The sequence below is a fragment of the Aliiroseovarius sp. D2-2 genome (assembly GCF_055809455.1).
The window spans coordinates 1,199,006-1,254,235 of sequence record NZ_CM147913.1 but is presented as its reverse complement, the minus strand read 5'-3'; the positions used below and the strand labels follow the sequence as shown (position 1 = coordinate 1,254,235).

The following is a 55,230-nucleotide window of genomic DNA, read 5'->3' as shown; positions in this document are numbered from 1 at the left end:
CGACGGGACGGTAGGCTTCGAAAAACTGTGTGGCCTCGGGGGCCATGACACCGTGTTCCACCGGCCGGTCTGCAAGCACGATGATGATCTGATCGGGCAACTCTCCGGGGGCCACAACGATCTGCGGTAATACGTAGTCCTGGCAAATCACCGACATGTCCTCCTCGGCTTGAGTAAATTCGACTGTTTGGTGCGCTCGACCAATGGCTGGTGCCAGAAACCGATATCGGATCGCGGTTCCCACCGCGCTGTCCTCTCCGCGTATAATTTCCAAAAACGTGATGTTTTGGCCGGATGGTACTTCGATTTCAAAATCGGGGTCCCAGCCCTCGTCCTTGGCAAGACCGGTGGTTGGAACAATAGGGATCAGGGTGGCGGCGCTAACCGCCACCCCAATCAGGCCACGAAGGCCCAGATATCCCGCCATGCGACCCATTATCACAGCGGAATATTATCGTGCTTTTTCCAGGGGTTCTGAACTTTCTTACCCCGCAGCGATGCAAAGGCACGGCTGATCCGAAGACGCGACGAACGCGGTTGGATAACTTCGTCAATGAAGCCACGTTCGGCCGCCACAAACGGGTTGGCGAAACGGTCTTCATAGTCCTGCGTGCGCTTGGCAATCTTTTCTGGATCATCCAGCTCTGAGCGATACAGGATCTCGGTTGCACCCTTGGCGCCCATCACGGCGATTTCCGCAGTGGGCCAAGCATAGTTGAAGTCGCCGCGCAGGTGCTTGGACGCCATAACGTCATAGGCACCACCATAGGCTTTGCGTGTGATCAGCGTGACTTTCGGCACAGTGGCTTCACCATAAGCAAACAGAAGCTTCGCACCGTGCTTGATGACGCCGCCATATTCTTGGCTGGTGCCCGGCAGGAAGCCCGGCACGTCGACCAAAGTCAGGATCGGAATTTCGAACGCGTCACAGAAGCGCACAAACCGTGCAGCCTTGCGCGAGCTGTCGATGTCCAAGCAACCTGCCAAAATCATCGGCTGGTTCGCCACCACGCCCACGGTCTGACCTTCAAGACGCACAAAACCGGTGATGATGTTCTTGGCATACTCTTCCTGAATTTCGTAGAAATCGCCTTCATCCGCCAGCTTCGTGATCAGCTCTTTCATATCGTAAGGCGAGTTCGGATTGTCTGGGATCAAAGTATCCAGGCTATCATCCACGCGCGCCGGATCATCAAAGAACGGACGCACCGGAGCCTTGTCGCGATTGTTCAACGGAAGGAAGTCGACCAAACGGCGCACTTCGCTAAGCGCTTCGACGTCGTTTTCAAACGCCCCATCGGCAACCGAAGACTTCTTACAGTGTGTCGAGGCGCCGCCAAGCTCCTCGGCTGTGACCACTTCGTTGGTCACTGTTTTCACAACATCCGGACCAGTCACGAACATGTATGAGCTGTCTTTCACCATAAAGATGAAGTCCGTCATCGCGGGCGAATAGACTGCACCACCAGCACACGGCCCCATGATCACACTGATCTGAGGAACCACGCCGGAGGCCATAATGTTGCGCTGGAAGACCTCGGCGTAGCCGGCAAGCGATGCGACACCTTCCTGAATACGTGCGCCACCTGAATCGTTGATGCCGATAACGGGCGCGCCGTTTTGCATCGCCATATCCATGATCTTGCAGATCTTTTCGGCATGCGTTTCGGAAAGAGATCCACCAAATACGGTGAAATCCTGACTGAACACATAGACCAGACGGCCATTGATTGTGCCCCAACCGGTGATGACACCGTCGCCAGCTGGCTTGTCGGCTTCCATGCCGAACTCGGTACAACGATGGGCTTTGAACATGTCGAACTCTTCAAACGAGTCCTCATCGAGCAGAAGCTCAACGCGCTCACGCGCTGTTAGCTTGCCCTTTTTATGCTGACTGTCGATCCGACGCTGACCGCCCCCAAGGCGGGCTTTTTCGCGACGGCTTTCAAGTTCGTGGAGAATATCTTTCATTTGGCGGCACTCCTTGATTTCGCTGCAAACTAGCCGGACTGGACGGCGGCGGGAAGTAAAAAGGGGCGAATTTGCAAATTAAATGCAAGTATGCTAATGCAAATTGCAAATATGCGAACTCAGGAAACTGCTATGGCCACCCAGAAACTCTATGCGGGTGTGAAACTTCGGGAAATCCGCACACGCCTAAATCTGACCCAGAAAGCCTTTGCTGAAAAGCTGGGCGTCAGTCTTCCCTACCTGAACCAAATGGAAAACAACAACCGACCGGTATCTACGGGTGTGGTGTTGGCCTTGGCGCAGGAATTTGGCTTTGACGTGGCTGAACTGTCCACAGGGGACGCCGAACGGTTGGTGACAGACATGCGTGAAGCATTTGCGGACCCAGTTTTTTCCGACATTCCACCTTTGGCCGATCTACGGCTTGCAGCGTCAAATGCACCAGCGCTGGCTCATGCATTGCTAGAGCTGCATCGCGCTTACAGACTTGGCCACGAGCGGCTTGCTTCGATGGATCAAAACATCGGGAATGATGACAATCCCAGCCAAGCCAGCCCGTGGGAAGAAGTTCGTGATTTCTTTCACTATTGCGACAATTACATCGATGCGATGGATCGTGCCGCAGAACACTTTGCGCAAACGGGAAAATCGCGCGGTCTAGGGCAGGCAGCGATGGCTGAATCCGTGCTGAATGACCGGGGCATCACTCTTATACGTGCAGATGCCGAGAAAGTACGCAGTTACGATGTCGAAACGCGCGAACTGACACTCTCTACGCGCCCTCCGCGTGCCACACAGGAGTTCCAACTTTTGATGCAAGTGGCCCTGCTGACGCAGGACGCCTTGTTGGAGGCCACGTTGGATTTTGCACGGTTCCAAACAGAAGAGGCCAGATCGATTGCGAAACTGGGCCTTGCGAACTATTTCGCAGGCGCTGCCATTTTACCTTATGAGCAGTTTCTTGCCGCCGCGCACGAGACACGTCACGACCTTGAACGACTGGCTGATCGTTTCGGTGCATCGATCGAACAGATTGCCCACAGGCTGTCCACCCTTCAACGCCCCGGAGCAAAGGGCATCCCCTTCTTTTTCGTCCGTGTGGATCAGGCGGGAACCATTACCAAACGACACTCTGCAACCCGTCTGCAGTTTGCCAGATTTGGCGGCGCTTGCCCGCTCTGGAATGTCCACCAAGCCTTTGAAACCCCTGGGCGTTTCTTGCGTCAACTGGCGCAAACACCCGACGGGGTTCGGTATTTCTGTCTGGCGCGAAATGTAACCAAATCAGGTGGTAGCTTCGATGCCCCGGTCCGGCGCTACGCGATCGGGTTGGGCTGCGAGGTCAAACATGCCGGAGAGCTGGTCTACGCAGACGATTTTGACGTGTCCAATGATGCTGCATTCGAGCCTATCGGGATCTCGTGCAGAATCTGTGAACGCCAGCTGTGTCATCAACGGTCGGTTCCACCCCTTGAACGTAAGCTGAAAGTAGACCCATATTCGCGCGGAACACTTCCTTACGAGATTTCAAGATGAACAAGTTTTTCCTACCCATCCTGCTTGCACTGGCTTTCGTAGTTGCTTCGGGCCCCAAACCCGTGCGCGCCGAGAGCTTTGCAACCCAAATGGAACGACGCACTTTTTACCAGTTCAGCCAAAAGCGCCGCAATCCACACAAGTCTGACGAACGCCTTCAAGAGGTAAGATACAAAGGCCTTATCCTTTGGGTAGGCAAGCCAAAGAAAGGCAAGCCGACCGTGATGTATTTACCCGGCTCTGGCGGCAACCTTTACACAAGGGGACACAAATTTCGTTGGTTCCTCAACAGAGGATACGGTGTGGTCGCCATGGCATATCCCGGCATGGCGGGAAGCAAAGGCCAACCAAGTCGCAAGTTGATCCAAAAGCTGGCTAATCAGCTTTACAAGGACATCCCTAAGATGACGGGAAGCAAGCAGATTATTCTGATGGGGGAAAGCCTTGGCACAGGGGTTGCGCTTGAGGTTGCTGCAAGCAAAGCGGGTCGAGCACGTCCCCCTTCTGCAATCATTTTACAAGCACCGTATACGTCTTTGTTGGACCTGACAGCCGCGAAGAATCCCGTTTTGGTACCGTTCTTTGCTGGCCGCACTGATTTGTGGCCATCAAAACGCGTAATCCGAAAAGTGAAATCTCCGCTGTTCATCATGCATGGCAAAAAGGACAAAGTGGTTCCCTTTCGTATGGGAAAAAAGCTTTTTCAGCTTTCCCCCAGCAAGAATAAAGTCTTCGCCGCCCGGCCGCACGCTGGGCACACTTCGATCTGGCGCAAGAATGTTCGCAAACCCTTGCGGCTTTGGTTGCAAGAAATTCACGGAAAATAAAAAAGGCCGGGTCAACACCCGGCCTTTTTACTTATGATGAATTGCGATCACGCTGCGGACAAAAGCCGGTAAATCTCGTCCTTCAACGCTGCGCGTTTTTTGCGCATTTCTTCTTCGTTGAACTGATCCGTTGGTTCTACATTGGTTTCAGCCCGGTGAATCGCACGGTTCAGGTCGTGATACTCATCTGAAAGCTTGGAAAAATGGGCATCTGATTGCTTCAGATCGCTCATTTTCTCAGCGAATTCAGGAAATTCCTCGTGCAGCTCATGCGGGGTGTGTGACATTCGCGTGTTCTCCTCTGTCAAAAGTCATTTGAAGTTTGCGCATGGCAGGCCCACCCCGCTTTGACAGGGATCAAAAACCACCCTCAGCGTTGCGAATTTTGCCAGTTTGGATGAATCCATGGCGCGTCATTCGCCGCAGGCAAGCGACGCCCCAAAATATGATCGGATGCCTTTTCACCAACCATGATTGAGGGCCCATTGAGATTGCCATTGGTGATCCGTGGGAACACAGAGCTATCGGCCAATCGCAGCCCTTCCACGCCGATCACACGAAGGTCGGGATCAACCACCGCCATCGGATCATCAGCGCGGCCCATCCGGCACGTTCCACAGGGGTGATAGGCGCTTTCAGCATGTTCACGGATGAAGCTGTCGATCTCGTCATCGGTCTGCAACGCGTTACCTGGTTGAATTTCGTGTTTCACGAAAGGCTCAAACGCGGGCTGCGAGAATATCTCGCGGGTCAGGCGGATACAGTTACGGAAATCCTCCCAATCCTGATCGGTCGACATGTAGTTAAAGAAAATCCGCGGGGCTTCGTTTGGATTCCGCAGATTTCAAGGTGATCTCACCACGAGAGGGCGACCGCATTGGGCCGGTGTGGGCTTGGAACCCGTGGCCCTCGGCCGCTGCTTGCCCGTCATAGCGCACGGCAATTGGTAGGAAGTGATACTGGATGTCCGGGTATTCAACGCCCGCTTTCGAACGGATGAACGCCGCGCTTTCAAATTGGTTGGACGCGCCCAGACCTGTCTTAGTAAACAACCATTGCGCACCCAGAATGCCCTTCCAGATTAGATTCCAGTAACGATACAGCGTGATCGGCTGTTTCGAGGCATATTGCGCATAAACCTCAAGGTGATCCTGAAGGTTCTGCCCAACACCCGCACGATCCGCCACGACCTCGATCCCATGCTCCGCCAGATGCGCGGCCGGACCAATGCCGGACAGCATCAAAAGCTTCGGTGAGTTGATCGAGCTTGCTGCGATGATCACCTCGGCCTCAGCCCGGATCACTTCGATTTTCCCGCCGCGTTCAACTTCGACGCCTACAGCACGACCGTCCTCGATCACGACTTTCCGTGCGAAGGCCCGGATCAGCTCGCAGTTCTCGCGTTCCAGCGCGGGGCGCAGATAGGCATTTGCCGCTGACCAGCGCCGCCCTTGCCATACGGTCTGCTCCATCGGGCCGAAACCTTCCTGCTTTTGACCGTTATAGTCATCAGTCACCTGATACCCAGCCTGTTTCCCGGCCTCGACAAAGGCGTGGAACAGCGGGTTTTTACGCGGTCCTCGGGTCACGTGCAGCGGGCCATCGCTGCCGCGCCAATCCGCCTCTCCTCCATGGCCGCTGTCGTGCCAGTTTTCCTGCCGTTTAAAATACGGAAGCACATCCGCATAGGACCAACCGTCTGCGCCTTGTTCAGCCCAATAGTCAAAGTCCTTTGCGTGACCGCGAACGTAAACCATCCCGTTGATCGAGCTTGACCCACCGACCACTTTGCCACGCGGTGTAACCAACGTCCGCCCGCCCAAATGCGGTTCAGGTTCTGTCTGAAAACCCCAATCATACATCCCCATATTCATGGGGTAACTAAGTGCTGCTGGCATCTGGATGAACGGCCCAGCATCGGTGCCGCCATGTTCGATCACCAAAACGCGTTTGCCAGCCTCGGCCAGCCGATAGGCCATTGCGCAACCTGCGCTGCCAGCGCCAACGATGATGTATTCTGCTTGCATTGTCTTTCCGTCAGTTCTGGGGTTACTCGCCGCGGGGAAAGCGGGCATTCTCTTCAACATTGTCGAGGTTCATGTGGTTGCGCATGTAGCGCTCAGAGGCCTTGCGGAGCGGCTGATAGTCCCACGGGAAATAGGCCCCGTTGCGCAGCGCTTCGTAGACGACCCAGCGGCGGGCCTGACTTTCGCGCACCTCGTTGTCATAAGCATCTAGATCCCATCGGGCTTCCGACTTCGCGCGCAAAGAGTTTAACGTGCCCTGATGTTCAGGATCCTTCGCATGGTTCACCAACTCGTGTGGGTCCGCATCAAGATCGAACAACTGATCAGGATCTAGCGCACAGCGATTGTATTTCCACTTGCCGTACCGCAGCGACACCAGCGGCGCATACGACGCCTCGGCCGCATATTCTATCGTCACAGGACTGGTGCGTTCTTCACCTTTCGCCAAAGGCACAAGGCTTTCGCCATCAACCCACGGCTTCACTTCGTCCAGCGAGACCCCCGCCAGATCGGCCAGAGTGGGTGTCACGTCGAGCGTTGAAACCGGCGTCTCAACCAACCCCGGCTTAAGTCCGGGCGCGGACACCATCAAAGGCACGCGTGCAGAGCCCTCATAGAAGTTCATCTTGAACCACAACCCACGTTCGCCCAGCATGTCGCCGTGGTCGGATACGAACATGATGATCGCTTCCTGGCGGGTGTTTTCAAGGATATCCAGCATCTCGCCGACCTTGTCATCAAGATAGGAAATGTTGGCGAAATAGGCGCGGCGGGATTTGCGGATGTCGTCTTCGGTGATGTCGAAGTTGCGCCAATCATTGGCGTCAAATATCCGTTGGGCGTGCGGGTCGTGATCGTCGTAGTCCATTGCCGGCACTTCAGGCAGCAGGTGCTCGCAATCCTCATAGAGGTCCCAGTATTTACGGCGTGCCACGTATGGATCATGCGGATGCGTGAAGCTGACGGTCAGGCACCAAGGGCGTTCATCATGGCCGCGCGCCAGATCGTAAAGCTTGGCGCAGGCGTTATATGCCACCTCGTCATCATACTCCATCTGGTTCGAAATCTCGGCGACCCCTGCCCCCGTCACGGACCCCATGTTGTGATACCACCATTCGATCCGTTCACCGGGTTTGCGATAATCCGGCGTCCAGCCAAAATCGGCGGGATAGATGTCGGTGGTCAGACGTTCCTCGAACCCGTGCATTTGGTCGGGACCAACGAAATGCATCTTGCCCGAAAGAGCCGTTTGGTAACCCGCGCGTCGTAGGTGATGCGCATACGTCGGAATGTCCGAGGCAAACTCGGCCGCGTTGTCGTAGACCTTGGTGCGGCGTGGCAAAAGCCCAGACATGAAGCTGGCCCGTCCGGGCGCGCACAATGGGCTGGCCGTATAGGCGTTCTGGAACCGCACCGACTGCGCGGCCAGTTTCTTCAGATTTGGCGCATGCAACCAATCTGCTGGACCGTCGGGGAACAAGGTGCCGTTCAGCTGGTCCACCATGATGATCAGGATATTTGGGTTCGTCATGCATGTTTCTCCAAAATGACATCAAGGCAGTTCAAAACGCGTTCGCAAGCGCGCGTGCCGCTGGGGGTTTCCTCGCGCAGCGCGTGACGGATATAGAGCCCGTCGATCATAGAAGCGATCGTATCCGCGACTTCATGCGCGGCCTCTCCGACAAGGGGACGCAGCCCGTAGACAAGGTTGGAATGCAGTCGGTGCTGATAGACACGCAACAAGCGGCGTGCCCCATCATTGCTTTGAGATAGGACGTAAAAATTTAGCCATGCGCTGATGACTTCAGGACGAAAATTGCCAGCCTCAAAGTTTGCGCGAATGATCGCTTCCACACGGTCACGCGGGTTCTTGGCCCCCATAACAGCTGCGCGCACCTGCGCCCCATAGACCGACAGGATATGACGCATCGCCGCCAGAAAGATCTGATCTTTGCCGCCAAAATAGTGATGCGCCAGCGCACTGGAAACCCCAGCACGCTTGGCGATTTGTGTGACTGTCACATCCAGACTGCCCGCGCGCCCGATCTCGTGAATCGTGGCCTGCACAAGCGCACCCTTACGAATGGGTTCCATTCCAACTTTGGGCATTTCATCCCCTTGCCATCATTAGATTTGCACAGCGTTGCGTTTTTTTAATTGACTCGTCAATCAATAAAAAGCACCGTCCGATCCCAATGAATGCCGGTTTCCCCTCCTCGCAGGCTGCGTTAGGGTTGAACAGATTGGTCCGTTCAATGCGGATCACCAGATTTTGGAACCGCACCAAATAACAGGGAGCTACGATATGAACCTCAAATCCACTCTGTCCGCACTGGCCCTTTCGGCCGTTGCGTCGACCGCATTCGCTGACGGTCATTGCCACGAAGTCACCTTCTCGGATGTAGGCTGGACCGACATTACCGCAACCACCGCTGCAACCTCGGTTGTTCTCGAGGCTTTGGGCTATGAGACCGACATCAAAGTGCTGTCCGTGCCTGTGACCTACACGTCGCTAGCAGAAGGCGACGTTGATATTTTCCTGGGCAACTGGATGCCCACCATGGAAGCTGACATTGCCCCCTATCGCGAGGCTGGCACCGTCGACACCGTGCGCACCAACCTTGAAGGCGCAAAGTATACGCTGGCCGTGAACAAGGCCGCTGCTGATCTGGGCATCAAGGATTTCGCTGACATCGCCGCCCATGCGGATGCTCTGGAAGGCAAAATCTATGGCATCGAGCCGGGCAATGACGGCAACCGTTTGATCCAGTCAATGATCGACGGCAACTCGTTTGGCCTTGAGGGCTTTGAAGTGGCCGAAAGTTCGGAACAAGGCATGCTGGCGCAGGTCGCCCGTGCTGACAAAAAAGACGAGCCGATCGTCTTCCTTGGCTGGGAACCCCACCCGATGAACGCCAACTTCGAGATGTCCTACCTAACCGGCGGTGACGATTTCTTCGGGCCGAACTTGGGCGGCGCTGTTGTCGATACCAACACCCGCGCGGGCTATGTCGCTGACTGTGCCAACACTGGTAAACTGCTGCAAAACCTGACCTTCTCGCTTGCTATGGAAAACGAGATCATGGGCGCAATCCTGAACGACGGTGAAGATGCCGAAGATGCCGCAAAGGCTTGGCTGAAAGCCAATCCCGACGCGTTCATGGCTTGGCTTGATGGCGTGACCACCATGGATGGTGGCGATGCTGTTGCCGCCGTGAAAGGCGCGCTGGGTCTTTGATCCCACAATCCTAAGAAACGCGCCGGGCAATCCCCGGCGCGTTTTTCTTGATCCCCCTCCCAGTGGAAAGGGCGCAGCATGGAATGGCTGACAGAAACGAAGATCCCGGTCGGCAAGACTGCTAAGAAGCTTTTCGATTGGCTTCAGGAAACCGGAGAGCCGTTCTTTGACTGGCTTGCCTGGCTGATGGAGGGGTTGATCGACGCGATCCTTTGGGTGCTTCAGACACCGCACCCGCTGTTCACAACCGCTGTTTTCGTCGGCATCACTTGGCTTATTCAACGCAATTGGAAAACCTGCCTTCTGGTGGCCTTGGGCTTTCTGTTCATTCTCAACCAAGATTACTGGGAAGAAACCACCGAAAGCCTGACGCTTGTCCTGTCGGCTTGCGTGGTTTGTATGCTTGTGGGCACGCCCATTGGTATCGCGGCGGCCCACCGGCCCCGTCTGTTTAAGGCGATGCGCCCAATCCTTGATCTGATGCAGACCCTTCCCACGTTCGTCTATCTGATCCCCGCAATTGTCTTCTTTGGCATCGGTATGGTGCCCGGCCTGATCGCAACCGTGATCTTTGTACTGCCTGCCCCAATCCGCCTGACCCATTTGGGCGTCAGCTCAACCCCGCCGGCCCTTTTGGAAGCGGCACAAGCCTTTGGCGCCACGCCACGCCAAACCCTTTGGAAGGTCGAACTTCCCTACGCGTTGCCGCAAATCATGGCAGGTCTGAACCAAACCATCATGCTATCACTGTCGATGGTCGTTATTGCCGCCCTTGTCGGTGCGGACGGTCTGGGTGTGCCGGTTGTGCGCGCCCTGAACCAAGTGAACACGGCGCTTGGCTTTGAAAGCGGATTCATCATCGTGGTCGTCGCCATCATGCTCGACCGTATTCTTCGCGTGGAGCGCTGATATGACAATCACAACCAACCCCGCCGAGACCGCAGGCGTTGCGGTCAAATTCGACAACGTGTCCATTGTATTTGGCGAACACCCTCAGAAAGCCTTACCGCTGATGGACGCAGGACAAACCCGCGCGGAAGTGCAAGAGGCCACCGGCCAGATACTGGGCGTGCACGATTGCTCTCTGACCGTTCAAGAGGGTGAGATCACTTGTGCTTATGGGTTTGTCAGGCTCCGGCAAATCGACGCTTCTGCGAGCAGTTAATGGGCTAAACCCGGTCGTCCGCGGCGCCGCGCATGTCTGCGACGGGAATGTTCTTGTTGATGTAACAAATGCCGACAAAGCCACCCTGCGCCGCATTCGTGCCCACCGTGTGGCAATGGTGTTCCAACAGTTCGGCTTGCTGCCTTGGCGCACAGTGCGTCAGAACGTCGGGCTTGGGCTTGAACTCGATGGCATCTCGACCATCGACCGAAAGGCGCGCGTCGATGCGCAGCTTGAACTGGTCGGACTAGCGGACTGGGCTGATCGCAAAGTGGGCGAGTTGTCAGGCGGCATGCAGCAACGTGTGGGCCTTGCCCGTGCCTTCGTGACCGAAGCCCCAATCCTTTTGATGGACGAGCCTTTCTCGGCCCTCGACCCGCTTATTCGTGCCCGCCTTCAGGACGAGCTGCTTGAGCTGCAAACCGCGCTGAAACGCACCATCATCTTCGTGAGTCACGATCTGGACGAAGCGTTCAAATTGGGCGATCGCATCGCGATCATGGAGGGCGGACGCATCGTTCAATGCGGCACGCCGCGCGATATCTTCACCAACCCGGTAAACGAATACGTTGCCGATTTTGTTGCGCATATGAACCCGCTTGGCGTTCTGACTGCGCGTGACGTCATGTCGACTGAAAGCTCAACGGCAACAACAACCGTTGATGTTGCAGACCATGTTGATGTGGTCATGAGGGCATTGGCTGGTCAGGGCGAAATCAACGTCATGCAGGCAGGTCAGTCAGTCGGACGCATTACGGCTGATGATGTGATGGCGCGATTGCTGGACCCTCGTAGCGGAAACTAAAGCGCTCAAAGTCGTTCCCATCAATTGGTCAGGCAATACTGCTTACCACCAGATGCCCCTTTCAACCCAACTGCCTTTCGCGGGCAGTCATTTTGGGCAAGGGCGGGCTGAAGGCGTGCCCCTTCATTACGCACCAAGAAGAACTCATGCGCATAGCTGAACCGGCGTACCTGAAGATCCCAGCCACTTAGGGCACCGTCCTGCAGATGCGGATCATTGGGCGGAACAAGCAGCCAATACTCGCGCCCACGCAGGCTTGAATGAACCTGCTTAGATTTGAACCAAATGGCACCTGGATTGCTAAGGGCACACATCTCGGGCCGGGTGACTGCGCGTTTGGTATCCTCATCGCCCTCGACAGCTTGCCAACCGATCAGACGATCACAGAAACTGGCTCCACCTCGCGCGCTGCCTTTATCCTGACCGGATTGGCAGGCCGTAAGGGCAACAATGGCAATGCATGTTGTAAGGGCCGTAAACAAACGCATGAAAAACCTCGTTCAAAATCACTTGAAGCCTACAGCACCTTCGCCTAGCGTCAAGCGCCGCCACCGTCGCACCGAATGATGTGGGGCCGCGAAAACCGAAAGCGATCGAATGCCCAGATTTGCAGCTAACCTAACCCTTCTGTTTGCGGAACTGCCCTTTCTGGATCGGTTCGAGGCGGCTGCCGAGGCTGGTTTTTCCGCGGTCGAGGTCCTTTTTCCTTACGACGATGCCGCGCGCGAAGTTCAGAGGCGGCTAACCGCCAACGGATTGGAAATGGTCCTGATCAATTGCCCGCCTCCCAATTGGGCGGGCGGGGATCGCGGGTTCGCCGCCATCCCAGGTGGGCAGTCCCGGTTTCAACATGACTTCAAGCGCACATTACGGTTTGCTCAGGCCTTCCGCGCAAAGCACATCCACATAATGTCGGGTGTCGCCGACGGCCCGGATGCCCGCGCAACTTTTGTCAAGAACTTGAATTGGGCCGCATCGCACGCGCCGTCACAAAGCCTGACAATCGAGCCGATCAACAGGGATGACATGCCGGGCTATTTCCTGTCCGATTATGATCTTGCTTTGGATATCATCGCGCAGGTGGACGCCCCTAATCTAGGACTGCAATTCGACGCTTATCATGCCCATAAGATCACCGGGGACATGCCTGGCACTTGGGATCGGGTCAAACACCTGACACGCCACATACAGGTGGGCGGCCTGCCCGACCGACACGAACCCATCGCCGGCGTCGTTGACTACCCCACTTGGTTTCGACAGCTGGACCATGAGGGATATACCGGTTGGGTCAGTGGGGAGTACCATCCAGCGGGTCGCACCGAAGATGGCTTGGAATGGATAAAGGGGTTCGACTGACAGGCTCCTGACACTATGCTGTCAGGAGGGGTGTGTCAGTTAGGGGTCATCAACATTGATGAAGGAGAATCAACATGACGACCCAACCCAAAGTTTGCTGGACCGAAATCGCCGTAGGTGACATGGACAAAGCCATCGCGTTTTACAACGAAGTGTTCCAGTGGGACATGAAAGTCGACAATACTGGCCCCAACCCAATGGCATGGCTGGGTGGTGACATGGACACCGCTGGTGGGCACATCTATCCCGGGAAGCCAGGCGCAAATGGCGGCGGCTCTACCATTCACATCACAGTGCCCGACAATCTGGAAAGCACTGTAGAACGTTGCAAGTCCGCAGGCGGCACTATTCTGGGGGACCCAATTGAAATCCCGCCGGGCCGTTTCTCCTATGCAATTGACCCAGACGGCAATTCGCTGGGCCTTTTTGAGCCGAAAGCCTGATCCATGCGCCGTGCTGACCGCCTTTTCCAGATCGTTCAACACCTTCGGGGTGGGCGGTTGGTCACGGCACGCAGTCTTGCCGAAACACTCGAGGTCAGCGAGCGCACGATTTATCGTGATGTCGCTGACCTTATCGGATCGGGCGTGCCGATCGAGGGCGAAGCCGGCGTGGGATATGTCATGCGCGCGGGCTATGACATGCCGCCCCTTATGTTCACCCGCGAGGAAATCATGGCGGTGATCGCTGGCACACATCTGCTTGAGCGTATGGGCGGTGTGTCCATGGCGGCAGCCGCGCGCGAAGCTCTAGTGAAGATACGCGCGGTCCTGCCCGAAGCGCTTCAAGCCCAAGCCGAGCGGGTCGAAATTCACGCAGGCCCCACCTTGATGCCATCAGAACGTGACCGACATTTCATCGACCAGATTGAAGAAGCGATAGATGCGCGTGTCCGATTGGCGTTGACCTATGCGGATGAAAATGGCGCCAAATCAACGCGCACTATCCGCCCACTGGCGCTTTGGCTATGGCGCAATGGCTGGTGCGTGGTGTCGTGGTGTGAACTGCGCGAAGATTTCCGAATGTTCCGTGTTGACCGGATCGAAGGCTTCACCACAGGCGATCGCTTTCGCGAAGAGCGTGATAAAGCCCTTCCCGCGCTTTATGCCCAATTGGCTGAACGCGGCATAGATCCCCGTCAAAACTGCCAAACCGAACCGGGACAAGACTGAAGACCAGTTACGAACCAGCGGATCAGTGCGCTTCGGCCCAGTTCAGTCCAATCCCCGCATCGACGACCAAGGGCACATCCAGCTTAATCGCAGGCTCGGCAGCGCCTTCCATCACGTCGCGAACAACCCCGATCACGTCATCAACCGCATTGTCCTCGACCTCGAAGATCAGTTCATCGTGCACCTGCAAGAGCATCTTGGCTGGCAGTTTGGCGATTGCATCCGGCATGCGGATCATCGCGCGGCGGATGATATCGGCGGCGGTGCCTTGAATAGGCGCGTTGATCGCTGCGCGTTTGGCAAATCCGGCTTGCGGACCTTTCGCACCGATTTCAGGCGTGTGGATACGGCGCCCGAATAAAGTCTCGACCCGTTTGTGTTCTTTGGCGAAGGCCACCGTGTCATCCATATACTGACGGATACCCGGAAAGCGTTCGAAGTATCGGTCAATGAAGCCCTGCGCTTCGGATCGTGGGATGCGCAAGTTGCGCGCCAGCCCAAAGCCAGAGATGCCATAGATTACGCCAAAGTTGATCGCTTTGGCCTGTCGGCGGATGTCTGGTGTCATTTCGTCTATCGGCACATCGAACATTTCCGACGCCGTCATGGCGTGGATATCATGACCATCGCGAAACGCCTGTTTCAGCGCATCGATCTCCGCCACATGGGCCAGAATACGCAGTTCGATCTGGCTGTAATCAAGGCTGATTAACTTGGTGCCTTCAGGGGCAACAAAGGCTTCGCGAATGCGGCGGCCTTCTTCGGATCTTACTGGGATGTTTTGCAGGTTGGGATCTTTCGACGCCATGCGCCCGGTGTTCGCACCAGACTGAAGATACGACGTATGCACCCGACCCGTTTCTGGATGAATGTGATCCTGCAGCGCGTCCGTGTAAGTCGATTTCAGTTTTTGCAGCTGACGATAATCCAGAACGCGGGCGGCAAAAGGGTGCTCCGCCGCGAGGTCTTCCAGCACGTCTGCAGGTGTCGACCATTGTCCGGATTTGGTTTTTTTACCGCCATCCAACTCCATCTCTCCGAACAGAATTTCACCCACTTGCGCAGGCGATTGCACGTTGAAATCGCGACCTGCGATCTCGTGCAGCTCGGCCTCGAACCCGGCCATTTTCTGCGCAAAGGCATTGGACATACGCGAAAGGACTTCGCGGTCCACCTTGATGCCCGTCATCTCCATCTCGGCCAGCACAGGAACCAAGGGCCGTTCAAGTTTCTCATAGACCCGCGTGACCTGGTTTTGATGCAAGCGAGGTTTCAGGATCTGCCACAAACGCAGGGTGATGTCCGCATCTTCAGCGGCATATTTCACCGCATCTTCAATCGGAACGCGATCAAAAGTAATGGCGGATTTCCCGGTGCCCAGCAGCGTTTTGATCGAGATCGGGCTGTGGCCCAGATATACCTCGGACAGCTTATCCATACCGTGATTATGCAGCCCTGCGGCTTGCGCATAGGACATCAGCATCGTGTCGTCGATTGGTGCGATCGCCACACCATAGCGTGCAAGGATTTTGGCGTCGTATTTCATGTTCTGGCCGATTTTAAGGATCGACGGATCCTCGAGCATCGGTTTCAAAGCGGCAATCACTTGATCCAGTGGCAACTGCCCGTCGGCAAGATCAGACCCACCAAAAAGGTCGTCGGCGGCACTGCTTTTGTGGATAAGCGGGATATAGCAGGCCTCGCCCGGCTCTACAGAAAGCGAAATGCCGACTAGGTCGACCAGCATTTCATCAAGCCCAGTGGTTTCCGTGTCAAAGGCAACATAACCACGCGCATAGATGCGATTGATCCAAGCGGTCAGAGCATCGGCATCTTTCACCCACTCGTATTTCTCGGGATCGATGGCTGGCATCTCGGGCGCATCTGCTGCGCCGGCGGCTTCTGGTTGCGCGATTTCGGGCGCGTCCATACCCAGCTTGCCCGCAACCCGGTTGGTCAGGGTGCGGAATTCCATCGCAGCCAAGAAGTCCAGCAGGACCTCCGGTTCAGGGTCGCGCAGCTCCATTCCTTCAAACGGCTCATCCAGATCCATCTGGTCGTCCAGCTTCACCAATTCACGGCTGGTGCGGATTTGGTCTACGTTATCAATCAAGGTCTGACGACGCTTGGGTTGCTTGATCTCGCCCGCACGCTCCAACAGCGTATCAAGATCGCCAAACTCGTTGATCAAAAGCGCGGCGGTTTTGATACCAATGCCGGGTGCGCCGGGCACGTTATCAACGCTATCGCCAGCCAACGCCTGCACATCCACGACACGATCAGGGCCCACACCGAATTTTTCTTCGACGCCTTCAACGCCAATGCGCTTGTTCTTCATCGGGTCGAGCATCTCGACACCGCCCCCCACAAGCTGCATCAAGTCCTTGTCAGATGATAGGATCGTGACCCGCCCCCCGGCTTCATTCGCCTGTCGGGCAAGGGTTGCGATGATGTCATCAGCCTCGAACCCTTCCTTTTCGATGCAGGCAATATTGAAAGCGCGGGTCGCGTCGCGGGTCAGGGGAAATTGCGGCTTCAGATCTTCGGGCGCAGGCGGACGGTTTGCCTTGTATTCCGGGTAAATCTCGTTGCGGAAGGTTTTGCCGGAATGGTCGAAAATCACCGCCACATGGGTGGGCGCATCAGGGCCAACATTGTCTTCCACGAACTTGAAAAGCATATTGCAAAACCCGGCCACGGCCCCAATGGGCAACCCGTCGGATTTGCGCGTCAATGGCGGCAGCGCGTGATAAGCGCGAAAGATGAATGCCGACCCATCGACCAGATGCAGATGACAACCCTTACCAAAGCTCATTGGAACTCTCCCTGACGCGCATGAAACCAGTTAAGACTCAAAAGGCCGCGAGGCACCAGCCCGCGGCCCGAATTTGCTGATGATCAAACAGCCTTTAAGCTGCTTTATCACCATCGGCATGATCCTTGTGAATGAACTTGCAGTCGCAATAGGGGCATTCAACCCAGCCATGTTCATTTGGGATTTGAAGGTAAACACGCGGATGCCCTAATGCGCCTTCGCCGCCATCACAGGCGACCTTGTAGCTATCAACAATCTTGGTTTCAGGCGCGGTCTGGGTCATTTGGGACACCTCTGTCTAATTTGTCGCTTCATTTTAGGTCTCGCAGGGCATCCCCTGCAAGAGCGAAACATCATCCTTTGCGGGCAACCATGCGCCCGATAGGGCGACCGGCCAGAATATGAACGTGTAGATGGGGCACCTCTTGCACGCCATGCTCACCTGCGTTCGAGATCATCCGGTACCCTGCCCCTTCACTGCCTGGATTACTGCACCCAGCATCGCCGAGACTTTCCCGATCGCGCGCGTAAACCCAACGATTTCATCGTCCGAGCCTTCGGTCGCCAAATGATCAAAGGTCACATAAGGCCCTTTGGGAATGACAAGGACATGATCAGGCGCTTGGGGCTGAATATCGCGAAACGCCAATGCATGATCATCCTCATAGACTGTGTCATTCGGAATTTCGCCACGCAGGATTTTGGCAAATATGTTTTGGTCGTCATAGCTGTAGGGCATGGTTGCCTCCCTTCGGCGTCAATCATCAAACAGGTGGTTGGTCTCGGCAATCTCTTGCGCTTGTTCATGCGAAATCGACAGAAATTGCGAAAGTGCGCTTGCGTTTTCCTGTGGCTCACGTCCTTCGCTGATGTGATAGCAATGCTCGAACCCAGCATCCCGTATCTTGTCGCTTTCATGCATAACATCCGCACGGATGGTGGGCAAAAGTCGTTCCATCGACTGCTGTGGCGTGTTCTCACCCGCAAGCCCTACCCGCATGGCATGGCCGGTAAGATATTCATCTGTGAAGATGCTCTCGATCTCCAGCAAACGCGTTGTCGATCGATCCGCGAAGAAATCCTGAAACATTTCCATGTTCTTGGGGTCCATGCAGATCACCATGCGATCTGTGTCGTAATACTCAAAGAGCATCCGCATCAACGCGCGCCGATGTCGGGCACGTTTGCCCATTTGGGTCTGAATGCCACCCAGATCAGGCATGGGGCAGCTGGCCTCGTCAAACAGGTACTCGATGGTCTCGATCCCGGTGACCTCTTTGATTTTGCGAATCAATCTCTTTGCCACATGCCACTTTTTGGCCACGACAATCAGCAGTTCACGTTCACGACCAAGACTTGATTCCGCCTCCCAAAACCGCGGAGCAAACCGCAAGCCGTTGCGCCCACGGCTGGTCAGAAAGCGAAACAGGCTGCGCCCCTCGTTCGAGATCTGAAACTCGATCCCTTCAGCAGTATAAAGGTCGCCCAGACGGCGCTTCAGCTCCGTCGCCTCGGGGCTAATCTTGCGGGCAAATAGGAAATCCTGACTCAACAACAGGTCGTAGTGGTCGTTGTAGAAGGTCACCGGCATCCCATAATCGGTGAACATCAAAAACGTCAGGGTACTTGTCTTGATTTCATTGTCCGGAACCAAGTGACGTACAATGGTCTGGAAAAAGGTTTCGTCAGGGATCCAAGTGGTGCGAAAGAACCGCATGACGTCCTTACGTTTACGGCAAAGGTCGACAACCGATTCAACGGTTCGACGACGCAGGCACCACCATTGGCTACCGATCATCACCTGAATATCGCTGGGCACCTCACGCTTTAAACCAAGGTATTTTTGCAGGTTAAACAACGCATAAAACAGCTTTTTGTGCTTACGCTCGTTTACATAGTGGCGATATACCAGACGTTCTTCTTTGAACCCGGTCTTGATCCAGTCGCTGTCGAAGAAATCAAAGCTTTCGATATAATCCACGTCCTCACGGTCAAGCAGCTCGTGGGCATATTCGGCGGATTTGATCGCCATGCAATCGCCTGACAGCATGTAGAAATGCGTGGCACGCGGAAATGCCTCAAGTGCTGCCTCAACGGCATTCAACGATGCTTGCACCAGTGACCACTCGCCCCAACCGCACTTGATGCGACGTTTAGCAAAGGTAACGTTCGGGTTGTCCTTCAGGGCATCTTGAATACTCTGAAAATCTTCGGGATTGGCACGGGCATCGAAGTGGATCGACATATAGTCGCCAGCAGCGGTCAGCTGCCTTGCTTGCGAAATAATCGCCTCGGGATCTTTGTGGCATAACAGAATGAAGGCGATTTTTGCCATGTGACGCTATGAGACCTTTGGTGCTGACGAATTCCTGCCATAAATAGCTTGAACTTGTGTTCAATAAACAGAGATTCTTTACTTTTTTCATCAATCTGTACACAAACGGGACCAACGGCCCTGACGTAGTGATTAGAAGACGAGGTATTTTATGGGGTTTCCCGGCACCTGGATGACTGAAAGCGAAAGCGTTGTTTATCGCGTCGTACCGAAATGTGCGTGTTCGACCATTGGTCAGATCATGTTCTATTCGGATCACGGCGAGTTCTTTGATGGCGATATTCACGACAGCAAAGATCGCATGCACAAATGGTCTCAGGACCAATCGCAGGCCAAGATCGAACAGAATGTGCGTAGTCACAAAAGCTATGCTTTTACATGCGTGCGCAATCCCTACACCCGAATCCTGTCCAGCTTTTTTGACAAGATCTGCGGCATCCAACGCAATGGTCGTCGCTATCGCGGCAATTTGGTACCTCTGCTCATACAGAAGTATGGGATTGAGGTTGGCGACCCTGAGAACGGGTTCGAGTTCGATCAGATTGAAAGCTTCCGCCGCTTTCTTTTGTTTGCACGTGATACCATCCGTTGGCGCAAACCAATGGATCCAGACATTCACTGGTCGGCCATTTCAGGCCACGTTTCGACCTTCATCGTGAATGGCGGGCGCTACGACAACATCTTCTGGACCGAGAAGTTCAACGACGGAATGCAGTCGGTTCTCGATGCGATCGAAACCCCGCAGAAGGTCATTCTGGACGATATTCCACGCTTTAATGAAAGCGAAGGCCACGGTCCAAAACGCGCGCATCCTGTCGAAGACTACTTTGATGATCTTTCGATGCACCTAGTGTATGAGATCTTCAAGAACGATTTTGAACTGTTCAAGTACGACTTCGAAAATCCAGGGAACAAGATGCCCATCGGCGAGATTGATCTGGATGAGATCCACGCCAAGCTGGGCGACTAACCCAACTTCACTGTAAAGGGACTGCTATGAAAGCGCGCGTCAAATGGGCGGAAGCCCGTAGTTTTGTTGGCACCTCGGGGACCGGGCACAGCATTGTGCTGGGTACGGGGCATGATGGCGGGGGCACACCGGGCCCAAGCCCGATGGAGCTTTTGTTGATTGGGACCGCCGGCTGCTCGGCCTATGACGTTGTGTCGATCCTTGAAAAGGGGCGTCAACGGATTGATGATGTCGAGGTCGAAGTGGACGCAGAACGCGCAGAGACAGACCCAAAAGTGTTCACAAAAATCCACCTGCACTTCATTGTGAAAGGACGCGGAATTAGCGAAGCCAAAGTTGAACGCGCGATTTCGTTGTCGGTGGACAAATACTGTTCCGCCTCGGCGATGATGGCGGCGTCTGCCGCTGTTACGCATGATTTTGAAACAATCGATACTGAATAAAAGAAAGCCCGGCGCAACGCACCGGGCCTTTAAATGTCGTATAGCGAAATGGGCTTAGATCAGCCCGGTTTCGCGAAACAACGCGGGCAAATTGCGATCAGCGCGTGGGCCCATGTGGCGGATGACTTCCCCGGCCACGGTGCAGCCCATTTCGCCGCAAAGCCGCAGATCAGCCCCTGTGGCCAACCCGTAAAGAAAACCTGCGGCAAAGCCATCGCCTGCCCCCGTCGCGTCCACAGGTGTGATCCGTTCCACCGGCACATCAATGCGGTCGCCGCCCGACAATATCGAAACGCCGTCGCCTGAGCGGGTGCAAGCCACCAACGGGCAAATCGCGGCGGTTTTCGCCATAGCCTCTTCCAGATCATCCGTTTGGAATAGGGCTTTCAGCTCTTCTTCATTTCCGATCACATAGTCCAGCTCGTGCTCGATCAACATCAGGAAGTCGGTCCGGTGACGTTCAACGCAGAAGGGATCAGAAATGGCGATCCCTGCCTTGCCACCCGCTGCGCGACAGGCGCGGGCCATGGCGATGAAGGCCTCTTTTCCTTTGTCCTTGTCGAACAGGTAGCCCTCAAGGAATACAATCTCGGCATCTGCGGCGACATCCCCGTCTACATCTTCGGGGCCCAGCTCTGCCGAGATCCCCAAATAAGTGTTCATCGAGCGCTCACCGTCAGGCGATACAAAAATCATCGAGCGTGAAGTCGGCAGCTCTCCACCCGGCACGGGCGGGTTCACGAAACGGGTGCCGTCCATTTCCATAGCATCTGCATAGAAATGCCCCAGCGCATCATCATGAACACGACCAACAAATCCTGTTGTCAGACCCAGATTGCCGATCCCTGCCAGCGTATTGGCGACAGAGCCACCCGCAGCTTGCTTGCGATCTTGCATCGCGGCGTACAGCACCTCGGCCCTGTCCTTTTCGACCAGCTGCATGATGCCTTTTTCGATGCCCATCAGCTCTAGAAAGCTATCATCCGCCGTGGTGATGACATCCACAACCGCGTTGCCAATGCCGACAACCTTGTACTTTTTCGTCATATGTTCTTTTCCTCATAGGGACATATATTCCGAATGATGCAATTTCCGCACATTGGTTTGCGCGCTTTGCAGGTGTAACGCCCATGCAAGATCAGCCAGTGGTGGGCATGTTGTTGAAAATCTGCGGGGATGTTGTCTTCGATGGCTCGTTCCACGGCATCAACATTTTTTCCCACAGCAAGACCGGTGCGATTGCCGACGCGATAGATGTGGGTATCGACCGCCTGTGCAGGCACGCCCCACCACATATTCAAAACCACATTCGCCGTCTTTCGGCCGACACCCGGCAGAGATTGCAGGGCTGCGCGAGAATTCGGAACTTCGCCTCCGTACTCATCCACAAGTATCTGGCTTAGTTTCATCACGTTTTTCGCCTTTTGGCGAAACAACCCGATGGTCTTGATGTGATCGGTTAAGCCTTCAAGACCAAGATCCAGCATCTTCTGCGGCGTGTCTGCCACTTTGAACAGCGCCCGTGTCGCCTTGTTCACGCCGACATCTGTTGCCTGCGCCGACAGGGCCACAGCCACAACCAGCGTGTAGACATTCACATGTTCCAGCTCGCCTTTAGGTTCGGCTTCCTGCTCTTTAAAGCGCTCAAAAATCTCGCGGATTTCGTGATATCCGAGTTGTTTTGCCATCGTATCCATCCGTTTGTGCAGATCGTCATACGCGAGCCGCGCTCAATGCGCAATTTCCGGGTCGCATAGAATGGAAAATCGCGGCACTCTGATCAAGCAACAAACGAGGCCACCATGACCCGCTCTGAAGACAGCTACCATTACAACGTGATCCGCCGCGCGATTGATGAAATTGATGCGGTCGGGGGAGAGCCTTTGGCCCTGGACGCTTTGGCCACGAAAATGGATATGTCGCCTGCACATTTCCAGCGGGTCTTTTCGCGATGGGTGGGGGTTTCACCGAAGCGCTATCAACAATTCCTGACATTGGGTCATGCAAAAGTGCTGTTGGCAGAGCGGTTTTCAACACTGGAAACCGCGCAGTCCGTGGGATTGTCAGGCCAAGGGCGCCTGCATGATTTGTTCCTACGGTGGGAAGCGATGAGCCCCGGTGATTACGCCAAGAAAGGTGAAGGGCTTACGATCTATTGGGGCTGGTTTGACAGCCCGTTTGGAAAATCTCTGGTCATGGGTACTGACCGGGGTATGTGCGGCATTGGGTTTGCAGAAGAAACCGGACCAGACGTTGCGTATCAGGACCTAATTTCGCGCTGGCCCAATGCCACGTTTATCGAAAACCCAGACAGGCTTCGCGACTGGGTTCTTGCGGCCTATGATCCGAAGTCCACGCAGGCCGACAAAACGCCTCTCCACCTGATTGGGTCGCCCTTGCAGATCAAGGTTTGGGAAGCACTTTTGACGATCCCTTCGGGCCACGTAACGACTTACTCGCAGATTGCCGAGAAGATTGGTCAGCCTCGTGCTGTACGCGCCGTAGGCACGGCTGTCGGGCGCAACCCTGTCAGCTGGCTAATCCCATGTCACCGCGCCCTTCGAAAATCCGGTGCCCTTGGTGGATATCACTGGGGCTTGCCAGTAAAACGCGCTCTTTTGGCGTGGGAAAGCGCTGAACTGGAACAAGCGGAAATCAGCTAAGCGTCAGTTTTCACGAATGTTTCCCCATAGCAGGGCCTTGTTATTCGATAACAGGGCCCTTTTGTGTATGGAAAGCAAGAAACTAAATTGAGGACAGCAAAATGCACCCAAGACATGTGATTCTCTCGTTCGGCCTGATTGCCGGACTCGCCACCAGCGCCTGCACATCACCAACCCAGGCGAACATGGGACCGCGCACTCAGAACGGCGCTGCAATCGGAGCGATTGCTGGTGGCCTGTTGGGCGCAACGCGCAAGGGCGACGGTAAGCTCGGAAAAGCAGCAGTTGGCGCTGTTATTGGCGGCGTGCTTGGCGGCGCAATTGGGCAGCAATTGGACAAACAGGCGGGCGACCTTAGGCAAGCGATCGACAATGACGATGTGAAGATCGTCAACACCGGCAGTGAGCTGATCGTCACAATGCCGCAAGACATTCTGTTTGCAACCGACAGCAGCCAGATCAGCTCTGCCCTACACAGCGATCTTGCAGCGCTGGCACGCAATCTGATGCAATACCCGAATTCAGTCGTCGAAGTGCAAGGGCATACGGATAATACTGGCAGCGCGGATTACAACCTATCTCTGTCGCGCAATCGTGCGGCGTCAGTTGCGTCTGTTTTGTTCGCCAACGGAGTTTCCAGCTCGCGTGTTGTAACGGTTGGGCATGGGGAACACCGCCCTGTGGCGTCAAATCTGAATGCAGCAGGCCGGCAACAAAACCGAAGGGTCGAAATCATTATTCGACCAACAGCCGCATAAATATATTTGCGCGTTTTACATCGGATCACACCAGAAGCCGGGCACATCGCCTGGCTTCTTTTTTGTTTGAGGGTCACGCCCGGATGTGGTCATGTAATCTGACCAATTCAACGAGTCTCTCATGCCCTTCCAAAAAATCACCGCAAACAAGCTTTCAAAATCAGTTGTCGAACAGATCGAACTTCTGATCCTGCGTGGAGTTCTACGCCCCGGAGAACGCCTGCCTGCAGAACGCGATCTTGCAGACCGGCTGGGCGTATCGCGCCCTTCCCTGAGGGACGCACTGGCAGAGCTGGAAGAGGCCAAGCTTTTGTCGCGCCGGGCTGGTGCTGGCATCTTCATCTCGGAAGATTTGGACAGCTCCTTTTCACCTGCTCTGATCAACCTCATCGGTCGCCATGATGAAGCAGTCTTTGACTACATCACCTTCAGACGCGATATGGAGGGACTGGCCGCAGAACGCGCTGCACAGTTTGGATCAGACACGGATCTTGAGGTCATAAACGAGATCTTCCTGAAGATGGAACAGGCCCCCGCAGGTCAAGGCGCAGATCTGGACAGCGATTTTCACATGGCAATCATCGAAGCCAGCCATAATGTCCTGATGGTCCATATGATGCGCGCCATGTATGACCTGCTGAAACAGGGCATCCTGTATAGTCGGCAGGTGGTGGTCCAGATCACCAACACCCGAATGGATTTGTTGGAACAACATCGCGCCATCAACGACGCCCTACAAGCGCGTGATCCTCAGGCAGCACGGGCAGCGATCGAAATACATATGGATCATGTCGTGCAGGCCTATTCTGATCTACGTCGCACTGAACGCAATGAAGAGGTCGCGCGCCAAAGGCTGGATTACGAGAAACGCCGTTAACACGATCCACCTCAAAGCAGCTCAGCATTCAGAAACAAAAAAACCCGGCCAATGAGCCGGGTTTCTTAATGTCTTTAGATGAAGGCCAGCTTAGTGCAGCTTGGCTTCCACGTCCTTGATGGCTTCGTCGATCAGCTTGTTGCCGTCGGTTGCAGTCATCTGCTTGGCGATCATGTCGCGGGCTGCGCCCACTGCGACTTGAACCGCGCTGTCGCGAACCTCTTTCACAGCGGCAGCTTCAGCCGATGCGATCTGGTCCGTTGCGGCAGCCAAACGACGTGCGATCGAAGCTTTCAGATCTTCTTTCGCCTGTGCAGCAGCGTTGGCGGCTTCTTCCTTGGCATGCGCAACGATGCGCTCTGCCTGATCAGCCACTTCTTTCTGCTTACGCTCATAAGACGCCAGAATGGTCTGGGCCTCTTCACGCAGGGCACGGGCTTCGTCGAGTTCCGACTTGATGCCATCGGCGCGTTTGTCGAGCTGACCGCCCAACAATTTGTGCACGCCCATGTAACCCAAGAAGGTCACGAACAGCAGGAACGCCAGCGTGACAACCATATTGGTGTTCGACAGATCCGTCCAACCCGCATCACCAGCAGCAAATGCCGGTGTGGCAGCCAGAACTACGGGGAGAAGTGCAATTTTCTTCATCGTCTTCACCCTTTCATCCGCGAGGTTACTGCAGCCGTCACCGATTTGGCGTCAGCTTTGTAGCCCATTGAGCCCAGGATCTCTTTCGCGACATCCTTGGACACTGCCTTAACACTGTCGACAGCGCCGGCGCGAATCTCAGAGATCGCGACTTCGCTTTCGGCAGCCTTTGCGGCAATCTCGGCATCTGCTTTAGCAGCAGCTGCATCAAGATCGGCCTGAATGTCCGCACGTGCTTCAGCGACAATTTTGTTCGCTTCAACTCGGGCGTCCGCCAGGGCCTTGTTATAAGCTTCTTCAGCCTCGACGGCCTTCTGCTTCAGCTCTTCGGCAGCAGCCAGATCGTTGGTGATCGTGCCCTGACGTTCAGACAGCACAGCCTCGATACGAGGCAGAGCGATCTTTGTCAGAACAAAGTAGATCACGACCAGCGTCACCACGAGCCAGAAGATCTGGTTCCCGAAGGTCGAGAAATCCAGCTGCGGCATGCCAGCGGCTTCTGCGCCACCGTGTGCTGCTTCTGTGCTTTGTGTGTTACTTGCCATGTCTTAAGTCCTCTGGAACCGGATTAGATAGGGCGGATCACGGGTGATCCACCCCGTCGTAAGGATGGTTCAGGTCTTAGACAGCAAACATCAGCAGCAGAGCGACCAGGAACGAGAAGATGCCCAGAGCTTCTGCAAATGCGATACCGATGAACAGGGTCGCTGTTTGTGCGGCAGCTGCCGACGGGTTGCGCAGAGCACCAGCCAGGAAGTTACCAGCAACGTGGCCAACACCGATAGCGGCGGCACCCGAACCGATAGCTGCCAGACCTGCACCGATGAATTGACCCATTTGAGCGATATTGCCTTCCATTGTGATTTCTCCTTACGTTGGAATGCTTGAATTAGGATTAGTTAGCGGGCTGCACCCGAAGATATTGTCGTCTTAGTGCGACGGATGCAGAGCGTCTTTCAGATATACGCAGGTCAGGATGGTGAACACGTAGGCCTGGATAAAGGCGACGAGCACTTCCAGTGCGTAGACGGCCGAGATGGCCAGGATTGGCAGGAAGCTGAACATGCCCAAGGCAGCAGCAAAGCCGGCGAATACTTTGATAACCGCGTGGCCAGCCATCACGTTACCAGCCAAACGAATAGAGTGGCTGACGGGGCGCACGAAGTACGAGATCAGTTCGATCAAAGCCAGGATCGGACGCAGCGCCAATGGTGCGGACGAAACCCAGAAGAGACCAAGGAAACCAACGCCGTTCTTCACAAAGCCCAGCACGGTTACGAAAACAAATACGATCATCGCCAGCACGGCAGTCACAGCGATGTGGCTGGTGGCGGTGAAGGATGTTGGGATCAGGCCCAAGAAGTTGGCGAAAAGGATGAACATGAACAGGGTCATGATGCCGGGGAAGTATTTCACGGCGTCTTTACCGGCGACATCCTCGACCATCTTATAGACAAAGCCGTAAGCCATTTCGGCAACCGACTGGCTGCGCGTCGGTACGATTGCACGGCCACGCGACCCAACAACCAGCATCAAAATGATACCGATGATGGCCAGAACCATCCAAAGCGTTTGGTTGGTCGGGGTGAAGGTGCCCAGGTGATCAGCGCCGAAAAGCGGCTTGATCTCGAACTGGTCCATCGGGTGGATGGCCAGACCGGGATGCGCCGGGGCAAACAACACACCAGACAGCAGGACAACTGCCAACACGGCAAAGAATGCAATCTTGATGATCGGGCCTGCGCCCTGTTTTGCGTTCTGTTCAGCCACGTGTCTCTTCCTCTTCTTCCGCGACGGGCTGCGCGTCTTGCGCTTCTGTCGCTCTCTTCTGCATCTGGGCGGCGGTTCCAAGCATGACTTTCATACCGGCCGCGAAACCCAACAATATAAACAGCACCATAAAGATCGGCTTGGTCCCAAAGAGACTGTCCAGCCCGTATCCGATGCCGAAGCCGATGATTAAACCGACTGTAAGCTCTATGACCATCTGCCAAGCAAAGGATGCCTGGTTGTAGGCCTCGTCCCCAGTTTTCGACGCTTCCTCTTCCCCTTTTGCCGCTTTGATGCGGCTATCGAGCTTTTCTAGACGCTCGGGATCAGGGGTGTTGGACACGCAAAATCCTCCAGTGACGGTTAACGCAGTTGCTAAGGGGTGACGCGCCGTGAGTCAACGCAGTTTAGCGCCAACATTGAGACGCGTAAGTTATTGTAAATGCTCCACTTTCAAGATGATGTAGAATCCACAACTGCCGATGAGGGGTCTCCAACTGCGTTTTCCTTGGTATTTGCGTTATTCAACCGATTGGTTGACGATTGGTCGCGGCCCGCCTAGGCCCTTGAACATGGAAAACCGTCTTGATCTTGTATTTGCCGCTCTATCCGATCCAACGCGGCGCGCCATTCTTACCATGCTTCTGGAAGATGATATGGCGGTCACTGATGTAGCTGAGCCGTTCGAGATGTCGCTGGCCGCAGTTTCCAAACACCTAACCATCCTGACGCGTGCCGGGCTGATCACGCAGGAAAAGCGTGGGCGGGTGAAATGGTGCAAACTTGATCCGAGCGCTTTGCGGGAAGCCTCGGTCTGGATGCAGGGATTTGGGCAGTTCGAACCCGTGAATTTGGACGCGTTCGAGCGGTTCTTGGAAGAAGAACTGCGCGACTAAGCAAATCAGCCGGGCAATGTGATCGCCGATTCATTGGCAGCCCATTCTTTTGCAGCGCCTTTCAAACTGTCCAAAATGGCTTGCACTTTGACTGTTCGATGCAGGTCTACATGGGTAACCAGCCAAAACTGTGATCGCCAGTCGTCTTGTGGTGGCATGATTTCTATCAGCTCTGGATATTCTCCCTTCAAGGCGAAGCCAATTCCAGCACCAGCCAAAAGCGCTTGCCTTAGGGACACATCATCGGAAACTCGGAATGTGACATTCTGATCCGGGATATTTTCTGCCATCCATCGCGCAAATGGCGCGCGCGCGGCTGATCCATCCCCTCCAATAAACCGGTGTTCGTGAAGTGTTTGCACTGTTGGCAGCCCGAACTTTGAGACATAGGAAGGCGCCGCATAAAGAGCCACATCCATTTTCATAAATGGCTGAGCTACGTTGTCTGGTTCTTCCGGTGCGCTGCCCGCTCGAATAGCGACATGCGCTTCGCCGTATTCCAACTTGAACAACCGCGCCCCTGTCAAAAGCCGGATATTTGCCTGCGGATGCTGACACTGAAATGCAGTTAAGACCGGAGCTAGCCGGGGTGCGAAAGACGCCAATGCGGTCACGACCACGTCTCCTGTGACTTCCTCACCCTGCCCTTTCAGCCTAGCGACAAGCTGCGTAAATTGTTCCTCTGTGGTGCCCGCGATCCGGGCCAAGTCTGCACCAGCTTCAGTTGGGGTGTATCCGCGGGCATGGCGTTGGAACAGTTTCACGCCCATGCGGGTCTCTAGAGCATCCACATGCCGGATCACGGTTGCATGGTGAATTCCCAAACTGTCCGCCGCGCCACTGACTGTTCCTGCGCGCGCGACATGAAATGCGGTCCGAATTTCATCCCAATGATCCATCGTAAAACCCTCGTCGGTTTTCTGTGCAATTTTCAACACCACCTGTTGATTAACCCAGATTGCGTTTGGAAATGCAAGATAGCACATTCCGCTCAACATCAAACGATCCGCAAATAGGAGATCACATCATGCATATCCTTCGCATTGACAGCTCAACCCGCAAAGAAGACTCACTATCGCGCAAACTGGCCGACGATGTCCTGGCCCAACACCCCGACGCCACCATCACTACCCGTGACCTTGGTGACGGCATTCCACATATCGATGCGGGTTTCACCCGCGCCACCTTCACCCCACCCGAAGCCCGTAGTGACGCCGACAAAGCTGCACTGGCCTTGTCGGACACGATTGTCGCCGAGGTTCAAGCCGCTGATTTGATTGTCATTTCAATGCCTGTCTATAACTTCTCGGCCCCCTCCACTTTGAAAGCGTGGATTGATCAGCTTGTACGGGTTGGCGTGACCTTCCACTACACCGAAACGGGGCCAGTGGGCATGATCGAAGGCAAGCGCGTGATTGTCGTCAGCGCCTCTGGCGGTACACCGGTTGGTGCGGCATACGAATTCGCATCACCGTTTCTGACCCATGTACTTGGCTTCATGGGCCTGACCGATGTGACCTTTATCGGGGCTGCCGGTGAAGATGGATTGGTCGATGCTGAACGCTCGATCCAAGCGTTGGCTGCCTAAGCAATTGATCGGGGGCCTATCCGGCCCCCGACGCCACATCAGATCAGGCAGCATAGACAGCCTTACGGTTTGAAGGCAATGTTGCCCGATGTGTGGAAGATTAATCGCAGGCGACATGACACAGGCCCAGATGGCGGCCATTATCGAGGGGTTTATCTATCCATCCCGTTCGGTGGTGATTGCAAGCGATGCACCGCCGGCGGCGACGGGTTACAATGTCAAACCTACGCAACAGGTGAATATCCTTTTTCCGCAGGGCGAAAACCTTGTGGCCTCGACCGCACGTTGGTGGCTTGTGCCCCACTGGTTCAAAGGTCCGCCTGAAGACTGGAAGGCCACCACGTTCAACGCCAAGATCGAAACCGCCCACGAAAAACCCACCTTCCGCGAAGCTTGGCGCCATACTCGCTGTTTGGTCCCGGCAATGGGGTATTACGAATGGAGCGGCCCCAAGTCAGATCGGCAACCGAACTATGTTCACCTGAAACAGAACCATCCTGTGATGTTGTTTGCAGGACTGCGAAGCGAGCTTTCGGGTGGGCAACAGACCTGCACAATCCTGACCCGCCCTGCGCTACCAGAAATCCACGACCTTCATCCGCGCATGCCAGTCCTTCTATCGGCAGAAGAAGCCGGGCTGTGGCTTGATCATGGCGCGCCTGACGACGAGATACGCGCACAGTTTGGCACGCACTGGACTGGACGCTTCCAAACCCAGCATGTTGCAAAGTTTGGTATGAAGGACGACGGCCCCGAACTGATCGAGCCGGTTGGCGCTGGCAGTTTCGACTTCGGGGACTAATCCGCCAGCAAAACAAAAAACGCCGCGCAGATTCTCTGCACGGCGTATTCATATTGGTTTGATCGTAAGATCACATGCCCAAGGCACCTTTGATCTGATCCAGAGCAGCCTGAAGGATCGCCGGGTTGTTGGCGGCTGCATCAGCAGCAGTTTTCAGTGCCATTTTGGTTGCGTCATCCAGGTTCGAGCCGTCGATCATCTCGCCAACTTTCGCTGCATCAAAACCTTCTGGGGTCAGCAGGTCTTTGTTCATGTCCATCGCACCAGCTTCTTCGGTAGCGGCTTCGGTTGCTTCTTCAGTAGCAGCTGCGGCTTCTTCAGCGGCAGGCTCAGCGGCTGCGCCGGTTACAGCTTCGGTGGCCGAAGTAGCAGCGCCTTCAACAGCGCCGGTTACGGCTTCGGTCGCAGCTTGCGTTGCAGCACCCAGAGCTTCAGTGACAGCTTCGCTTTCACCTACAACACCAGTCACGGCGTCACCAACAGCTTCCATCGCGCCTTCTACAGCAGTGCTTGCAGCTTCTGTTGCAGCGGCAGCAGCAGCTTCGGCGGCTGCGGTTGCTTCGGCAGCAGCAGCCTCAGCGGCAGCAACCGCTGCTTCTTCAGCAGCAGCGGCTTCAGCGGCGGCGGCCTCTTCGGCAGCTTTTGCTTCTGCTTCTGCGGTTGCGGCGGCCTCAGCGGCGGCGGCTTCAGCGGCTTCGACCTCGGCAGCGGCGGTGGCAGCCGCTTCTTCAGCGACCATTTTGGCTTGATTGCCTTCATACCACTTGTACCCACCGAAAGCAGCGGCAGCTACAACCAGAATCGCGATAATGGATTTGTTCATGTCGACATCCTCAACTTGTCATTTGCACAAGATCACTGAATCGACCTTGCGATATAACCGGGATGTGCGGTCTCAGCCCTGTAGGTGCAAGGGGAGTTTCGTTGTTTCGGCATCAAAACGCTTAGAAACCCCAAACTATCGGCTTGAAACAGGGGCAGCGCACCTTTACGTTTCGCATCCAGAACTTAGCGAAACCACAGAAGGAATGGCACCATAGCCCGCAGACCTCATAACGCGCCCCCGACGCGCGACACCGGCCCACGCATCAATGATCGTATCCGGAATCCAGAAATCCGCCTGATTGGCGCTGAAGGCGAAAACGTTGGGGTTGTAACACCCGAGCGTGCGCTAGTTATGGCACAAGAAGCAGGTTTGGATCTGGTCGAGATCTCGCCCAATGCCAATCCGCCCGTCTGTAAGATCATGGATTTCGGCAAGTTCAAATATGAACAGCAAAAGCGCGAATCCGAAGCTCGCAAAAAGCAAAAGACGATCGAGGTCAAAGAGGTCAAGTTCCGTCCGAACACTGATACCCACGACTACGACGTTAAAATGCGCAACGTGTTTAAGTTTCTTGAGAACGGCGACAAGGTCAAAGTGACCCTGCGTTTCCGTGGCCGTGAAATGGCCCACCAGAACCTTGGACGCGAGCTTTTGCACCGCGTAGCCGACGACATCAAGGAAATGGGCAAAGTGGAAAACATGCCCAAGATGGAAGGTCGCCAGATGGTTATGATGATCGGGCCTCTGCCCAAGTAACCTTCTCACCTATCAAGAATTCAAAACGCCCTGCACCTGCGGGGCGTTTTTTGTTTGGGCTAAGCATTCGGTGGCTTCCCCATCTTCCGCAGCTTGGGTAAGTTGGCCGTATGGAAGATCTGTCGTTCATCATTTTGCCACTCACCTTGCTTGCGACCGCTGTCATGGCGGCGTCAGCGTCGATTCAGGCGCACCGCGCTGAAATGGATGCGTTCGGAGCAACCGTTCTGGCGATTGCGACCGGCATGGGCGGCGGGACGTTGCGCGACCTATTTCTTGGCATCACCCCCGTCTTCTGGATCAACGATTTGCGTTATATGATGGCTGCGATCCCGGTGGCTCTTCTGGGTTTCTTGCTGGCCAGTCGAATGCCTTCGGGCAATGGGCAACGCCTGAACATGCTATTGCATCTGGATGCAATCGGATTAGCACTGTTTACCCTGACCGGCCTTCAGGTCGCATTATCCGCAGATGTGCATCCCCTGATGGCCATCGTTCTGGGCTGCATTACCGGCACAGCAGGCGGAATGATCCGCGATCTGTTGTGCAACATGACCCCCAGCCTGTTGAAAGAGGATCTTTACGCCACGATCTCGTTGGTTGGTGGCGGCTTGTTCATCTTGTTGCTGCCGACAATGGGGGAAACTCCCGCCCTGGCAGTGAGTTTTATCAGCATGCTTTTGGCGCGCGTTATCATACTCGCGCGTGCAAGCTCGCAAAGAGCGTCGGACGCGCCTTAATCGGGGGGCTGCTTCGCCACACGTGGGCGCTTCATCAATTCCAAGTAAAGGAAAGGGCCGCGCTTGGCGGCCCCTTTGTTTGGTCTATTTGAACAACCAATTACTCTGCAGGGGTTGGGATCGCATCCCCGCGCGGGGCATCAGGTACCGCAAATGCCACGGCGATAAAGATCAACCCCAGAACGATGCCCAGCACGTCACCGGGCAAAGCCATGAGTCCCTCATATTTCGCTCCCGGCACTGCTCCCAGCGTCACTTTGCCGCCAGCGATAGCGTCAAGCATGCCAGTGGCTTTCACAGCAGGATAGGTAACCATATAGGCAGCAGCGCCCAGCAAACCGCCCAGTATGAAGAACAGTGCGTCTTTGCGGCCAGTTGCGGCGGCAGCGACCCCTGTACCGGGGCAGAAACCCGAAAGCGCCCAGCCAGCGCCAAGCAACAGTCCACCCACAAAGACACCAGCATAGGCGGCTTTAACCGACATATGGCCTACGTCGACAAGGCCCGTAATTTGGCCGCCAAACATCAGGACTGATCCGACACCGATGGCCAGCAAGATGGCTTTCATCAGGCCCAACGAGCGCAGGCTCAGCATGCGGATCAGGACTGTAGGGTTGGTAGCGCCGATGCGATCAAGGACAAAGCCGAACGCCGCACCAATTATAAGAGCAAGAACAATCTGCATGGTTTATCCTTTCTTGTAGGTCATCATGGCGACAGGCACGGCCGCGGCAAAGGCGCCAGCAGCGAAGATGTAGCCTGACAGAGATGTCTGCATCATGCCCGACATCATATGGCCCGAGGTACAACCTCCGGCCAATCGCGCGCCGTAAAGAACTATGAACCCACCGATGAAGGCAATTACGTAACGCTTCATCGGGGTGTCCCCAAAGTTGTCATAGTGAATTGCGGGCAGTTTGTTCTCATCCGCACCATTCCCGCCACGCATCATGGCAGACAGGAACGCGCCCGCCATTATCGCAAGGACGAAAACGAAGCTGTAGTTCAGCGGATTCATGACCGATTTCGCGTATTTGCCGTTTGACTTGGCAAGATAGGCATTGGTTGAGCTGTAGCCCTCTTCAGTTTTGGTCACCAATTCAGGGTTCACAACATCCGCAACGATCCCATCAAGGATCACGAACTGTGTGGACACTCCGATTGGTTTGACCAGAAGGACAGCAAGAAAGAACACCAAGCCCAGCGCCACCCCTCCAATTTTCCAGTTTAATGTCATGGGTCATCCCCCTTTTATATTCGTATTTACGAATATGTTTTCGTTGCAAATCGGATGAAAGTCAAGGCCGTGAAAACTCGACCTTGGTTAAACCCGCTTTAACCAAGGTGAGAGCATGCTGGTTTCATGAAACAGATTCGCACCCCATTGACCGGCACACCCCTTGTCCTTCCCCAAGCCACGCATCCCTGTGGTGAAGCGCAGGTTACCCCCCTTCACCCGGCAGACGAGCTGGCCCAGATCAGGGCCGAACTTTCGCGCCTGCATCAACGCGAAGATGAACTGCGCCGTTTCTTTCGTGAGGATGCGTTGGAAACGGACCTTGTTGGCACAACGCACAGCGTTTCGATTATTCAGCATAAGAAACGTGAATTCGACACCGCAAAGCTGCCTCAAGCTGTTCTGGCCAATAGCAAATTTTATCGAGACGAGCGCAGGACGCTGATCTCGACATCACCTAATTCGGACACGTTGTGTGATCAGCCGGTGCAGCAGCAAACTCAGCACACTAAAAAATTCCAGAATGCTGGTGTCCAAGCGGCTGATACCCGCTTGATCTAAGATTTGGGCATCTTCTGTGCCCATGTGACACGGTTTCTACTGGATCGCCGCGCGGGGCTGCGCTATGCCCTGTTCCGATGACCCAAACACTTACGATCCGCCGCCCCGACGACTGGCACCTGCATCTGCGCGATGGCGAGATGCTAAAGACCGTCCTGCCCGAAACAGCACGTCATTTTGCCCGTGCCATCATCATGCCGAACCTGGTTCCGCCTGTGGTGACCGGCGCAGATGCCAGCGCTTATCGCGACCGTATCATGAGCGCCCTGCCCCAAGGCATGTCGTTCGAGCCTTTGATGACGCTCTACCTGACCGAAGAAACGGATCCGGAAGATTTGGCCGCGGCCCATGCATCGGGCCTGATCACGTCGGTGAAGCTCTATCCTGCTGGGGCCACGACGAATTCCTCAAGCGGGGTGCAGGACTTCGACAAGATCCGCCCGGTGCTGGAAAAAATGGCCGAGATCGGTTGCCCGCTTTGTGTACATGGCGAAGTCACTGACAAAGATATCGACATCTTTGACCGCGAAGCCGTGTTCATCGACCGCGTGCTGGACCCGGTCCGACGCACCACACCAGAGCTGCGTGTGGTGATGGAGCACATCACCACCAAAGACGGCGCCGACTATGTCAAAGCCAATGACACCAAACTTGGCGCAACCATCACGGTGCAGCACCTGATCCTTGACCGAAACGACATGCTGGTCGGCGGCATGCGCCCGCATTACTACTGCCTGCCGATCTTGAAACGTCGCGAACACCGTGAAGCGCTTATCGCCGCAGCCACGTCGGGCGATCCGCGCTACTTCCTTGGAACAGACAGTGCCCCGCACCCGACGCACGCCAAAGAAAGCGAATGTTGCTCTGCTGGGTGTTTCACCGCGCCCAATGCCCTGTCGATCCTCGCCGAGACCTTCGAAGCAGAGGGCGCATTGGACAAGCTTGAGGGCTTCGTTTCACTTCACGGCCCTGCCTTCTACGGACTGCCCGTGAACGAAGACACGATCACCCTTACCAAAGGCGACCCGGTTACCTATCCCGAAACATTGCAGGCTGGCGATCACACCGTCACAACATTCGACCCCGGCTTCCCGCTCCACTGGCGCGTCGACGCCTAAACCTGCTGCCCGACCACACATAACGAGGACCGCTGCCCATGATCCCCTCTACTTTCCCCGCGAAAGAAGAAATCGCCCGCCTGACCGCCCGGATGCTTCTGGAAATCGGCGCGGTGAACTTCAACACGGACGAGCCTTTCACATTGGCTTCGGGCCTTCCCAGCCCGTCCTATATCGACTGCCGTAAACTGATCAGCTTCCCGCGCATCCGCTCGACGCTGATGGATTTCATGACCGTCACGATTATGCGTGATGCTGGGTTCGAGGCATTTGACAACATCGCAGGTGGTGAAACAGCGGGCATTCCCATCGGCGCATGGGTCGCTGAACGTCTGGCGCTGCCGATGACATATGTGCGCAAGAAGCCGAAGGGCTACGGCAAGAATGCACGGATTGAAGGCGCGATGAGCGAGGGACAGCGCGTGCTTCTGGTTGAGGTATCTGACCACCGATGGCGGCTCTAAGCTGTCTTTCGTAGATGCGATTCGCGATACCGGCGCGACCTGCGGCGCGACGGCCGTCATCTTCTATTACGACATTTTCCCTGAGACGGAAAAAACGCTGTCTGATCATGGTGTTCAACTTATTCACCTCTGCACGTGGTGGGATGTTCTGGCCGAAGCGAAGGCCCAAGGCGCGTTCTCGACCGAGACTCTCGACGAAGTTGAACGCTTCTTAAATGATCCACGCGGTTGGCAAGCTGAACGGATGAAATCCTAAATCACACACCGTATTTAGGCCAAACCTCGCGTAAACCAGCCATATATGGTAGGGTTGCGTGAGTTTCCTGAGCATCTGTGTTATCCACAGGTTTCCCACAGGAACATACATTTTGCGTTAACGATTGCTCCAACGTAGAAAAGGGGCCTAGGGGAAATTGCAGGCAGCAGGCATGAACGAAATCAGCACCATTCCGCAAGGCGGTCAGCCCGATGCAACTGCAGATGTGCAGGATGCACTGCCCCACCACATCGAGGCTGAACAACAGCTTCTTGGTGCAATTCTGACCAACAATGACGTGTTTGACCGTGTCGCGGCAATCATCACTGCCGGTCATTTCTACGAGCCCGTGCACGCACGCATCTGGGAAATTGCATCCAGCCGAATTTCCAAAAACGCGCTTGCAAGCCCCGTGACGCTGAAAGCGTTCATGGAGGATGACGAGGGCCTGAAAGAACTGGGCGGCCCCGCCTATCTGGCACGTCTTGCAGGCGCTGCGATTTCCAGCTTCGCCGCCCGCGACTATGCGCAGATGATCTATGATCTGGCGATCCGCCGGGAACTGATCCAGCTGGGTCAGGACATTGCGGCCAAGGCGCAGAAAGTCGACATCGCATCCGAGCCAAAAGAGCAGATCGTCGAAGCCGAACAAGCGCTTTATAAGCTCGGGGAAGCCGGACAAACTGAATCAGGTTTTCAAAGCTTTCTGAAAGCCGTGACCGAAGCCGTTCAAGTTGCCAATGCCGCCTATCAGCGTGAAGGCGGGATGGCAGGCATCTCGACCGGCCTTATGGACATGGACACCAAGCTGGGGGGCCTTCACCCATCTGATCTGTTGATCCTTGCTGGTCGACCCTCGATGGGGAAAACCTCGCTTGCCACAAACATCGCGTTTAACGTGGCCAAGGCCTATAAAAAGGGCACCAAACCTGATGGTACTGAAGGTGCCATTTCGGGCGGTGTGGTCGGCTTCTTCTCGCTCGAGATGTCGGCCGAACAGCTCGCCGGTCGTATTCTGGCAGAAGCCTCCGAAATCTCGTCCCACAAAATCCGTCAGGGCGACATGGATGAAGGTGAGTTTCGCCGTTTCGTACAAGCCGCCAAGGATTTGGAAAGCTGCCCGCTTTTCATTGACGACACGCCCGCCCTGCCGATCAGCCAGCTTGCCGCCCGCGCGCGCCGCTTGAAACGGACCCACGGGCTGGACCTTCTGATCATCGACTATTTGCAGCTTTGCCGCGGTATGGCTGAAAATCGCGTGAACGAGATCGCTGAGATTTCGATGGGCATGAAGGCCATCGCCAAAGAGTTGAACATCCCTGTGATCGCGCTGTCCCAGCTGTCGCGTCAGGTGGAAAGCCGCGACGACAAACGTCCCCAGCTGTCGGACCTGCGTGAATCGGGCTCGATCGAGCAGGACGCCGATGTGGTCATGTTTGTGTTCCGCGAGGAATACTACAAGGAACGCGAAAAGCCCGGCGATCACGAGCTGGACCGCATGGCATCGTGGCAGGAAGAAATGTCCAGCTTGCATGGCAAAGCCGAGCTTATCATTGGCAAGCAACGTCACGGCCCCATCGGCACGGTCGAGCTGTCCTTCGAAGCTCAGTTCACCCGTTTTGGCAACCTTGTCAAAGCGTGGCAGCAAGGGCCAAGCGACGAATTTTGATCATGATTACCGGGGTGAACCACATCACTCTTGCGGTGACAGACCTTCCGCGATCCATTTGGTTTTACACGGAAATTCTGGGCGGCACTCTGCGCGCAGACTGGCCACGCGGCGCTTACCTTGAGCTGGGTGAGCTGTGGCTCTGCCTGTCCCTTTCAGATGCGCCAATCCCATCCCGACAAGACTACACCCATATCGCTTTGACCTGTAACGCCGCCGATTTCCCAACGCTTTCCAGCCAGATCAGGGGTCACGCTGAACTTTGGCAGGACAACAGCTCTGAAGGAGTGTCGCTTTATTTCTGCGATCCTGATGGGCACAAGCTGGAACTTCATCATGGCGATCTTGCGTCCCGCCTTGCGCACTACCGCGCACAGACAGATGGTCAGGTCAGCGTTTACGACTAAACCCCCGACCGTCGATAAAGGGTCGCCATCCGGTAATCCTTGCGCGGTCCAGTTACAGACCAGACTGAAGACCAATCGGGCCAATCCGAAAGATTGTAGGAAACGTGATACCTATCCGGGTCACACCAGTGCTGATCGGTGGTTTTGTCGCCAGCAAGATCGAAATTGTGAAACTCTCGCTCGTCTTCAAACAACACCTGAACACGGCCATTTCCTGCGTCGCGCCAATGGTACATCCGGCTGGCCGCAAATTTTGCACCTGTGGCGGTCACAAGCTGCCCTTCTTCGCGATACGTCAGCCCATCCGCAGCCTGCGTAAACTCCGCAACGCCTGTCAGGTGATGGGTCTCGCCCGATTTCTCGACAATCTCGCGGGCAATCTTCCAGTTTCCAAGAAAATCGGTGATTTTCACCTTAGACACCCCATTATCGTCGCAAACATAGCCATCGTACGTCCAATCCCGGCACGCTTCTCTTGTTCGCTGCATCGCGGCAGTTTATGAGAAACGCGACTGCCAACCAAACGAAAAAGGCTTCGCCGATGATCCCTCGTTACGCCCGCCCCGACATGGTCGCCATCTGGTCGCCCGAAACCAAGTTCAAAATCTGGTACGAGATCGAGGCGCATGCCTGCGACGCAATGGCCGATCTGGGCGTAATCCCGCGCGAAAACGCGGATGCCGTTTGGAAAGCCAAAGACGTTGAATTCGACGTGGCTCGCATTGACGAAATTGAAGCCGTCACCAAGCATGACGTCATCGCGTTCCTGACCCACCTTGCCGAACATGTGGGCAGCGATGAAGCCCGTTTTGTCCATCAGGGCATGACATCTTCCGACGTGTTGGATACCTGCCTGAACGTACAGCTGGTGCGTGCCTCGGATCTGCTGCTTGTTGGCATGGACAAATTGCTTGCAGCCCTGAAGAAACGCGCGCTGGAGCATAAAGACACCGTACGCGTTGGCCGCAGCCACGGCATCCACGCAGAACCCACCACCATGGGCCTGACCTTCGCACGCTTTTACGCTGAAATGGACCGCAACAAGAACCGTCTGGAAAAAGCCCGTTGGGAAGTGGCCACTGGCGCGATTTCCGGCGCGGTTGGCACGTTTGCCAACATCGACCCGGCCGTAGAAGAGCATGTGTGTGAGAAACTGGGTCTGCGCCCGGAACCAATCTCGACCCAAGTCATTCCGCGTGACCGCCACGCCATGTTCTTCGCCACGCTGGGCGTGATCGCTTCGTCGATTGAAAATATCGCTGTGGAAATCCGCCACATGCAACGGACCGAGGTTCTGGAAGGTGCCGAGTTCTTCTCGATGGGCCAGAAGGGCTCATCGGCCATGCCGCACAAGAAAAACCCGGTCCTGACCGAAAACCTGACGGGTTTGGCGCGCTTGGTGCGCATGACCGTGGTCCCCGCGATGGAAAACGTGGCACTTTGGCACGAGCGTGACATCTCGCACAGCTCGGTCGAACGCGGCATCGGCCCAGATGCCACCGTCACGCTGGACTTCGCTCTGCATCGTCTGGCTGGCGTGATCGACAAGATGCTGATCTTCCCCGACAACATGCTGGACAACATGAACAAATTCCCAGGTCTGGTGATGTCGCAGCGCGTCCTTCTGGCGCTGACTCAAGCCGGTGTTAGCCGCGAAGACGCCTATTCGATGGTGCAACGCAATGCGCTGAAGGTTTGGGAAGAACGTCTGGACTTCCGCGAGCTTCTTTTGGCTGACGAAGCCGTCGTTGAAGCCCTTGGTGTCGATGGCATCAATGAGAAATTCGACATGGTTTACCACACCAAACATGTCGACACGATCTTCAAGCGCGTCTTCGGCGAAAGCTGATCTAACGCAAAGCTAAGAGCCTCTTTCTGACCTATCTTGTTGATGGAATAAGAAGGAGGCTCTTATGTTTTCCGCCGCAATGTCCCGCGCATCTGCTGTTTTTGGCGTCGGGTTTTCATTTGTCATCATGGCGATCAGCGGTCTGCTGCTGATCATCGCACCTCGTGGCTCAATCGCTAAGCAACTTGACTGGCATCTGCTTGGCCTTACCCGATCAGGTTGGGAAGCGGTTCATCTGGCGACCTCAAGCGCATTCATCTTGTTTGGGGTTTGGCACACAGTTTTACACTGGCCAATAATCAAAGGCTTCGTGGTGGGAACAACGATGCACCCAAGCGGTCATCGCCGCGAAGGCTGGGCGATATTTGCGATCATTGCTGTGCTATTGCTAAGTGCCATTCTGAATTTGCCCCCCGCCAGTTGGCTTGTGGACCTCAACGAGTATTTCAAGAAAGAATACTGGTTGCTTTCGGGTTAATTTGAGCGTTTCCAAAAAATATGCTATGCTTGGGGCCTTCTGAAAAGGAGGTCCCTATGCAATTCAGAACTCTATTCTGCGCCGCAATCTTGGCCTTTGTGCCAACGCTGTCGGCCGCCGGCCAATGCAACCGCGGCACGCATGAAGCATCAACATGCGCAGCAGGGCAGGTTTGGAACGAAAAACTTCAGGCCTGTATCGACGAAAAATCAGTCTAACCTTTCCTGTGTAAAGGTGACTTTAACCCGCAACTGCCAATCTGCCCTTTATTAAGGTGGAGGCAAGCGGTGCCAAATGACATGACCATAGATACCGACCTGATCTTGGGCGAAGGTCCGGGTCAGATTGTGTCTGGCCCGGCATCTGATCCTATGGCCGATTTGACACCGCCATTGCGTCAGCTTCCGCGTCGCCTGACGAAGCGCCAAAAGGCCGCCATCATCGTGCGTCTGTTGCTGGCCGAAGGGGCCGAGATTGCCTTGCAGGACCTTCCGGTCGGTTTGCAAGGCGAGCTTGTCCACCAGATGTCCACAATGCGTTACGTGGATCGCGCCACCCTGAAATCCGTCATCGATGAATTCGTATTCGAGATTGAAGAGATCGGATTGTCATTCCCCGGCGGGCTAGAAGACGCCCTGTCAGTGCTCGATGGTACAATCAGCCCCGCCACTGCTGCACGGGTTCGAAAGATGTCCGGTGTTCAGATCGCGCATGATCCATGGGCAAGTGTTTCGAACACCCCCGTCGATCAACTGCTTCCCCTAATCGAACATGAAAGCGCCGAGGTGTCGGCGGTTCTGCTTTCAAAACTGAAGACCTCTGTTGCGGCCGAACTGCTGGGTTCGCTGCCTGGGCAACGCGCGCGCAAGATCGCTTATGCAGTTTCCATGACCAGCACTATATCTCCGGACGTGGTAGACCGGATTGGCCGTTCGTTGGCCGAACAACTTGGAACCCAAGCCCCGAAAGCCTTCGAAGGCGATCCCAGCGAACGGGTCGGGTCAATCCTAAACATCTCGCCAGTCGCCACACGGGAAGAGGTGTTGGATGGGCTCGATCAGGAAGACAATGAATTCGCCAGTGCCGTGCGCAAATCGATCTTCACGTTCGCCAACATTCCAGACCGCGTTCAACCCGGCGACGTCCCGAAAGTCACCAAGGATATTGATCAGTCGGTTCTTGTCACTGCACTTGCTGCCGCAACAGGCGATCTGGAAATCGCCGCAACGTATATACTGGACGCCATGTCAAAACGGCTTGGCGAGCAGATTCGCGAGGAGATGGCCGAGCTTGGCAGTGTCAAACCCGCCGACGGAGATGCCGCCATGAACCAAATCATCGCCCAAATCCGCGCGCTTGAAACTGAGGGTGAGATCACGCTGATTGTGCCAGACGAAGACGGCTAGGTCAAACTCTTGCAGGGCTTGGCCACGCCCGTTATGTGTGTCCGACCAGCCCCATGCTTGGGCGACGGACGGAGAGCATCCTCATGGTGCAAGAAAAACGCGGGATTGGCCCCTATCTGACGCATCTGGCGCTGGCGGGTGTGTTGAACCTGCCTCGACTTTTGCCGTACAAGCTTCGCCTGCCCGTAGTTGGTTGGTTCGCGGCCAGGGTTATTGGCCCTGTCGCAGGCTACAACAAACGTGTCCGCCGCAATCTGGCCCTGACATGCCCAGACATGTCAGAGGTCGAAATCAAGCGGATGGAGAATGCTGTTCTGTCAAATGCTGGGCGTTTCCTGGCCGAGATGTGGTCCGGAGACACCTTCTTTAACAGAATGAAGAACACTCATCTGACAGGCCCCGGTGTAGCCGCACTTGAGAAGGCAAAGACAGATGGGCGACCAATCATCGCCACGTCAGGTCATTTTGGAAACTACGATGCCGGACGTGCGGTTCTTATCCAATCAGGCTATAATACCGGGGCGCTATATCGCCCGATGTCCAACGCTTATTTCAACGAAAGCTACAAAAAACGCATGGAGGGGTTTGAAGGGAAAGCCTTTGAACAATCCCGACGCGGCATGGGCGGCATGGTGAAGCATCTTCGCCAAGGTGGTCTTTTGGCAATCCTTCTGGACCAGCGTGAAGATCAGGGCGCAAAGCTAAGCTTTTTCGGCCAACCTGCCATGACAACACTTGCCATCGCCGAGATGGCACTGAAATACGACACACTTTTCGTTCCAATTTTCGCCATCCGAAAAGAGAACGGCGTGGATTTTGAGGTGGTGGTCGAAGAACCGATCGCGCATTCAGATCCTGAAACCATGATGCAGGAATTCAACGATCGTTTCGAAGCGCGTGTGCGCGCGAACATGGATCAGTTTTTGTGGATTCATAATCGCTGGCAAATGCCAGAAGGCTCGCAAGCTTAATCCAGCGCGATTGCTGCTACGATTTCCCCTGGATAGTCTCCCATCCGTGTCGCTTGAAGGATGATCGCGGCTTTTTGGCCTTCGGGTGCCAGTGGTTTTGGAAGCAAAAACTCAATCTCACCTTTGCCATCCCACTTTCCGAAGGCCTGAACATCGGTCACAATATTTGTCGAAGTGATCGAACGGCCCGCGTTTTCTCCGCGTTTGATGGCCACAGTGGCTTTCGGGGCAAAAAGCACGATTTGCGCTACTACTGGCGTCGGCAGCGGGCGATTCGCAATGTTTGCCACGCGCACGACCCGACCGTCTGCGCTGTCTTGCGTTGACAGGCTAACCTGCTCGACGGCCATCTGATGCCTGTGAAGGATCTCCATCACTTTCATGACGTGACTTCCCACGGCCTGATCGGATCCTCCGATCACCATCTGAGGCGTGTAGATGGATTTGGTTCCAAACCCATACGCATAAGCCTTTTGCCGCTTCGTATGCTCTGGACGTGCAAAGGTATCTTTCCAGCCGATATAGTCCCAGTAATCCACATGCATGGCCAACGGTAAAATATCGTCATGGCGCGCAAGTTCGGAAAGAAACTCATCTGCAGGAGGACAAGAAGAACAGCCCTGCGAGGTAAACAGCTCGACCACCACAACGGATCGGTCCCCCGCCGTTGCCACGCCAGCGACTGTACAAATGAAAATACTGATCAAACTCGCCAGAATTGCCCGCATTGATGTCTCTTTCAGTGTTGCTCTGATCTTTAAATAGCGATCCAACGCCTGACCTGCCAATCAAGGATTTGCGAGCGAAATGTTACAGTTTCCTGTTTTGATTGAATTTCCACCCTTCTGGGCCCTATCGCGGCCAATAAATCGTGAAAACAAAGCCCTTGCGCAAACGTCACGTCTCGCGGTTCACTTAAGACAGCCAATCCCTTTTGTGATTTGAAGGATGCCATCCAATGCCCATTTCAGTCGGTTCCGACACAGCCAAGACCCGCCGTAGCCTTTCAGCAGGTGAAAAAACTGTATCCTATTATTCCATTCCAGCAGCCGAAGCTGCAGGGTTGGGATCATTCAAACGCCTGCCTGCCGCCTTGAAGGTTGTTCTGGAAAACATACTTCGTTTTGAGGATGACGGGCGCACTGTCAGCGTGGAAGATATCAAAGCCTTTTCAGAATGGGGTACGAATGGCGGTCAAAACCCGCGCGAGATCGCCTATCGCCCTGCCCGCGTTTTGATGCAGGACTTCACCGGCGTGCCCGCCGTTGTGGATCTGGCAGCGATGCGTGATGGGATCAAAGCACTTGGCGGAGATGCCCAGAAGATCAACCCACTTACGCCGGTGGATCTGGTCATCGACCACTCCGTCATGATCGACGAATTCGGCACCCCACGCGCCTTTCAAATGAATGTAGACCGCGAATATGAGCGGAACCTAGAACGATATACTTTCCTGAAATGGGGTCAGTCGGCGTTTAACAATTTCCGTGTTGTGCCCCCGGGAACGGGAATCTGTCATCAGGTCAACTTGGAATATCTGGCGCAGGCTGTTTGGACCGACACGGACCAAAACGGTGAAGACGTTGCCTATCCCGACACGCTGGTGGGCACGGACAGTCACACCACCATGGTGAACGGATTGGCGGTTCTTGGCTGGGGTGTTGGCGGCATCGAAGCCGAAGCAGCCATGCTTGGTCAGCCCATTTCAATGTTGATCCCAGAAGTGATTGGGTTTGAACTGACCGGAGATATGCGCGAAGGCACCACCGGCACAGACCTTGTTTTGAAAGTGGTCGAGATGCTGCGCGAAAAAGGCGTGGTGGGCAAATTCGTTGAGTTCTTTGGCGAAGGGTTGGATCGTTTGCCTTTGGCTGACCGTGCCACGATCGCCAACATGGCGCCGGAATACGGCGCCACCTGTGGTTTCTTCCCAATTGATAACGAGACCTTGCGCTACATGCGCACCACGGGCCGGGACGAGGCGCGGATTGCCTTGGTCGAAGCCTATGCCAAGGAAAATGGGCTGTGGCGTGATGCGGATTATGCACCGATTTATACGGATACGCTGAAGCTGAATATGGGGGATATCGTACCGGCGATTTCCGGCCCGAAACGCCCGCAGGACTATGTTGCCCTGACCGAAGCGCGCGCGGCTTTCCATCAGGAAATGGCTGAAACCTTCAAGCGCCCCATGGACAAAGAGGTTTCGGTTTCTGGTGAAGACTACACCCTTTCGTCTGGTGACGTCGTGATCGCCTCGATCACGTCCTGCACAAACACGTCAAACCCACATGTGATGATCGGCGCGGGATTGGTTGCCCGCAAAGCCGCCGCCTTGGGCCTGAATCGCAAGCCATGGGTCAAGACCTCTCTGGCCCCCGGATCGCAGGTTGTCTCCGCTTATCTTGAAGCTGCAGGGCTTCAGGAAGATCTGGACAAAATCGGTTTTAACCTTGTGGGCTATGGCTGCACCACCTGCATCGGCAATTCGGGGCCGATCCAGAAAGAGCTGTCGGACGCGATTGCTGAAGGTGATTTGGTCGCGACCTCTGTTCTGTCAGGCAACCGCAACTTCGAAGGCCGCATCAGCCCCGATGTGCGCGCCAACTATCTGGCCTCGCCGCCATTGGTTGTGGCCTATGCCTTGGCAGGAACAATGGATATCGATCTGACCAATGATCCAATTGGACAAGATCACGACGGCAAAGATGTCTATCTGGCGGATATCTGGCCCTCGACACAAGAAATCGCAGAGCTGGTCGAAAAGACCGTTACACGCGATGCCTTTCAGTCCAAATATGCCGACGTCTTCAAAGGTGACGAGAAATGGCGTTCGGTCCAAACGACGGATGCCGAGACCTATGACTGGCCCACCGCATCGACCTATATCCAGAACCCGCCGTATTTTCAGGGGATGGCGAAGGAACCGGGCGTAATCTCGGACATCACCGGGGCAAAGGTGCTGGCTGTTCTGGGCGATATGATCACCACCGACCATATCTCGCCTGCCGGGTCTTTCCCAACCACTTCGCCCGCTGGGCAGTACCTGATCGAACGGCAGGTCCAACCGCGCGAGTTCAACTCTTACGGCTCACGGCGTGGCAATCATGAGGTCATGATGCGCGGCACATTTGCCAATATCCGCATCAAAAATGAAATGCTGCCAGGCGTTGAAGGTGGCTATACGAAAGGACCGGATGGAGGCCAGGTTTCGATCTATGAGGCTGCAAAGGCGCACCAATCCAACGGCACCCCGCTTGTCGTTTTCGGGGGCGCGCAATATGGCGCGGGTTCGTCGCGTGATTGGGCCGCGAAGGGCACCAACCTTTTGGGGGTGAAGGCCGTGATCGCAGAAAGCTTCGAACGCATCCATCGTTCAAACCTTGTGGGTATGGGCGTGATCCCGTTCGAATTCACAGGCGGCGACACCCGTAAAACCTTAGGCCTGACAGGGGACGAAACCGTTTCGATCACCGGCTTAGAAGGCGATCTGAAACCCTTGTCCGAAGTGCCATGCGCAATCACATATGCAGATGGAACCGTGAAAGAGATCACCCTGAAGTGCCGCATCGATACTGAAGTCGAGGTCGAATACGTCGAAAATGGCGGTGTTCTGCACTATGTGCTGCGTGACCTCGCCAAGTCTTAGGATGAGTCGGCCGGAAGAAATGGGCGGACTGGTTGTTCGAAAACCAAAAATGAAAGGTGACGCGCAGCAACCTGTGATGTGCGTCACTGAGATGGGCAGCAATCTGCGATAAATAAATAGTCAGAAAATGATCGGTTTTTGCCAACGGTTCTAGATCGCTGTGCAAACACGCATTACCATAGATCAAATGATTGAATTGCGAAGTTTACGCCAAAGCAATGCAACCAAACTGAGGACAGAATTCAGGTGGGTAATTTTCTTAAAAACATCCCGGTTCCAATTCTGGAATTCACCGCATTCGCGGTTTTCATCGCGATCTTGAACACTACAGGTTAACGCGCTTCAGCTTCGGCGATTGCTGGGCGGATGATGCTTTCAAGAATGCCTTCGGTAATCGGACCAGCAAAGCGTTTCACGACAGTGCCGTCAGCCGCAATCACAAAGGTTTCCGGAACTCCGTAAAGTCCCCACTCAAGCCCAGTGCGGCCTTCGCCATCAGTCATCAGCGCTGCATAAGGATTGCCCAATTGGGTCAGAAATCGCTTGGCGTTGGCGGGGTCATCTTTGTAGTTGATCCCATTGATCTGAACGCCTTCTTCAGCCAATTTCTCCAACATTGGGTGTTCAGCTCGGCAGGGTGCGCACCAGCTGGCCCAGAAGTTTACCAGTTTCACACCACCGGATTTCAGATCGTCTTGTGTAAACCCTGGTTCCCCTTCGAAAGCAGTGACCTGCAATGTAGGAACGATCCCGCCTTCACGGGTTGATGGCAACGCGCCACGATCTTCTTGCTTCATGCCCCAAAGAAACATTGATGCCAGTCCCAAAAACAGAACCGGAGGCAGGATCATAAGCCAAGAAATCCCTTTTTTCTTCTCAGTCATTCCGCTTTGCCCTTTCTTCGGCCGCATCCAGTTCTTGTTTCACTTGGACTGAACGACGCCAAGTCACAAGGATCAGCGCGATCAAAAGTCCGAGAGTGATCGCCCATGATGACAGGATGGCATCTGCATATTTGCCAAGTTCAAGCATCTTTCATCCTTTCACGGACGTCCAAACGGTGCAGGCGAACCAAGCGCAGCTCGGTCCGGGTGCGGATCAAAACAAGGGCTACAAACAGCAAGATGAAGCCAGCAATGCACAACAAGAGCGGCTGGTAGTAGACGTTCGACACGTGCTCTTCCTTGTCCAGCGATAGTGATGCGCCCTGATGCAGGCCTTGGTTCCAGAAGTTCACCGCATAGCGGCTAAGGATGGCAAAAACCGAACCAACGATACACAAAACTGATGTCAGATCTGCCGCCGTATCAGGGTTATCAATGGCCGCCCAAAGCGCCATATAGCCCAGATAAAACAGAAACAGGATCAGAAAGCTGGTCAGCCGCGGGTCCCACGCCCAATAGGTGCCCCACATAGGTTGGCCCCATATTGCGCCGGTAATCAACGCGATCACTGTCATTGTCACACCGATCAGCGCGGCGGCCTTCGCCGCCCGGACGGATACATGGTGACGGCGCACAATCCAGATCAACGAGGTGACAAGCATCATCGCCCAGATGTTGATCGCCATCATCGCGCTTGGCACATGGATATAGATGATCTTGACCGAATTGCCGAAATTAGTGGCTTCTGGTGTGAAGAAGAATCCCCAGATCAATCCAGGGATCAGGGTCACGGCACATAAGCCAATCACCCAAGGCAAAACCTTGCTGCTGAGCGCCATGAACTTGACCGGGTTTGCGAATTCCCAAAGTGACATGTTTTTCCTCTGTAGCTTCCTTGGTTGGGTAGCGAGTGACAACATAGGGCAACTGCCCCGGAATGGTTTGACTTATCTCAGGTTCACACGCAAGGCAGCTGCGGCGGCAAATGGTAGCAGAGCGATGGATCCAGCGGTGATCCCGGCCATCATCAACAGCGGTGTCGTGGCGGAAAGGCCCGCAGCACCTCGGGTGGCGGCCTCGGCCCCGAAGATCAGGGTTGGGATGTAAAGTGGCAAAACCAGCAGCGACAGAAGCAGCCCGCCACGTTTTAGACCAACGGTCAACGCAGCCCCAAAGGCCCCGATCATTGATAAGGCCGGAGTGCCAATCAAAAGCGTGACAAAGATCCAGTAATGCCCAGGGCTTTCCAAGTTCATCAACGTGCCCAGAACAGGCGCGGCCAAGGTCAGCGGTAGCCCCGTCACCAGCCAGTGCGCCAACGCCTTCACTCCTACGATGCCCTCCATCGGGATCGGAGCCGTTGCCAATAGATCCAATGATCCGTCTTCGAAGTCCAACTGAAAGATGCGATCAAGTGACAGCAAGCAGGCCAATAGTGCGCCCACCCACAGAATGCCGGGCGCGATGCGTGATAGGATCGCGGCCTCGGGCCCAACGCCAAACGGAACCAGTGTTGATACAATCAGGAAGAAGGCCAGTCCAAGGCCAAAGCCCCCGCCCGCGCGCATTGCCAGCCTAAGATCCCGAACCAGAAGCGCAATCATTGGAAAGCCTCGTCGAAATCTGCATATGCATCGCGGGGACCGTCATTGTGTGGACGATTGGCATCTGCCTTGTATGGGCCGACATCGAACGTATCGGCCTTCAAGCCCAGATCGATATGCGTGGCAATCAAAGCCGAACCGCCAGTTGCCACATGCCGCTGCACAGCATCAGCAAATAGCTTCACCGATGCCACATCAAGCGACACGGTTGGCTCGTCCAATAGCCAAATGGGACGCCCCGTCACCAAAAGACGCGCCAATCCCAGTCGCCGTTTCTGGCCCGCTGATAGGTTCGCTGCGGGACGGTTTAGAAGACCGTGAAGATTGAAACTTTCCACTGCGGAGGCAATCTCGTCCACTCCATGAACTGATGCCCAGAACCGAAGATTTTCTTCCACAGTCAGGGTGGCCTTCAAGCCGTCTGCATGTGCGCCATATGTGACGTGTTCGGGATCGACCGACACCGTGCCTGAGACAGGCGGTTGAAGCCCGGCAAGCGTGCGAAGAAGTGTGGTTTTGCCTGATCCGTTCGGTCCGCGAAGGATCAGCACCTGACCGGGCTGAAGGGTGAAATCCAGCCCTTCAAGCACTGGCACGCCGCCACGTGCAACAGAAAGTTTATCGGCCCTAAGCTCCATGAAAAAGCCTTAGACCGGAAGGGCGGCCAGCGCAATGCGGCGTCCTTCGGCGATCAGCACATTATAGGTGCGGCAGGCCGCGGCAGAGCTCATAAGCTCAATGCCGATCCCGGCTTCGTCCAATGCTTCCTGCAACGGCTGTGGGGGATGGGCGATTTCCGCTCCCATTCCCAGAAACAGTACGTCAATTTGCCCCTTCAGCGCAGTCAGCGAGGCAATATCCTGAAGCCCGCCCCAACTGATTGCCGTTTCGGCCGTGACAAGCACAGGCCCGTGGATCACTTCACCTGCGACACGAAAGAACCCCGGTCCATAGCTGTCGACCGGCTGCGCGCTGTCATATCTGACTTCGTGAAACTGCATCCTGCTCTCCTTAACCTAGGACCGCATATAGACCTGACAGGGCCGATCCAGCAATGATTGCGTAGGCCACACGTCGATAAAGGCGTTCATACTCCGGATTGAAAACCCAACCTCCGATGAAATTTCCCAAGAGACTGGGCACCATTGTTAAAAGGCCCAGCACCAGTGGAAGTCCCAGAAGTTTGCCCGCGATCAGGAAGGCCGCCAACATGATCAGATCAAAGAAAAACAAAAACGCGGTGGTATTGGCGCGGATCACACGCGGGCCATGTGGCGAGGCCATATAAAGCAAAATGACCGGTGGTCCCGGAATGCCAGCGGCCCCGCCCAAAAGGCCAGCCACACCGCCCGTTGCCCAAACCGTTTTGGGTGTCACTGCCCCGTGATACCGCCATCCGCTTACAAGAGCTGCCAACATTGCAAGGCTCACAAGCGACACGACAAGTTTGAATACTATGGGTTCGACCACGAAAAGTGCGGCCAACCCAAGCGGCAGTGCAAGCGCCATCCCGACCACTAGCCGCATCAGATCTTTCGGATGTCCATCTTTCAAGGCGCGCGGAATAGCAGGTGCGGGACCTGCCAAATCCATAACAATAAGAATTGCGATTGCCAGAACCGGATCAACAACTTGCGAGGTGATCGGTAGAAAAATCATGGCCGTGCCAAATCCGGCAAATCCGCGCACAAGCCCAGCTGTGAAAGCTGCTGCCAGAATCCACCCAAGCCCCGGCAGTGCCAGGGCTTGGGCGAAAAGATCAGGCATCTACATCGGCAAATTGGTTGCCAGAGTTCGCGTCAGGCTTTGACCAGTCGCGTTTCACGCCAAGGCGCAACAAGATGGCCGAGGCCACGAAAATCGACGAGTACGTCCCAACGATCACACCCCAAATCATCGCAAACACGAATCCGCGGATCACATCGCCACCAAGCACATAAAGCGCAATCAGCGCCAAAAGCGTGGTGACAGAGGTCATCATGGTCCGTGCCAGCGTTTCATTGATCGACAGGTTCAGAACTTCTTTCAGGTCCATCTTCTTGTAGCGGCGCAAATTCTCGCGCACGCGGTCAAAAACAACCACAGTATCGTTCAGTGAATAGCCGACGATGGTCAGAAGGGCCGCGATAATGGCCAAATCAAACTTGATGCCCAACAGGCTGAAAATCCCGATGGTCAGCACCACATCATGCACAAGCGCGGCTACGGCACCCAGTGAGAACTGCCATTCGAACCGCAGCCAAATATAGACAAGCACGGCGGCAATCGCAGCAACAACGGCAAGGACGGCAGTGGTTACCAGCTCGCCCGACACTTTCGGCCCGACACTTTCCACGCTTGGGAAGGTGATCGCCGGATCAACCTTGACCAGGGCTTGTTCAATCACGGTCATGGTTTCGGGGGTGATGGCCTCCTGGCCCTCTTGCGCCTCGATGCGGATTTGGCTGACATGCTGATCGGCACGGAAGTTCACGTCATTGACCTCGACAATCGAGATGTCTCCCAGCGCAAGCGGTGTCAGCGCATCACGATAAGTGCCCACATCCACGGCCAGCGTGCTTTCAGTGCGGATTGTCGTCCCGCCACGGAAGTCGATGCCAAAGTTCAAACCGATCACAAGGAACAAGATCACCGATGCGACCATAGCCAGACCGGAGGCCCCCAACGTCGCAATCGAACGTTTGAAGAAGTCAAACACACGGCCCTGTGGTGCCAGTCGAATGCCTTTGATTTCAAGGGTACGCGGACGTTTGCGTTCGAACCAAATGACAATCATCAGACGCGTCAGGAAGATGGCCGTGAAGACCGAGGTGATGATACCCAGCCCCAGTGTGACCGAGAACCCGCGCACCGGACCAGAGCCCATGATGAACAGGATCACAGCCGTGATGAAGGTGGTGATGTTGGCATCCAGAATGGCCGACAGAGCTTTCTCATAGCCCAATTCGATGGCCCGCGCGGGGCCACGCCCCGCTTTCAGTTCTTCGCGAATACGTTCAAAGACCAGCACGTTGGCATCCACGGCCATACCGATGGTCAACACAATGCCCGCGATACCCGGCAAGGTCAGCGTGGCCCCGATCATCGACAGAAGGCCGAAGATCATACCCACGTTCAGGATCAGCGCGATATTGGCGATCACACCGAACCAACCGTAGGAGGCAACCATGAAGATCAGAACCGCAGCAAAAGCCACAATCGACGCGATCTTACCCGCATCAATGCTGTCTTGACCCAGCTCAGGGCCGATTGTGCGTTCTTCGACGTAGGTCAGCTCGGCAGGCAAAGCACCTGCGCGCAGAAGCACGGCCAGATTGGTTGATTCCTCAAGCGTGAAATTGCCAGAGATGATACCCGAGCCGCCACAGATCTGTTCATTGATGCGCGGGGCCGAGATGACTTCTTCATCCAGCACAATTGCAAAAGGCGCACCAACATTGGCGCCAGTGTAGTCGCAGAAAAGACGCGCGCCCGCGACATTGAACCGGAAGTTCACAGCAGGCTGGCCGTTTTGGTCAAACGCGGGCTGTGCATCGTTCAATTGTTCGCCGGTCACAACAGGCGTTTGCTCTAGAACATAAAGCACACCTTCTTCATCCAGCGACGGATAAAGAACATTGCGCGGACCGGGCGTGGTTGTCGCGTCGGTGGTGCGGTTGACCACCGGGTGGAAGGTCAATTTGGCTGTCTTGCCAATGATCTCTTTCAGCTCAGACGCCGACCCGATGCCCGGCACTTGAATCAGAATACGTTTGTCACCTTGGCGCTGAATGGTGGGTTCGCGCGTGCCAACCTCGTCCACACGACGGCGAATGATTTCAAGCGATTGCTGGATGGTACGATCGTCGGTGGCAACGCGTTCGGCCTCGGACAGAGTAACTACGAACTCACCCTCACGACCGGGATTAACCTCGATATCGGTTGATCCAACACCAGACAGGCTGACAACCGGCTGCGCCAGCGCGCGAACGGCCTCGATCGCTTGTGGCAAAGCTTCGGGCTTCGAAATCTGGACCCGAAGTTCAGCGGGATTGCTGTCCTGACGGCGGATCGTACCAATGGTGGCACGCTCGTCCCGCAAGGCATTGCGGATTTCCGGCCAATAGCCATCCATGCGCGCTTCATAGACATCCTCGACCTGAACCTCTGCCAGCAGATGCGCACCACCGCGCAGGTCCAGACCCAGGTTAACCAGAGAACTCGGCGCCCAATCGGGCCACGCGGAACGATCCGCTTCCAGTTCGGCTGTGGCGCCCGTGGTTTCGATCGTTGCGACCGCGTCATTATGGGTCTCGACCCGGTCGTAAAAGCCGTTCGGAGACGCAAAATACAGGCCAAGGAGCACCAGCCCCCAGATCACAAGACGTTTCCAAGTTGCGATTTGAAGCATGTGCCCCTGCCCTATAAATCTTTGTTATTCAGTTTGTTTGGTCGGAAAAGTCCGAGAAGATCAGCCTTCAACCGGCTCGGTCTTACCCATGACATTCACGATGGTCGAGCGTACAACACGGACCTTCACGCCCGATGCGATTTCAACTTCAACCTCGGTGTCGTCTTTGACTTTTGTGACCTTACCGATCACACCGCCTTGCGTGACGACCTGATCGCCTTTGCGCAGCGCACCAAGCATCGCCTGATGCTCTTTCATCTTCTTTTGCTGAGGGCGGATCATGAAGAAATACATGATCGCGAAGACCAGCACCATTGGGACCAACATCCCGTTCAGAATTCCGCCTGCTGGCGCGCCCGCGGCTTGTGCAAATGCAGGAGTTGCAAACATCGTTTAGTCCCTTTTTTCACAGGCGGGCCCTTACGCCCCGCATAAATGTCCGGCGCACCCTATATGGGGGTCTGTGGGTTGTCCAGCAAGCATGGCCATCGGGCTTTCTTCACTTTTGCACACACAATTTAGTCTTTCCTTTCGCGCCGCCTTGCGTAATTTGATCAAAATATCAATCCACAGGAGTCCCCATGCTTGCCTTCAAGATCACTTCGGACGTCGAACCGGAAACCGAGCGTCCCTCGGACGACAAACTGATCTCGGGCAATCCCGAGTTCACCACCTGGTCATTGGAAGAAACCGAGGATCAATTCACCGGCATCTGGCAATCCACTCCGGGCAAGTGGCGCGTCTCTTATGACGAATGGGAATACTTCAATATTCTTAATGGCCATTCGGTCCTGACCGATGCGAACGGTGCAGAGACCCACCTTCGCGCGGGCGACCGCATGGTCATTCGCCCCGGCTTTTCCGGCACGTGGGAAGTTTTGGAAACCACGCGCAAAGACTATGTGATACGCATCTTCGCTTAGGGCTTCCCCCGCGCGCGCCCTTCTGGCATATGCGCGTCAGGTTTAAGCAAAGGACAGATCCATGCATGATATTCGCCTGATCCGTGACAATCCTGAAGCATTCGACAAGGCCATGGCCCGTCGGGGCCTATCGGCGCTGTCAGGCGAGGTGCTGTCGCTTGATGAAAGCCGCCGGGCCGCCATCCTTGCGGCTGAAACCGCGCAGGCTGACGCCAACAAGGCGGCGAAATCCGTGGGGGCTGCAAAAGCCTCGGGCGATGAGGCTGAGTTTGAGCGTCTGCGCGCATTGGTCGGCGAAAAGAAGGCCGAGATTGCCGAGCTGAACGATCAGGCGAAAGAGCTGGACGGAAAGCTCTCCGACCTTTTGATGGGTTTGC

Annotated in this window: 60 protein-coding genes and 4 pseudogenes (2 of these 64 only partly in view); 31 read left to right on the top strand and 33 right to left on the bottom strand. The window is 55.3% G+C overall.

The annotated features are described in order from the left end of the window. Together AC0L6A_RS06245 and AC0L6A_RS06240 are read right to left on the bottom strand one after the other, a co-directional pair. A protein-coding gene (locus AC0L6A_RS06245; RefSeq protein WP_473292907.1) for a DUF6497 family protein crosses the window boundary here: on the bottom strand, positions 1-436 show its 5' portion. 29 nt of this gene lie to the left of the window's left edge; the window shows 436 of its 465 coding nt (coding positions 1-436); it begins with the start codon at positions 434-436; the stop codon falls past the left edge of the window. Positions 437-438: 2 nt separating this feature from the next. Beyond that, positions 439-1,971: an acyl-CoA carboxylase subunit beta gene (locus AC0L6A_RS06240; RefSeq protein ID WP_473292905.1), complete on the bottom strand. Its 1,533-nt coding sequence runs from the start codon at positions 1,969-1,971 to the stop codon at positions 439-441. Positions 1,972-2,103: 132 nt separating this feature from the next. On the opposite strand from AC0L6A_RS06240, the gene AC0L6A_RS06235 reads away from it, so the two are divergent. Both AC0L6A_RS06235 and AC0L6A_RS06230 read left to right on the top strand, forming a co-directional pair. After that, positions 2,104-3,507 carry a helix-turn-helix domain-containing protein gene (locus tag AC0L6A_RS06235; protein ID WP_473292904.1) on the top strand — a complete coding sequence of 468 codons (1,404 nt, stop codon included), beginning with the start codon at positions 2,104-2,106 and terminating at the stop codon, positions 3,505-3,507. Continuing rightward, positions 3,504-4,334, top strand: coding sequence for an alpha/beta hydrolase (locus tag AC0L6A_RS06230; protein ID WP_473292902.1), 831 nt, complete (start codon positions 3,504-3,506; stop codon positions 4,332-4,334). Before AC0L6A_RS06235 ends, AC0L6A_RS06230 begins: the two co-directional genes overlap by 4 nt. A gap of 47 nt (positions 4,335-4,381) precedes the next feature. On the opposite strand, the gene AC0L6A_RS06225 is transcribed toward AC0L6A_RS06230, so the two are convergent. The 4 genes and pseudogenes from AC0L6A_RS06225 to betI all read right to left on the bottom strand — a co-directional run bounded on the left by AC0L6A_RS06225 (position 4,382) and on the right by betI (position 8,470). Beyond that, positions 4,382-4,621 (bottom strand): YdcH family protein, encoded by a 240-nt coding sequence (locus tag AC0L6A_RS06225; RefSeq protein ID WP_473292901.1) that lies wholly within the window; start codon positions 4,619-4,621, stop codon positions 4,382-4,384. A gap of 83 nt (positions 4,622-4,704) precedes the next feature. Continuing rightward, positions 4,705-6,361: pseudogene (gene betA, locus AC0L6A_RS06220) on the bottom strand (choline dehydrogenase). A 22-nt stretch (positions 6,362-6,383) separates the two neighbouring features. Continuing rightward, positions 6,384-7,892, bottom strand: a complete 1,509-nt coding sequence (gene betC / locus AC0L6A_RS06215; protein WP_473292899.1) for a choline-sulfatase — start codon at positions 7,890-7,892, stop codon at positions 6,384-6,386. Further along, entirely contained in the window at positions 7,889-8,470 is a 582-nt protein-coding gene (gene betI / locus AC0L6A_RS06210) for a choline-binding transcriptional repressor BetI (protein WP_473292897.1), read from the bottom strand. Before betI ends, betC begins: the two co-directional genes overlap by 4 nt. A gap of 196 nt (positions 8,471-8,666) precedes the next feature. Here betI and AC0L6A_RS06205 point away from each other — a divergent pair, with 196 nt between their 5' ends. From AC0L6A_RS06205 to choV, 3 genes and pseudogenes are all read left to right on the top strand, one after another. Continuing rightward, the gene (locus AC0L6A_RS06205; RefSeq protein ID WP_473292895.1) at positions 8,667-9,599 is read left to right on the top strand and encodes a choline ABC transporter substrate-binding protein; all 933 of its coding nucleotides are present in this window, start codon (positions 8,667-8,669) and stop codon (positions 9,597-9,599) included. A 78-nt stretch (positions 9,600-9,677) separates the two neighbouring features. Then, complete coding sequence (choW, locus tag AC0L6A_RS06200) at positions 9,678-10,508, top strand: choline ABC transporter permease subunit (RefSeq protein WP_473292893.1); 831 nt, start codon at positions 9,678-9,680, stop codon at positions 10,506-10,508. A gap of 1 nt (position 10,509) precedes the next feature. Next, positions 10,510-11,569: pseudogene (gene choV, locus AC0L6A_RS06195) on the top strand (choline ABC transporter ATP-binding protein). A gap of 20 nt (positions 11,570-11,589) precedes the next feature. On the opposite strand, the gene AC0L6A_RS06190 reads toward choV, so the two are convergent. Next, positions 11,590-12,057 (bottom strand): hypothetical protein, encoded by a 468-nt coding sequence (locus AC0L6A_RS06190; RefSeq protein WP_473292892.1) that lies wholly within the window; start codon positions 12,055-12,057, stop codon positions 11,590-11,592. Positions 12,058-12,166: 109 nt separating this feature from the next. Here AC0L6A_RS06190 and AC0L6A_RS06185 point away from each other — a divergent pair, with 109 nt between their 5' ends. The 3 genes from AC0L6A_RS06185 (at position 12,167) to AC0L6A_RS06175 (ending at position 14,097) form a co-directional block, all read left to right on the top strand. Beyond that, entirely contained in the window at positions 12,167-12,925 is a 759-nt protein-coding gene (locus AC0L6A_RS06185) for a hydroxypyruvate isomerase family protein (protein ID WP_473292890.1), read from the top strand. 74 nt (positions 12,926-12,999) lie between these two features. Continuing rightward, positions 13,000-13,368, top strand: coding sequence for a VOC family protein (locus AC0L6A_RS06180; protein WP_473292888.1), 369 nt, complete (start codon positions 13,000-13,002; stop codon positions 13,366-13,368). Positions 13,369-13,371: 3 nt separating this feature from the next. After that, positions 13,372-14,097, top strand: a complete 726-nt coding sequence (locus AC0L6A_RS06175; protein WP_473292887.1) for a helix-turn-helix transcriptional regulator — start codon at positions 13,372-13,374, stop codon at positions 14,095-14,097. A 22-nt stretch (positions 14,098-14,119) separates the two neighbouring features. On the opposite strand, the gene polA is transcribed toward AC0L6A_RS06175, so the two are convergent. From polA to AC0L6A_RS06155, 4 genes and pseudogenes are all read right to left on the bottom strand, one after another. Continuing rightward, complete coding sequence (polA, locus tag AC0L6A_RS06170) at positions 14,120-16,912, bottom strand: DNA polymerase I (protein WP_473292886.1); 2,793 nt, start codon at positions 16,910-16,912, stop codon at positions 14,120-14,122. Positions 16,913-17,006: 94 nt separating this feature from the next. Then, positions 17,007-17,195, bottom strand: coding sequence for a zinc-finger domain-containing protein (locus AC0L6A_RS06165; RefSeq protein WP_473292884.1), 189 nt, complete (start codon positions 17,193-17,195; stop codon positions 17,007-17,009). Positions 17,196-17,265: 70 nt separating this feature from the next. Continuing rightward, positions 17,266-17,651: pseudogene (locus AC0L6A_RS06160) on the bottom strand (HIT domain-containing protein). A gap of 18 nt (positions 17,652-17,669) precedes the next feature. Beyond that, complete coding sequence (locus AC0L6A_RS06155) at positions 17,670-19,247, bottom strand: DUF5928 domain-containing protein (protein WP_473292883.1); 1,578 nt, start codon at positions 19,245-19,247, stop codon at positions 17,670-17,672. Positions 19,248-19,398: 151 nt separating this feature from the next. Between AC0L6A_RS06155 and AC0L6A_RS06150 the strand changes: the two genes are divergently transcribed. Beyond that, positions 19,399-20,217, top strand: a complete 819-nt coding sequence (locus tag AC0L6A_RS06150; RefSeq protein ID WP_473292881.1) for a sulfotransferase family protein — start codon at positions 19,399-19,401, stop codon at positions 20,215-20,217. Positions 20,218-20,243: 26 nt separating this feature from the next. Further along, positions 20,244-20,660 carry an OsmC family protein gene (locus AC0L6A_RS06145; protein ID WP_473292879.1) on the top strand — a complete coding sequence of 139 codons (417 nt, stop codon included), beginning with the start codon at positions 20,244-20,246 and terminating at the stop codon, positions 20,658-20,660. A 54-nt stretch (positions 20,661-20,714) separates the two neighbouring features. Here the strand turns inward: AC0L6A_RS06145 and AC0L6A_RS06140 are convergent, their stop codons facing one another. After that, positions 20,715-21,707, bottom strand: coding sequence for an adenosine kinase (locus tag AC0L6A_RS06140; protein ID WP_473292878.1), 993 nt, complete (start codon positions 21,705-21,707; stop codon positions 20,715-20,717). Beyond that, on the bottom strand, positions 21,704-22,348 hold the full coding sequence (nth, locus tag AC0L6A_RS06135; protein ID WP_473292877.1) for an endonuclease III: 645 nt from the start codon (positions 22,346-22,348) through the stop codon (positions 21,704-21,706). The genes AC0L6A_RS06140 and nth overlap by 4 nt, the downstream gene beginning before the upstream one ends. Positions 22,349-22,462: 114 nt before the next feature. Here nth and AC0L6A_RS06130 point away from each other — a divergent pair, with 114 nt between their 5' ends. From AC0L6A_RS06130 to AC0L6A_RS06120, 3 genes are all read left to right on the top strand, one after another. Continuing rightward, on the top strand, positions 22,463-23,323 hold the full coding sequence (locus tag AC0L6A_RS06130; protein ID WP_473292876.1) for a methylated-DNA--[protein]-cysteine S-methyltransferase: 861 nt from the start codon (positions 22,463-22,465) through the stop codon (positions 23,321-23,323). Between the two features lie 101 nt (positions 23,324-23,424). After that, the gene (locus AC0L6A_RS06125) at positions 23,425-24,081 is read left to right on the top strand and encodes a YiaD family glycine zipper/OmpA-like lipoprotein (protein ID WP_473292874.1); all 657 of its coding nucleotides are present in this window, start codon (positions 23,425-23,427) and stop codon (positions 24,079-24,081) included. 121 nt (positions 24,082-24,202) lie between these two features. After that, positions 24,203-24,958 carry a FadR/GntR family transcriptional regulator gene (locus AC0L6A_RS06120; RefSeq protein WP_473292873.1) on the top strand — a complete coding sequence of 252 codons (756 nt, stop codon included), beginning with the start codon at positions 24,203-24,205 and terminating at the stop codon, positions 24,956-24,958. Between the two features lie 90 nt (positions 24,959-25,048). On the opposite strand, the gene AC0L6A_RS06115 is transcribed toward AC0L6A_RS06120, so the two are convergent. The 5 genes from AC0L6A_RS06115 to AC0L6A_RS06095 form a co-directional block, all read right to left on the bottom strand. Next, on the bottom strand, positions 25,049-25,609 hold the full coding sequence (locus AC0L6A_RS06115) for a F0F1 ATP synthase subunit B (protein ID WP_473292871.1): 561 nt from the start codon (positions 25,607-25,609) through the stop codon (positions 25,049-25,051). Between the two features lie 5 nt (positions 25,610-25,614). After that, the gene (locus tag AC0L6A_RS06110; protein ID WP_473292869.1) at positions 25,615-26,154 is read right to left on the bottom strand and encodes a F0F1 ATP synthase subunit B'; all 540 of its coding nucleotides are present in this window, start codon (positions 26,152-26,154) and stop codon (positions 25,615-25,617) included. A 76-nt stretch (positions 26,155-26,230) separates the two neighbouring features. Continuing rightward, positions 26,231-26,467, bottom strand: coding sequence for a F0F1 ATP synthase subunit C (locus tag AC0L6A_RS06105; RefSeq protein ID WP_055188564.1), 237 nt, complete (start codon positions 26,465-26,467; stop codon positions 26,231-26,233). Between the two features lie 72 nt (positions 26,468-26,539). Continuing rightward, complete coding sequence (locus tag AC0L6A_RS06100; RefSeq protein WP_473293399.1) at positions 26,540-27,343, bottom strand: F0F1 ATP synthase subunit A; 804 nt, start codon at positions 27,341-27,343, stop codon at positions 26,540-26,542. Between the two features lie 28 nt (positions 27,344-27,371). Further along, entirely contained in the window at positions 27,372-27,722 is a 351-nt protein-coding gene (locus AC0L6A_RS06095; protein WP_473292867.1) for an AtpZ/AtpI family protein, read from the bottom strand. Between the two features lie 229 nt (positions 27,723-27,951). Here AC0L6A_RS06095 and AC0L6A_RS06090 point away from each other — a divergent pair, with 229 nt between their 5' ends. Next, positions 27,952-28,275: an ArsR/SmtB family transcription factor gene (locus AC0L6A_RS06090; RefSeq protein ID WP_473292866.1), complete on the top strand. Its 324-nt coding sequence runs from the start codon at positions 27,952-27,954 to the stop codon at positions 28,273-28,275. Positions 28,276-28,280: 5 nt separating this feature from the next. On the opposite strand, the gene AC0L6A_RS06085 is transcribed toward AC0L6A_RS06090, so the two are convergent. Continuing rightward, a complete protein-coding gene (locus tag AC0L6A_RS06085) occupies positions 28,281-29,174 on the bottom strand; it encodes a LysR family transcriptional regulator (protein ID WP_473293397.1) in 894 nt (297 codons plus the stop codon). A 128-nt stretch (positions 29,175-29,302) separates the two neighbouring features. Between AC0L6A_RS06085 and AC0L6A_RS06080 the strand changes: the two genes are divergently transcribed. Next, positions 29,303-29,863: an FMN-dependent NADH-azoreductase gene (locus AC0L6A_RS06080; protein WP_473292865.1), complete on the top strand. Its 561-nt coding sequence runs from the start codon at positions 29,303-29,305 to the stop codon at positions 29,861-29,863. Between the two features lie 88 nt (positions 29,864-29,951). Further along, complete coding sequence (locus tag AC0L6A_RS06075) at positions 29,952-30,665, top strand: SOS response-associated peptidase (RefSeq protein WP_473292864.1); 714 nt, start codon at positions 29,952-29,954, stop codon at positions 30,663-30,665. Positions 30,666-30,735: 70 nt separating this feature from the next. Here AC0L6A_RS06075 and AC0L6A_RS06070 read toward each other — a convergent pair whose 3' ends face one another. Further along, positions 30,736-31,488, bottom strand: coding sequence for a hypothetical protein (locus AC0L6A_RS06070; protein ID WP_473292863.1), 753 nt, complete (start codon positions 31,486-31,488; stop codon positions 30,736-30,738). Positions 31,489-31,701: 213 nt separating this feature from the next. Here AC0L6A_RS06070 and infC point away from each other — a divergent pair, with 213 nt between their 5' ends. Both infC and AC0L6A_RS06060 read left to right on the top strand, forming a co-directional pair. Beyond that, positions 31,702-32,247, top strand: coding sequence for a translation initiation factor IF-3 (gene infC / locus AC0L6A_RS06065; RefSeq protein ID WP_473293395.1), 546 nt, complete (start codon positions 31,702-31,704; stop codon positions 32,245-32,247). A gap of 110 nt (positions 32,248-32,357) precedes the next feature. After that, entirely contained in the window at positions 32,358-32,987 is a 630-nt protein-coding gene (locus tag AC0L6A_RS06060) for a trimeric intracellular cation channel family protein (protein ID WP_473292861.1), read from the top strand. 100 nt (positions 32,988-33,087) lie between these two features. Here AC0L6A_RS06060 and AC0L6A_RS06055 read toward each other — a convergent pair whose 3' ends face one another. Both AC0L6A_RS06055 and AC0L6A_RS06050 read right to left on the bottom strand, forming a co-directional pair. Then, positions 33,088-33,672, bottom strand: a complete 585-nt coding sequence (locus tag AC0L6A_RS06055) for a DUF6691 family protein (protein WP_473292860.1) — start codon at positions 33,670-33,672, stop codon at positions 33,088-33,090. A 3-nt stretch (positions 33,673-33,675) separates the two neighbouring features. Next, positions 33,676-34,224, bottom strand: coding sequence for a YeeE/YedE thiosulfate transporter family protein (locus AC0L6A_RS06050; RefSeq protein WP_473292858.1), 549 nt, complete (start codon positions 34,222-34,224; stop codon positions 33,676-33,678). 126 nt (positions 34,225-34,350) lie between these two features. On the opposite strand from AC0L6A_RS06050, the gene AC0L6A_RS06045 reads away from it, so the two are divergent. From AC0L6A_RS06045 to AC0L6A_RS06025, 5 genes and pseudogenes are all read left to right on the top strand, one after another. After that, the gene (locus tag AC0L6A_RS06045) at positions 34,351-34,785 is read left to right on the top strand and encodes a hypothetical protein (RefSeq protein ID WP_473292857.1); all 435 of its coding nucleotides are present in this window, start codon (positions 34,351-34,353) and stop codon (positions 34,783-34,785) included. 77 nt (positions 34,786-34,862) lie between these two features. Further along, positions 34,863-35,903 (top strand): dihydroorotase, encoded by a 1,041-nt coding sequence (gene pyrC / locus AC0L6A_RS06040; RefSeq protein ID WP_473292856.1) that lies wholly within the window; start codon positions 34,863-34,865, stop codon positions 35,901-35,903. 38 nt (positions 35,904-35,941) lie between these two features. Beyond that, positions 35,942-36,623 (top strand): annotated as a pseudogene (locus AC0L6A_RS06035) (orotate phosphoribosyltransferase). 172 nt (positions 36,624-36,795) lie between these two features. Continuing rightward, on the top strand, positions 36,796-38,292 hold the full coding sequence (locus AC0L6A_RS06030; protein WP_473292854.1) for a replicative DNA helicase: 1,497 nt from the start codon (positions 36,796-36,798) through the stop codon (positions 38,290-38,292). Positions 38,293-38,294: 2 nt separating this feature from the next. Then, complete coding sequence (locus AC0L6A_RS06025; protein ID WP_473292853.1) at positions 38,295-38,699, top strand: VOC family protein; 405 nt, start codon at positions 38,295-38,297, stop codon at positions 38,697-38,699. On the opposite strand, the gene AC0L6A_RS06020 is transcribed toward AC0L6A_RS06025, so the two are convergent. Further along, complete coding sequence (locus tag AC0L6A_RS06020; RefSeq protein ID WP_473292851.1) at positions 38,696-39,112, bottom strand: DUF6314 family protein; 417 nt, start codon at positions 39,110-39,112, stop codon at positions 38,696-38,698. The two genes, AC0L6A_RS06025 and AC0L6A_RS06020, sit on opposite strands and share 4 nt — an antisense overlap. A 128-nt stretch (positions 39,113-39,240) precedes the next feature. Between AC0L6A_RS06020 and purB the strand changes: the two genes are divergently transcribed. The 5 genes from purB to AC0L6A_RS05995 all read left to right on the top strand — a co-directional run bounded on the left by purB (position 39,241) and on the right by AC0L6A_RS05995 (position 43,403). Beyond that, entirely contained in the window at positions 39,241-40,548 is a 1,308-nt protein-coding gene (purB, locus tag AC0L6A_RS06015; protein WP_473292850.1) for an adenylosuccinate lyase, read from the top strand. A gap of 64 nt (positions 40,549-40,612) precedes the next feature. Then, complete coding sequence (locus AC0L6A_RS06010) at positions 40,613-41,026, top strand: DUF4405 domain-containing protein (RefSeq protein ID WP_473292848.1); 414 nt, start codon at positions 40,613-40,615, stop codon at positions 41,024-41,026. Positions 41,027-41,082: 56 nt separating this feature from the next. Next, positions 41,083-41,244, top strand: a complete 162-nt coding sequence (locus tag AC0L6A_RS06005) for a chitin-binding domain-containing protein (protein ID WP_473292847.1) — start codon at positions 41,083-41,085, stop codon at positions 41,242-41,244. 81 nt (positions 41,245-41,325) lie between these two features. Then, positions 41,326-42,432, top strand: coding sequence for a flagellar motor switch protein FliG (locus AC0L6A_RS06000; RefSeq protein WP_473292845.1), 1,107 nt, complete (start codon positions 41,326-41,328; stop codon positions 42,430-42,432). An 83-nt stretch (positions 42,433-42,515) separates the two neighbouring features. Beyond that, a complete protein-coding gene (locus AC0L6A_RS05995; protein WP_473292844.1) occupies positions 42,516-43,403 on the top strand; it encodes a lysophospholipid acyltransferase family protein in 888 nt (295 codons plus the stop codon). On the opposite strand, the gene AC0L6A_RS05990 is transcribed toward AC0L6A_RS05995, so the two are convergent. After that, positions 43,400-44,131, bottom strand: coding sequence for a DUF1223 domain-containing protein (locus AC0L6A_RS05990; protein ID WP_473292843.1), 732 nt, complete (start codon positions 44,129-44,131; stop codon positions 43,400-43,402). The two genes, AC0L6A_RS05995 and AC0L6A_RS05990, sit on opposite strands and share 4 nt — an antisense overlap. Before the next feature lie 230 nt (positions 44,132-44,361). On the opposite strand from AC0L6A_RS05990, the gene acnA reads away from it, so the two are divergent. After that, on the top strand, positions 44,362-47,052 hold the full coding sequence (acnA, locus tag AC0L6A_RS05985; RefSeq protein WP_473292841.1) for an aconitate hydratase AcnA: 2,691 nt from the start codon (positions 44,362-44,364) through the stop codon (positions 47,050-47,052). Between the two features lie 332 nt (positions 47,053-47,384). Here the strand turns inward: acnA and AC0L6A_RS05980 are convergent, their stop codons facing one another. The 9 genes from AC0L6A_RS05980 to yajC form a co-directional block, all read right to left on the bottom strand. Continuing rightward, positions 47,385-47,936 (bottom strand): DsbE family thiol:disulfide interchange protein, encoded by a 552-nt coding sequence (locus AC0L6A_RS05980; RefSeq protein WP_473292840.1) that lies wholly within the window; start codon positions 47,934-47,936, stop codon positions 47,385-47,387. Continuing rightward, positions 47,929-48,084 (bottom strand): heme exporter protein CcmD, encoded by a 156-nt coding sequence (locus AC0L6A_RS05975; RefSeq protein WP_108855700.1) that lies wholly within the window; start codon positions 48,082-48,084, stop codon positions 47,929-47,931. Before AC0L6A_RS05975 ends, AC0L6A_RS05980 begins: the two co-directional genes overlap by 8 nt. Beyond that, positions 48,077-48,811, bottom strand: a complete 735-nt coding sequence (locus AC0L6A_RS05970; protein ID WP_473292839.1) for a heme ABC transporter permease — start codon at positions 48,809-48,811, stop codon at positions 48,077-48,079. The genes AC0L6A_RS05975 and AC0L6A_RS05970 overlap by 8 nt, the downstream gene beginning before the upstream one ends. Before the next feature lie 72 nt (positions 48,812-48,883). After that, positions 48,884-49,540, bottom strand: coding sequence for a heme exporter protein CcmB (gene ccmB / locus AC0L6A_RS05965; RefSeq protein ID WP_473292837.1), 657 nt, complete (start codon positions 49,538-49,540; stop codon positions 48,884-48,886). Next, on the bottom strand, positions 49,537-50,178 hold the full coding sequence (ccmA, locus tag AC0L6A_RS05960; RefSeq protein ID WP_473292836.1) for a heme ABC exporter ATP-binding protein CcmA: 642 nt from the start codon (positions 50,176-50,178) through the stop codon (positions 49,537-49,539). The genes ccmB and ccmA overlap by 4 nt, the downstream gene beginning before the upstream one ends. Before the next feature lie 9 nt (positions 50,179-50,187). Then, positions 50,188-50,541: an Mth938-like domain-containing protein gene (locus AC0L6A_RS05955; RefSeq protein WP_473292834.1), complete on the bottom strand. Its 354-nt coding sequence runs from the start codon at positions 50,539-50,541 to the stop codon at positions 50,188-50,190. Positions 50,542-50,551: 10 nt separating this feature from the next. Beyond that, positions 50,552-51,307, bottom strand: a complete 756-nt coding sequence (locus AC0L6A_RS05950; RefSeq protein WP_473292832.1) for a sulfite exporter TauE/SafE family protein — start codon at positions 51,305-51,307, stop codon at positions 50,552-50,554. After that, a complete protein-coding gene (secD, locus tag AC0L6A_RS05945) occupies positions 51,300-53,930 on the bottom strand; it encodes a protein translocase subunit SecD (RefSeq protein ID WP_473292830.1) in 2,631 nt (876 codons plus the stop codon). Before secD ends, AC0L6A_RS05950 begins: the two co-directional genes overlap by 8 nt. A gap of 60 nt (positions 53,931-53,990) precedes the next feature. Then, positions 53,991-54,320, bottom strand: coding sequence for a preprotein translocase subunit YajC (gene yajC, locus AC0L6A_RS05940; RefSeq protein ID WP_473292828.1), 330 nt, complete (start codon positions 54,318-54,320; stop codon positions 53,991-53,993). A 191-nt stretch (positions 54,321-54,511) separates the two neighbouring features. Here yajC and AC0L6A_RS05935 point away from each other — a divergent pair, with 191 nt between their 5' ends. Together AC0L6A_RS05935 and serS are read left to right on the top strand one after the other, a co-directional pair. Beyond that, a complete protein-coding gene (locus AC0L6A_RS05935; protein WP_473292827.1) occupies positions 54,512-54,853 on the top strand; it encodes a cupin domain-containing protein in 342 nt (113 codons plus the stop codon). A 61-nt stretch (positions 54,854-54,914) separates the two neighbouring features. Further along, positions 54,915-55,230: the start of a serine--tRNA ligase gene (gene serS / locus AC0L6A_RS05930; RefSeq protein ID WP_473292825.1), read on the top strand. Its footprint extends 977 nt past the window's final position; the window shows 316 of its 1,293 coding nt (coding positions 1-316); the start codon lies at positions 54,915-54,917; its stop codon lies off the right edge, out of view.

Bases quoted from the DNA above. Each gene is read 5' to 3' on its own strand.
- AC0L6A_RS06240 (WP_473292905.1), bottom strand. From the start codon at position 1,971: ATGAAAGATATTCTCCACGAACTTGAAAGCCGTCGCGAAAAAGCCCGC.
- AC0L6A_RS06235 (WP_473292904.1), top strand. From the start codon at position 2,104: ATGGCCACCCAGAAACTCTATGCGGGTGTGAAACTTCGGGAAATCCGC.
- AC0L6A_RS06230 (WP_473292902.1), top strand. From the start codon at position 3,504: ATGAACAAGTTTTTCCTACCCATCCTGCTTGCACTGGCTTTCGTAGTT.
- AC0L6A_RS06225 (WP_473292901.1), bottom strand. From the start codon at position 4,621: ATGTCACACACCCCGCATGAGCTGCACGAGGAATTTCCTGAATTCGCT.
- betC (WP_473292899.1), bottom strand. From the start codon at position 7,892: ATGACGAACCCAAATATCCTGATCATCATGGTGGACCAGCTGAACGGC.
- betI (WP_473292897.1), bottom strand. From the start codon at position 8,470: ATGCCCAAAGTTGGAATGGAACCCATTCGTAAGGGTGCGCTTGTGCAG.
- AC0L6A_RS06205 (WP_473292895.1), top strand. From the start codon at position 8,667: ATGAACCTCAAATCCACTCTGTCCGCACTGGCCCTTTCGGCCGTTGCG.
- choW (WP_473292893.1), top strand. From the start codon at position 9,678: ATGGAATGGCTGACAGAAACGAAGATCCCGGTCGGCAAGACTGCTAAG.
- AC0L6A_RS06190 (WP_473292892.1), bottom strand. From the start codon at position 12,057: ATGCGTTTGTTTACGGCCCTTACAACATGCATTGCCATTGTTGCCCTT.
- AC0L6A_RS06185 (WP_473292890.1), top strand. From the start codon at position 12,167: ATGCCCAGATTTGCAGCTAACCTAACCCTTCTGTTTGCGGAACTGCCC.
- AC0L6A_RS06180 (WP_473292888.1), top strand. From the start codon at position 13,000: ATGACGACCCAACCCAAAGTTTGCTGGACCGAAATCGCCGTAGGTGAC.
- AC0L6A_RS06175 (WP_473292887.1), top strand. From the start codon at position 13,372: ATGCGCCGTGCTGACCGCCTTTTCCAGATCGTTCAACACCTTCGGGGT.
- polA (WP_473292886.1), bottom strand. From the start codon at position 16,912: ATGAGCTTTGGTAAGGGTTGTCATCTGCATCTGGTCGATGGGTCGGCA.
- AC0L6A_RS06165 (WP_473292884.1), bottom strand. From the start codon at position 17,195: ATGACCCAGACCGCGCCTGAAACCAAGATTGTTGATAGCTACAAGGTC.
- AC0L6A_RS06155 (WP_473292883.1), bottom strand. From the start codon at position 19,247: ATGGCAAAAATCGCCTTCATTCTGTTATGCCACAAAGATCCCGAGGCG.
- AC0L6A_RS06150 (WP_473292881.1), top strand. From the start codon at position 19,399: ATGGGGTTTCCCGGCACCTGGATGACTGAAAGCGAAAGCGTTGTTTAT.
- AC0L6A_RS06145 (WP_473292879.1), top strand. From the start codon at position 20,244: ATGAAAGCGCGCGTCAAATGGGCGGAAGCCCGTAGTTTTGTTGGCACC.
- AC0L6A_RS06140 (WP_473292878.1), bottom strand. From the start codon at position 21,707: ATGACGAAAAAGTACAAGGTTGTCGGCATTGGCAACGCGGTTGTGGAT.
- nth (WP_473292877.1), bottom strand. From the start codon at position 22,348: ATGGCAAAACAACTCGGATATCACGAAATCCGCGAGATTTTTGAGCGC.
- AC0L6A_RS06130 (WP_473292876.1), top strand. From the start codon at position 22,463: ATGACCCGCTCTGAAGACAGCTACCATTACAACGTGATCCGCCGCGCG.
- AC0L6A_RS06125 (WP_473292874.1), top strand. From the start codon at position 23,425: ATGCACCCAAGACATGTGATTCTCTCGTTCGGCCTGATTGCCGGACTC.
- AC0L6A_RS06120 (WP_473292873.1), top strand. From the start codon at position 24,203: ATGCCCTTCCAAAAAATCACCGCAAACAAGCTTTCAAAATCAGTTGTC.
- AC0L6A_RS06115 (WP_473292871.1), bottom strand. From the start codon at position 25,609: ATGAAGAAAATTGCACTTCTCCCCGTAGTTCTGGCTGCCACACCGGCA.
- AC0L6A_RS06110 (WP_473292869.1), bottom strand. From the start codon at position 26,154: ATGGCAAGTAACACACAAAGCACAGAAGCAGCACACGGTGGCGCAGAA.
- AC0L6A_RS06105 (WP_055188564.1), bottom strand. From the start codon at position 26,467: ATGGAAGGCAATATCGCTCAAATGGGTCAATTCATCGGTGCAGGTCTG.
- AC0L6A_RS06090 (WP_473292866.1), top strand. From the start codon at position 27,952: ATGGAAAACCGTCTTGATCTTGTATTTGCCGCTCTATCCGATCCAACG.
- AC0L6A_RS06085 (WP_473293397.1), bottom strand. From the start codon at position 29,174: ATGGATCATTGGGATGAAATTCGGACCGCATTTCATGTCGCGCGCGCA.
- AC0L6A_RS06080 (WP_473292865.1), top strand. From the start codon at position 29,303: ATGCATATCCTTCGCATTGACAGCTCAACCCGCAAAGAAGACTCACTA.
- AC0L6A_RS06075 (WP_473292864.1), top strand. From the start codon at position 29,952: ATGTGTGGAAGATTAATCGCAGGCGACATGACACAGGCCCAGATGGCG.
- AC0L6A_RS06070 (WP_473292863.1), bottom strand. From the start codon at position 31,488: ATGAACAAATCCATTATCGCGATTCTGGTTGTAGCTGCCGCTGCTTTC.
- AC0L6A_RS06060 (WP_473292861.1), top strand. From the start codon at position 32,358: ATGGAAGATCTGTCGTTCATCATTTTGCCACTCACCTTGCTTGCGACC.
- AC0L6A_RS06055 (WP_473292860.1), bottom strand. From the start codon at position 33,672: ATGCAGATTGTTCTTGCTCTTATAATTGGTGCGGCGTTCGGCTTTGTC.
- AC0L6A_RS06050 (WP_473292858.1), bottom strand. From the start codon at position 34,224: ATGACATTAAACTGGAAAATTGGAGGGGTGGCGCTGGGCTTGGTGTTC.
- AC0L6A_RS06045 (WP_473292857.1), top strand. From the start codon at position 34,351: ATGAAACAGATTCGCACCCCATTGACCGGCACACCCCTTGTCCTTCCC.
- pyrC (WP_473292856.1), top strand. From the start codon at position 34,863: ATGACCCAAACACTTACGATCCGCCGCCCCGACGACTGGCACCTGCAT.
- AC0L6A_RS06030 (WP_473292854.1), top strand. From the start codon at position 36,796: ATGAACGAAATCAGCACCATTCCGCAAGGCGGTCAGCCCGATGCAACT.
- AC0L6A_RS06025 (WP_473292853.1), top strand. From the start codon at position 38,295: ATGATTACCGGGGTGAACCACATCACTCTTGCGGTGACAGACCTTCCG.
- purB (WP_473292850.1), top strand. From the start codon at position 39,241: ATGATCCCTCGTTACGCCCGCCCCGACATGGTCGCCATCTGGTCGCCC.
- AC0L6A_RS06010 (WP_473292848.1), top strand. From the start codon at position 40,613: ATGTTTTCCGCCGCAATGTCCCGCGCATCTGCTGTTTTTGGCGTCGGG.
- AC0L6A_RS06005 (WP_473292847.1), top strand. From the start codon at position 41,083: ATGCAATTCAGAACTCTATTCTGCGCCGCAATCTTGGCCTTTGTGCCA.
- AC0L6A_RS06000 (WP_473292845.1), top strand. From the start codon at position 41,326: ATGACCATAGATACCGACCTGATCTTGGGCGAAGGTCCGGGTCAGATT.
- AC0L6A_RS05995 (WP_473292844.1), top strand. From the start codon at position 42,516: ATGGTGCAAGAAAAACGCGGGATTGGCCCCTATCTGACGCATCTGGCG.
- AC0L6A_RS05990 (WP_473292843.1), bottom strand. From the start codon at position 44,131: ATGCGGGCAATTCTGGCGAGTTTGATCAGTATTTTCATTTGTACAGTC.
- acnA (WP_473292841.1), top strand. From the start codon at position 44,362: ATGCCCATTTCAGTCGGTTCCGACACAGCCAAGACCCGCCGTAGCCTT.
- AC0L6A_RS05980 (WP_473292840.1), bottom strand. From the start codon at position 47,936: ATGACTGAGAAGAAAAAAGGGATTTCTTGGCTTATGATCCTGCCTCCG.
- AC0L6A_RS05975 (WP_108855700.1), bottom strand. From the start codon at position 48,084: ATGCTTGAACTTGGCAAATATGCAGATGCCATCCTGTCATCATGGGCG.
- AC0L6A_RS05970 (WP_473292839.1), bottom strand. From the start codon at position 48,811: ATGTCACTTTGGGAATTCGCAAACCCGGTCAAGTTCATGGCGCTCAGC.
- ccmB (WP_473292837.1), bottom strand. From the start codon at position 49,540: ATGATTGCGCTTCTGGTTCGGGATCTTAGGCTGGCAATGCGCGCGGGC.
- ccmA (WP_473292836.1), bottom strand. From the start codon at position 50,178: ATGGAGCTTAGGGCCGATAAACTTTCTGTTGCACGTGGCGGCGTGCCA.
- AC0L6A_RS05955 (WP_473292834.1), bottom strand. From the start codon at position 50,541: ATGCAGTTTCACGAAGTCAGATATGACAGCGCGCAGCCGGTCGACAGC.
- AC0L6A_RS05950 (WP_473292832.1), bottom strand. From the start codon at position 51,307: ATGCCTGATCTTTTCGCCCAAGCCCTGGCACTGCCGGGGCTTGGGTGG.
- secD (WP_473292830.1), bottom strand. From the start codon at position 53,930: ATGCTTCAAATCGCAACTTGGAAACGTCTTGTGATCTGGGGGCTGGTG.
- yajC (WP_473292828.1), bottom strand. From the start codon at position 54,320: ATGTTTGCAACTCCTGCATTTGCACAAGCCGCGGGCGCGCCAGCAGGC.
- AC0L6A_RS05935 (WP_473292827.1), top strand. From the start codon at position 54,512: ATGCTTGCCTTCAAGATCACTTCGGACGTCGAACCGGAAACCGAGCGT.